This window comes from Pseudomonas sp. ZL2 (assembly GCF_054788455.1).
Map to the genome: position 1 here is coordinate 1 of NZ_JBGOGX010000036.1, position 40,389 is coordinate 40,389.

The window sequence follows — 40,389 nt, forward strand, 5'->3', positions numbered from 1 at the left end:
CAGCACATCAGTGTTGCCTGGATTACGACCGCTGCGCGCTCGATCGCCGGCAAGGCCGGCGTACACAGATCCACTGTGGGAGCTGGCTTGCCAGCGATGAGGCCAGTCCAGTCAGCACATCAGTGTTGCCTGGATTACGACCCCTGCGGACTCGATCGCCGGCAAGGCCGGCTCCCACAGGTCCGGTGTACACCGATCCATTGTAGGAGCGGGCTTGACCCGCGATGAGGCCCTCAAGGCGTGACGATATTGAACTGCGGGCTGAAGCTGTCGAGGGTGCCCAGCAACTCGGCGATTTTCTTGCCGTTGCCTTCGACCTTGATCAAGCCCTTTTGCATCGCCGTCGGGAAGTCCAGCTGCTTGAGGCTGATCTGCTCAAGCGTCGCCTTGTTCATGCTCAAGCTCGCATCAGCCTTGGGGTTCAAACCCGCACGATGGGTCAGTACGCCGTTACGCAAGGTCAGGTTGAAGGCCTGATCCGGCTCGGTGAAGCTCCAGTTCAGGTTCAGGTCATGGCCCACCGCCTTGTCGACATCGACCCGCACCGCCATGTAGTCGAAGAACATGTCCGCAGTCAGCGCCCGCACCATGTCCACCGACACCGAACTGCCCGCCTGGCTCGGCACACCATTGCGCAACTCCATGGCACCGGTCAGGTACATGTTGCGCCAGGTGGCGTTCTCGCTCTGGTAACCCAGCTGTTCCATCGCCTCAGCCTGCACGCTACGTGCCCGGGCATTGTCCGGCTGGGCAAACAGCAGCTGGTTGCCCAGTTGCACCGCCCAGCGATACTCACCCTTGTCCATTGCCGCACGCACCTTGGCCAGCACCGCCTCGCCACCGCCCATGGCCTCGACATAGTGCTGGGCGCTCTCGACCGGCGGCAACGGGTTGAGGTTGGCCGGGTTGCCGTCGTAAAAGCCCATGTAGCGCTGGTACACCGCCCGCGCGTTGTGGCTCAGCGAGCCGTAGTAGCCACGGGTGTACCACTTCTTCGCCAGCTCCCCGGGCAGGGTCTGCATGTTCTGCGCGATCTCCATCGGCGTCAGGCCCTGGTTGAGCAGGTGCAGGGTGCGGTCGTTGAGGAAGGCATACATGTCGCGCTGGTCGGCGATCAGCGTGCGCACCTGTTCAGCGCCCCAGGTCGGCCAGTTGTGCTGGCCGAAGAGCACTTCGGTCTTGTCGCCGTAACGCGTCAGGCTGGCGTCCAGGTACTGTGACCAGGCCTTGGCATCGCGCACCTGGGCGCCGCGCGGGGTGAGGATGTTGTGCATGGTCTGCGAGGCGTTTTCGGCAATGCCCAGGGCCTTGAACTGCGGCAGGTACAGGTTCATTTCCGCCGGTGCTTCGGTGCCAGGGGTCAATTGGAATTCAAGCTCGATGCCCGCCACGGTGCGGGTCTCGTACGGCTTGCTGATCAGGTCGCTGGGCTCGATCAGGGTGATGCTGCCGCCGGTGGCCAACGCCTTGCCGATCCCGGTGTCGACCTGGCCCTGGGCGCCGCGCGGCAGGTACAGACCGAACTGGTACTGGGCGCGACGGCTCATGGCGTTGCCGGCGTAGACGTTCTCGCTCATCACGTGTTCCATGAAGCCGCTGGGGGCGAACACCTTGACCTTGCCGGCCTTGACGTCGGCCTCGTCGATCACCCCGCGCACGCCGCCAAAATGATCGGTATGGCTGTGGCTGTAGATCACCGCCACCACCGGTTTGCGCGGGCGGTTCTGGTAGTACAGCTGCAGCGCGGCGCGGGCGGTTTCGGCGGTGGTCAGCGGGTCGATGATGATCAGCCCGTCGTCGCCTTCGATGAGGGTCATGTTGGCCAGGTCCAGGCCACGCACCTGGTACAGCCGCGGCGCTACTTCGAACAAGCCAGCGTGGGCGTTGAGCTGGGCCAGGCGCCAGAGGCTGGGGTTGACGCTGTCGGGGCGGTCTTGCGCGGCGAGGAATTTATAGCCCTCAAGGTTCCACACCGGTTTGCCGGCGGCATCGCTGACCTGGCCGTCGAACGGCGCGATCAGGCCGCGGGTGACTGCTTCGTAATCGGCGCGGTCGCTGAAGGGCAGTTGCGTCAGCACGGCGGCATTGCTGCTGCGGGTCTGTTCGCTGGCACCAACCGGTGCCTGGGCGGCATGCAGGGTCTGGCTCAGGCAGGCGGCAGCAATCAGGCTGGCCAGGCGCGTACGCGGGTGCAGGGGTAGGCAGGGCATGGCAACTCCATTTTTTGTCGTTATGGCACACGGCTTCGAGGCTAAGGCTCGGCCCTGGCCCGGCAACAAGCCGTGGACGACAAAATCCATGCAGGCCCTGCTCAGGGCGCTGCGCCGCCCTGGCGTTCAGCCACTGCACGCAAGGTGCGCAAGGAGATGACAGGTGCATCGAGGACGAACTGGTTGGCCAGCCACGAGGGGATGTCCCCGGCCGGGTCGGCCTGTAGTTCGTAGGTCACTTCGGTGAGCTGTTCGCCCTTGGGCACGAAGGTCCACAGGCCCTTGAGCTGGCGCACGCGGATCTGCCCCGGTACATGCTTGACCATGCCGGGCACGGCCTTGAGACGACGCACCAGGCTGCCGTCGTCGCGGCGCTCGCTCTGCACCTGGATCACCATGTCCCGGGTGCTGGCCGGCCAGGGCAGGGCAGTGGTCAGGTAGACCCAGGTGCTGTCGCCATCGACCTTGAGCAGGCGCATGTCGGCGCAGCCGTACAGCCATTTGCAGGCGACCCGCAGGTTCTCCTGCAGGTCGCTGAGGGTGGGCACGCTGGCCTTGATCAGCGCGACGCCGCGAAACTGCTGGTACCGGGAGCCCGGCACGTCGCTGAGGTAGACCTGAATGCCGTCGTCGTCCTGCACCAGATGCCAGGGTTCGGCCGCGCTGGCGCAGGTGCTGACGGCCAGCAACGCACAGAGAGCAAAGCGAAGGCTCATGAACGGTTCCATTACCGGGCAAATGTTCAGAGCATAGTGCCTGGCGTCAGATCTGGCTGGACATGGGCTGCACTCAGGGCAGGACCGACACCGGGTAGACCGCGTCAGCCACGTTCAGCGGCTTGGGGATCAGGCCCAGGCCCTGGAAGGTGTCGGCGAGCTTCTGCTGTTCGGCGGTGATCTTCGCGTCGATGGCCACGGCGTTGTAGTTGCGGCGCTCGCTGGCTACCTGCAACACGTCGGCGCCGATACCCAGTTGCGGCGCCAGCAGGGCGGCGACTTCGTCGGGCTGCTGGTTGGCCCAGCTGCTGACCTTGGCCAATTCGCTGAAGAAGGTTTTCAACAGCGCGCGGTTGTCGTCGGCAAAGGCCGCCGACGACAGGTAGAAGGTGCGGTTATTGGACAGCCCGCTGCCGTCGCGCAGGTTCTTCAGGCCCGGCTGTTTTTCCGCGGCGGCGAGGAAGGGGTCCCAGAGGGTAACGGCCTGGACGCTACCCGACTGCAGTGCGGCCACGGCGTCGGCGGCATTGTTGACGTAGGCCGGGGTGATGTCCTTGTAGCTCAGGCCGGCGTCCTGCAGGGCCACGGCCAGCAGGTACTGGGCGTTCCAGCCGCGTCCGGTGGCCACGCGCTGGCCCTTGAGGGCGGCGACGTTGGCGATGTGGTCCTGCTCGCGCACCACCAGGCCGATGCCTTTGGGGTACGGCTGCTCGGCAGCCAGGTACACCACCGGCTTGCCGGCGGCCTGGGCAAACACCGACGGCGCATCGGCGGCATGACCAAGGTCGATGGCGCCGGTGCTCAAGGCTTCGAGCAGTTGTGGGCCGGCGGCGAATTCGTACCAGCTGACGTTCACCCCTTGCGGTGCCAGGGCTTTTTCCAGGGCGCCGCTGCCTTTGAGGATGTTGATGCTGTTGAACTTCTGGTAGCCGATGCGCAGGGTTTTGCTCGGTTCGGCATGGGCCAGCGGGCCGGGCAGCAGCAGCGCGGCGAAGGCGGCAAACAGGCCACCGGTGAGCAGGCGACGCAGGGGGGAATGGGGCGTGTGCGACATGGGCGGACTCCTGGGATTCAAGGGCAAGGCATGCCCGAAAATATAAGGAGCCCGGCCAGGCCCTTCAATTTTTTTATTCCAAATAGTTAGATTGTTTAGTTATTTTTATATCCTTTTATTCCTGTGGGGGCGGGCTTGCCCCGCGATAGCGATATGACTGACAGACCGCTATCGCGGGGCAAGCCCGCTCCTACAGGGTTAGAACTGCCATTGCACGCCCAGCGAGTAGCCGGCCTGATTGCCCTCGCTGTGGGCAAAGCGGCTGTTGACTTCGGCAAACACCCCCAGCTGCTCGGTGAACATCAACTGCGCACCCAACTGCGCGCGGCCAAAGTCCTTGTCGACACTGCCCATGTCCGCCACCCGCACGCGGCCGTCGGCATTGCTGGTCAGGTCGATCTCATCCAGGCGGCCATCGGCCAGTTCGCGGACCCAGCGCACGCTGGCGTAGGGCTGCAGGGCCATGTTCGCACCCAGGCCGACGCTGCCATGCAGGCGCCAGCCGAGGCTGGCTTCGAGGGCGTCGTAGTTCTGCTTCTCGTAGCCCAGGGCGGTGCGCAGGCTTTCGTCTTCGTGGAAGTCGTCGATGCGGTAGTGCATGTAGTCCAGGCCCGCGACCGGGCCGGTCTTCAAGGCGCCGAAGCTGAAGTCGTAACCGCCGTCCACCCGCGCGCCCCAGAACCACGCCGAGGTGTCGCCGCTCAGGCGCTGGTCGAGCAGCACCGGGCCGTTGCTGGCCTGGATGTACACCGAACGCTTGCTATCAAAGCGGGTATGCCCGGCACTCAGCTCGCCGGCCAGCCATTGCGGGCCGCCATCGTTGAGCAGGGCGAACAGCCCGGCCTGCCAAGCGTCGCCTTCGATGCGCCCGCCATGGTCGAGGGAATCGCGGCTGCGCTGGAAGCTCAGGCTGGCGCCGACGGTGAGGGCTTCGTTGAGGCGGTAGTCCCCGACACCATAGACCCCCACGCGTTTCGACTCCGGATTGCCCGGCGCATCGAAGCCGCTGTCAGGCGAAACCTCGCCTTCCACACCCACCTCACCGTCAAAACTGCCGACCGCCCGTGAGGCGTCCAGCAGGCTCAGCCATCGGCGGTCATGCAGGCGGGTCAGGGCCTGGTGCTGACGTTGCAACTGGTCTTCCATCTGCCGGGCCATGGCCCCTCCGGAAGCAGTGGCGGCGAGCAGGTCGGCGTTGGTCAGCTCCAGCACCAGGCGGGTCAGCAGCCGTGAGAAGTCGCTCAAGCGCTGGTCGATGCGCTGCTGGCCGAAGGCGTTGGTCAGCACCTGTTGGTTGTCTTCGGCTGGGTCGTGCCAGGTCGAGCCGCCGGGGATCGCCGGGTTGTCGGTCTGCTCGTAGCCGTCCAGCTCGCCCAGCTCCCAGTTGGTCGCTTCGATGAACAGCACCGGCACGTTGAGGTCCTTGAAACTTTCACCGTCGCTGCAGCAGCCGGTGCCGGCCGGGTACGCGGGGTTGAGGCCAGGGTTGGTGAACAGCGGGATGTTCATCTCCTGGGCGATGCGCAACAGCTGGTCGCGGTAGGCACCCAGGGCCGGGTTGGCAACGCTGTTGCTGGCGGCGTGGGCGTACATCTTGTCGCCGGTGATCAGGCTGTCGAGGTTGATCATGCCCAGCAGGTTGGCGCGCTGGCTGTCGCTCAACGAGGCGACGTAGGCACGCGAACCGCGCAGGCCTTCTTCCTCGGCACCAAAACCGACCACTTCCAGGCCGTTCTCCAGGGCCACGCCGCCGAGGTTGCGGGCGATCTCGGTGAGTACCGCAGCGCCCGAGGCATTGTCGTCCAGGCCTTGCAGGGTGGGGCGGCCGAAGTAGGTGTCGTAGTGGGCGCCGAGCACCACGTAGGTGCTGTTCTGGCCCGGGGCTGAAGCGATGACGTTCTGCGAGCTGCGGTTGCCGGCCCAGGTGAAGTCCTGGCGACGGGTCTGGTAGCCGTAGCCCAGTTGCGCTTGCATCAGGGCGGTAGCACCTTCGAAACTGGCGGTACCCCGGTAACGCCCGGGGTAGTCGTTGATCAGACGGTCCAGGGTCTGACCGGCATACTCGCCATATTCGTAGGCGCTGGCGCCGGATGACAACATTGCACAACCCAGGCTTACAGCGACTGCTAACGGTTTGAACACGGCACTTTTCCTTATGTGTCGTTACGAAAGGCGCATCATAGGATGCGCCGCGTCGCAGCAAGCAGGATGTGTACCGTTTTGTGACTGATGTAGGAAATTAACGGCATGAAGGTTCAGATCAAACCTGCACTTGAGCGTGAAAAACAACACTTTGAGGCGATGCTTCCGGAGTATTTGCGCGAACTCGGTGTCGACGGGGACTACCCTTATTTACCGCTCTACTGGCAGGAGCCAGGGCGATTTGCCTACCTGCTGCTGGTTGAGGACGAAATAGCAGGGTTTGCCCTGGTTCGCCAGCAGCCAGAGCGCGCGGTGTCCGAACTGGCCGAGTTCTATGTCGTCAGTGCCTATCGCCTGGCAGGGGTCGGCCATGCTGCGGCGCAGGGGCTGTTCGATTTGCACCGTGGCCCGTGGGAGCTATCGGTACTGGCGGATAACCTCGCCGGCCTGCGCTTCTGGCCAAGGGTCTTGCCGGCGGGGGCACATGCGCAAACCATTGAGACGCCCGAAGGGGTGCAATACACCCAGTTCGAGTTTGTCAGTGTTTAGCCGGCCAACTGGGCCAGCAGTGCGGCGATCGCCACCTTGGCCACCTGCGCATCCTGCTCGGACTTGACCCCGGAGACGCCGACCGCGCCGATCACCTGGCCATCGACCAGCAGCGGTACGCCGCCTTCCAGGGTGGCGTTGAGCACAGGCACCGAGAGAAAGGCCGTGCGCCCGCCGTTGATGATGTCTTCATAGACCTTGCTTTCCTTGCGCCCGAGGGCTGCGGTGCGGGCCTTTTCCTGGGCGATGTAGGCGCTGATCGGCGGGCAGCCGTCCAGGCGTTCCAGGGCCAGTGGGTGGCCGCCGTCATCGACCACGGCGATGCTCACCGCCCACTGGTTGGCCTGGGCTTCGGCGCGGGCGGCGGCAAGCAGTTGCGCGACTTCCTGTTGGGTCAGTACGGCTTTGCTGAGCATGGGGGAGGGCTCCACGAATGATGGGCGGGACGGGATGCATCACTATTACCGTAGACGTTGCCGGATGTTTCTTGTCACTGCCTGCGACAACAGGCCGCACCCCGTAAATACTGGGATACAGACGTACGGGTCGCTGCGCGCTGGAACCTGCGTCCACCGCCATGACAAAATGCGAAGGTTTCTCGACATGCCCTCTATCCAGGGGCTGGCACCTTCCCAAAAGGATGGTTACATGACTGATTTACTGACCCGGCGCCAGGTTGTTGCCGGGATCAGCCTGCTGGGCCTCGGCGCCCTTGCAGGTTGCGACCCCCGTTCCGGAGGCGCGCTGGACTTCAAGTACGGCAAGGACATGAGCAACAAGATCCTCGGCCGTTCGTTCAAGCTCAAGGATACCCAAGGCAACGTCCGAACCCTGTCGAGTTTCTGGGGTTCGATGCCGATGGTGTTCTTCGGTTTCACCCAGTGCCCGGCGGTGTGCCCGACCACCCTGGCGCGCGCGGCGCAGATCAAGAAGCTGATGGGCCGCGACGCCGGCTTCTTGCAGGTGGTGTTCATCAGCCTCGACCCCGAGCGCGATACCCCCGAGGTGCTCGACGCCTACGTCAAGGCGTTCGACCCGTCGTTCGTGGCGTTGTCCGGCACCCTTGAAGAAACCGCGGCGGCAGCCCGGGAGTTCGGGGTGTTCTACGAGAAGGTGCCAGCCGGCGATACCTATACCATCTCGCACACCTCGACCAGCTACGTCTTCGATTCCCGCGGCCAGCTGCGCCTGGGCCTGTCCCATTCGCTCAATGCAAAAGAGTGCGCAGAAGACCTGCTCACTGTCATGGAGGTGTGTTAATGCTTCGCAACCCTGTCAAACGTACCCTGGCCGCGCTGGCCCTGATCGGCCTGGCCTTGCCGGCCATGGCTGAAACCACCGTCAGCGACGCCTGGGCGCGGGCCACCGTGCCACACCAGAAGTCCAGCGGTGCCTTCATGATCCTCACTGCCAGCACTGACAGCAAGCTGCTCAGCGTGGCCTCGCCGGTGGCCAGGACCGTGCAGGTGCACCAGATGACCATGGAAAATGACGTGATGAAAATGGGCGAGGTCGACAGTGTGCCGCTGCCGGCAGGCAAGGCAGTGAGCCTCGACCCTAACGGTTATCACGTGATGCTCATGGACCTGAACCAGCAGCTCAAGGAAGGCGAGCAGGTGCCGCTGACCCTGGTGGTCGAGGATGCCAAGGGCGTCAAGCAGAGCATTGAAGTGAAGGCGCCGGTGCGGGCGCTGAATGCTGAAGCCATGTCGGGCCACCAGCACATGCATTGATCGCCGCCACGCGCTCGACAACAAGCCAGGCTGCAGTCAAGAACCGCAGCCTGGCTTTTTTGTGCGTGACGTCAAAATATTTAAATCGTAATAGTATTTAATTCGCAATTACAAATCGTTACCATTTGCGCCCCTTTACAATCTTTACAAAAAAAGGATCGCATGGTGGCTCTTTCGCGCATTCACCCGGCTTCTCTCTCCGTGCTCGGTGTCCTGGTCGTTCCAGCGCTGCACGCTGAAACCCTGGCTATTCCGGCAACCTCGGTCAACAGCAACTATGAAGAACAAAGCTACAAGGCCAGTGAAAGCCGCAGTGCGCTGAAAATCGACGCGCCACTGCGCGATATTCCGCAAACCGTCAACGTCGTGCCGCAAAGCGTGATCAAGGATCAGGGCGCGCAATCGATGGAGGATGTGCTGAAGAACGTGCCGGGTATCGGCCTGTCCAACGGTGACGGCCAGCGCGACCAGGTGACGATTCGCGGTTTCAGTGCCATTGGCGACATGTATGTCGATGGCATGCGCGACGACGCCCTGTATTACCGCGATCTGTCCAATGTCGAGCGGGTCGAGGTGGTCAAGGGCCCGGCGGCCGTGCTCTATGGCCGTGGCTCCTCCGGCGGCCTGATCAACAGCGTGAGCAAGAAGCCCACCTTCAACCCGGTGCAGGAAGTGGGGGTCAGCTTCGACAGCGAGGGCAAGCGCCGTACCCAGTTCGACACCGGCTGGGCCGACCAGCAGCAGGGTGACAAGGCGTTTCGCCTGACCGGCGCCCTGGAAGACAGCGACACCTTCCGCGACGATGGCTACATCGACCGCAAGGCCCTGGCACCCTCGGCTTACTTCAAGCTGTCCGATGACCTGGAGCTGAACCTGGGCGCCACCTACCTGTACGACAAGCGCCTGATCGATTTCGGCATCCCGGCCCTGGGCAAGCGCCCGGTCGATGTCGACCGCGACAAGCGCTTCGGCGCCGCCGACCCGGATGACGATTACGCCCGCAGCGAGGTGTTTTCCTTCAGCGCCGGCGTCGACTACCGGATCAATGACAGCTTCACCCTGAGCAACACCAGCCGCTACTACCACTACGACCTGGACCGCAACAACACCTTGGCTGATTCCAGCCCGACCCGCTTCGTCACCGCTGCCAATGGTGAACTGCTGGTCAAGCTCAATCGCGGCAACGTGCAACGCACCGAAGACGGCTGGTTCAACCAGACCGAGCTCAAGCAGCAGGCCGTGCTGGCCGGCATGAACCACAACCTGTTGTACGGCGTGGAGCTCGGCCGTCAGGTCAAGGACCAGAGTGTGTTCAGCCAGAACAACGTGGCCCAGGTGCCGGTGTTCCGCGACGGCCTGGTTGATGTGCCGTTCCAGGCCAACCGCCAGACCGCCAAGGGCACCACCACCCAGGACACCGCAGGTTTCTACGTACAGGACCTGATTGAGCTGGCGCCGCAGTGGAAGGCCCTGCTCGGGGTGCGTTACGACGTGTTTGACCAGGAGTACGGCGACGACCTGACCCGCACCGACCTGTCGCGTACCGACACCACCTGGAGCCCGCGCATCGGCCTGGTCTACCAGCCGGACGCGATCCAGTCCTATTACGTGTCGGTCAGCCGCTCCTACCAACCTTCGTCGGAAGTGTTCGCCCTCAGTGCCGGCAACCAGGGCCTGGAACCGGAAGAGACCACCAACTACGAAATCGGCGCCAAGTGGGACTTGCTCGACAGCCGCCTGGCACTGACTGCGGCCTTGTTCCGCCTGGAACGCACCAACATGAAAACCACCGACCCGGCCAACCCGGCGCAGCTGGTGCTGGCGGGTGAGCAACGTACCGACGGCTTCGAAGCGACGCTGAGCGGGCAACTGACGGACAAGTGGCAGGTCTACGGCGGCTTTGCCTTCCTCGATGCCGAAATCACCAAGTCCACCAGCCGCACCAACGGCGTGGCCAACGAAGGCCAGACCCCGACCCTGACCCCGCGCACCAGCGCCAACCTGTGGCTGGTGCGCTCGTTGACCGAACACTGGCGTGTGGGCATGGGCGCCAACTATGTGGACGAACGCTATACCGCGCTGGATAACGTCGTGGTGATGCCGTCCTACACCACCGTGGACGCTGCACTGCTGTACAACCAGCCGAAGTGGGACATGGCCCTGCGCCTGCGTAACGTCTTTGACCGCGACTACTACGCCTCGGCCCACGGCTCGGTGGACCTGATCACCCCCGGGGCGCCCCGGACCCTCGAGCTGAGCACCAACTACCGCTTCTGACGCCAGTGCCGGGGCAGCGCAGCAGCGGCTGCGTTGCCCCGTTTCAACGCTGGCGCCGCCGGCCGGTGAGCATCGACAGCGGCAGGTTCTCCTTCAGCCGCCAGCTCTCGAACAGCGCCGCCGCAATGTGCAGGCACACCAGCGCCAGCAGGGCGTCGGCCATCAACTCATGGATATCGCGCAGGCCGTCTTCACCCCAGAAGTAATAGATCTCTTCCATCATGAAACCGCTGACGCCAAGGCCGGCCATCAGCAGCAACATCAGTACCATCACCAGTGCGCCCAACGGCGAATGCCCGAGGCGGTGGCAGTTTTCGCCGCGGTACAACGCCTGCAGGTGCCACTGCAGTCGTGTTGGCGTCGGCCAGAAGTCCGCCCAGCGCGCCGCCGGGGTGCCGACAAAGCCCCATACGCTACGTAGCAGCACGATCGCCAGGCCGTAATAGCCCAGCCAGCGGTGCCAGCCGTCGCCTTCTTCGGTGAGAAAATAACCGCCGACAAACACCACCACCAGCGACCAGTGGCACAGGCGCACCACCGGGTCCCAGAGGCGCAGGCTATCGCCGCTCACTTCAGTCGATCTCTTCCTTCACCTTTTTACCGGTGACCGGATCGAAGTAGATCTCGACTTTTTTACCGTCCTTGTTCTTGCCGTAGATCTCGTAGCAGTTGCCATCGGTGACCTTGAACTTCTTGATCTCGTAGCCCTGTTTTTTCAGTTCTTCCTGGAAGTTGTTCTGGTCTTGCCATTGCACCTTGTCGGCGGTGCTGCATTCGGTCTTGGCCAGAACGGCCGGGCTTACGACGAGCAATGAGACCAGTAGAAGCTGACGCATGACGAGTCCTCGGGTTGTCGAACAGGGGTTGCCCGATTGAGCTTATGCCAGGGTTGGCGACTTCGCTAGCGCCTCGTCCAGCAGCTCGATCCAGTGGCGCACCGGCGTGCGTCCGGCGCCGTCGAGGTGGGTCTGGCAGCCGATGTTGGCAGTGACGATCAGGTCCGGCTGGCCGCTTTCCAGGGCATCGAGCCTGTTGTCGCGCAACTGCCTGGCCAACGTCGGCTGGGTCAGCGAATAGGTGCCGGCCGAGCCGCAGCACAGGTGGCCGTCGGGCACGTTGCTGAGGTTGAAACCCAGGCGCTTGAGCAGGGCTTCGACGCTGCCGCCAAGCTTCTGCGCATGCTGCAAGGTGCATGGGCAATGCACCGCCAGCAGCTGGCCGCTGTGGCAGGCCAGTGGTTCCAGGGGCTCGACGCTGATGACCTCGACCAGGTCCCTGGCCAGTTCGCTGACCCGCCGGGCTTTGGCGGCGTACTGCGCATCGCCCTGCAGCAGCTTGGCGTACTCCTTGACGAAGGCGCCACAACCGCTGGCCGTCTGCACGATGGCTTCGGCACCGGCCTCGATGGCCGGCCACCAGGCGTCGATGTTGCGCCGGGCGCGCTCAAGGCCGCTGGCTTGTGCATCCAGGTGATAGTCGACAGCACCGCAGCAGCCGGCCTGGGGCGCCGCGGTGACGCTGATGCCCAGGCGATCGAGCACCCGCGCCGTGGCGGCGTTGGTGTTGGGTGACAGGGTCGGTTGCACGCAGCCTTCGAGCAGCAGTACGCGCCGGGGATGGCGGGGCTGTGGACGGGGTTGCGCGGGGGGCACCGAGCGCGGCAGCTTGGCCTTGAGCGGTGCCGGCAGCAGGCTGTCGACGCTGCGTCCCAGCTGCACCAGGCGCTTGAAGGCCGCCGGGTGGCTGGCCAGGTTGCGCAGCCCACGGCGCAAGGCCCGTTGCAGGGGCGGGCGAGGCACGGCCTGATCGACCACGGCGCGGCCGATATCCAGCAGGTTGTGGTAATCGACGCCGGACGGGCAGGTGGTTTCGCAGTTGCGGCACGACAGGCAACGGTCCAGGTGCAGTTGGGTCTTGGCACTGGCGGGGTGGCCTTCGAGCACCTGCTTGATCAGGTAGATGCGTCCGCGCGGGCCGTCCAGCTCGTCGCCGAGCAGTTGGTAGGTCGGGCAGGTGGCATTGCAGAAGCCGCAGTGCACGCAGGTGCGCAGGATGCTTTCGGCTTCTTCGGCGCGGGCCAGGCGTTTGGCGGCATCGCTCAAGGTGGTTTGCATGGCTCAGATCTCCGCGTACATCCGCCCGGGGTTGAAGATCCCTTGTGGGTCGAGGCGCTGCTTGAGTTGCTGGTGGTAGCGCAGCAAGGCTGCGGGCAGCGGCTGGAACGGGCTGTCGCTGGCGCTGTAGCAAGTGGCATGGCCGCCCAGGCGGCTGACAGCGGCGCGAATGGTCTCGGCCCGGGCCTCGGATTTGAGCCAGCGCTGGGCACCGGCCCAGTCCAGCAGTTGCGCGCCAGGCAGCGCCAGCGCCGGGCTGTTGTTGGGTAGCGACAAACGCCACAGCGGGCGCGGGTCGGCGAAAAAAGCCAGGCGACGGTTGTTCAGGTTTTGCCACCAGCTGGCCTCGAAACGCTCGCCACCGAGCCGGTCGCGGGCGGCCTTGACCGAGCCTTCGCCGCCCTCGAGGCGCAGGCGCAACACCGTACCGTCATGGCAGGCGGCGCTGATCGGGATCGGTTGCTGGCCCCATTGCGCCAGCTTGAGCAGGGCCTGTTGCGGGTCGATGTGCAGGGCGATGTGCGCTTCGCTGCGCGGCTTGGGCAGCACCTTCAGCGACACTTCGCTGATCAGCCCCAGGCAGCCGAAACTGCCGGCCATCAAGCGCGACAGGTCGTAACCGGCAACGTTCTTCATCACCTCGCCGCCAAAGCGCAGGTGCAGGCCCAGGCCGCTGATCACCCGGGTGCCCAGCACATAGTCGCGCACCGAGCCTGCCCAGGGCCGACGTGGCCCGGACAGGCCGGCAGCAACCATGCCGCCGAGGGTGGCGCCGTCGTCGCTGTGTGGCGGCTCGCAGGGCAGCATCTGCCCGGCAGCCTCAAGCGCAGCCGACAGCTCGTGCAGGGGCGTACCGGCACGGGCGGTAATCACCAGCTCGGTCGGGTCGTAGTTGACGATGCCGCGGTGTTCACGGGTATCGAGCGCAACGCCGGCGACCTGCCGGCCGAGAAAGGCCTTGCTGGCGCCGCCGCGAATCTGCAACGGCGTGCCTTCGGCGCGAGCCTGGTTGACCTGCTCCAGCAGCGCCTGGCTGGCATCATTGTTGTGCGCAAGCATCAGAAGCGCTCCAGGTCGGGGAAGGGCAGTTGCCCGGCGTGCACATGCATGGCGCCAAACTCGGCGCAGCGCTGCAGGGTGGGGATGTTCTTGCCGGGGTTGAGCAGGCCATGGGGGTCGAAGGCTGCCTTGACCGCGTGGAACAGGGTCAGCTCGTCGCTGCTGAACTGCGCGCACATCTGGTTGATCTTCTCGCGGCCCACGCCATGTTCGCCGGTGATGCTGCCGCCGACGCTCACGCACAGTTCGAGGATTTCGCCGCCAAAGGCTTCGGCCCGCGCCAGCTCGCCCGGCTGGTTGGCGTCGAAGAGGATCAGCGGGTGCATGTTGCCGTCGCCGGCATGAAAAACGTTGGCCACCCGCAGCGCGTACTTGTGCGACAGCGCAGCGATGCGCTGCAGCACATGGGGCAGCTCGCGGCGCGGGATGGTGCCGTCCATGCAGTAGTAATCGGCAGAAATCCGCCCGACCGCCGGGAAGGCATTCTTGCGCCCGGCCCAGAACTTCACCCGCTCCACTTCATCCCGGGCCTGGCGCACTTCGCTGGCGCCGGCCTGCTCGAGCAGGGCGCGAACCCGGTCGCAGTCGTCGTGCACATCGGCTTCGACGCCGTCCAGTTCGCACAGCAGGATCGCCTCGGCCTCCACCGGGTAGCCAGCATGAATGAAGTCTTCGGCGGCGCGGATGGCCAGGTTGTCCATCATCTCCAGGCCACCGGGAATGATCCCGGCCGCGATGATATCGCCGACCGCTCGGCCGGCCTTGGCCACCGAGTCGAAGGCCGCCAGCAGCACCTTGGCCACCTGCGGCTTGGGCAGCAGCTTGACCGTCACTTCGGTGATGATCCCGAGCATGCCTTCGGAGCCGGTGAACAGCGCCAGCAGGTCGAAACCCGGGGCATCGAGGCTGTCGGCGCCGAGGGTCAGGCATTCGCCTTCGACGGTGAGGATCTCGACCTTGAGCAGGTTGTGCACGGTCAGGCCGTACTTCAGGCAGTGCACGCCGCCGGCATTCTCGGCAACGTTGCCACCGATCGAACAGGCAATCTGCGACGACGGATCGGGCGCGTAGTACAGGTCAAAGGGCGCGGCGGCCTGGGAAATCGCCAGGTTGCGCACCCCAGGCTGCACCCGTGCCGTGCGGGCGACCGGGTCGATGGCGAGGATCTTGTTGAAGCGCGCCATCACCAGCAGCACGCCTTTCTCCAGCGGCAAGGCGCCGCCCGACAGGCCGGTGCCGGCACCGCGCGCGACCACCGGCACCTTGCGGGCAAAACACAGCTTGAGGATGCCCTGGACCTGTTCGAGGGTATGCGGCAGTACCACCAGCATTGGCGTGGTGCGGTAGGCCGAAAGGCCATCGCATTCGTAGGGCTTGAGGTCTTCCTCGGCGTGGAGGACATCGAGATCCGGCAGTTGTAGCTGCAAGGCCTGCAGCAGCGCCTGCTTGTCGACTGCGGGCAGGGCACCATCGACGTTTTCGTCGTAAAGGATATTCATTGACGGCCAGTCACCGGAAGGTGCCAGAAGCTGCGGAAAATCGAAGGCGAAGAACGGCGCCTGGTACCGGCGACCCAGGGTCTTGAAGGATCAACCTGAAGTGCGCCTACCACCCGCCGCCAGCCTCTGTGGGCTAGCGGAACCGGGGCAGTGGGCGTTCAACGCTCAGCGAGGTGAGGGTTTTTCTGACCAGCTGTTCGTCGGCTTCGACGGCCTTGAGGGTGTCGCGGATCTTGCCGGCCACCGGCACATCGCCCTGGCGGTCGATCCAGTCGGCAATCTCCTTGCACGCCGAAGCGAGCCGGGCCTGGCGCTGGTTGATCAGGTTAAGGGCTGTGGTGATCTCTTTATCGGACATGAGGGAATCCTCCATCTGCGCGAATAAAGTGTAGCAGCGCAGAAAAATCCTGCGCCGGGGCCTCAGCCGGCCAGGCGCTCGCGCACGCGCATCAGCGCATAGCCGAGCAGGTTCAGGCCTTGCCACTGGCGTGGGTCAGCCGCTTGCGGCGCCTTGGCGTCCAGGCCGATGCCCCAGATGCGGTCCACCGGGCTGGCCTCGACCAGCACCTGGCCAGCGGTGGACAGCAAAAACGTGCGCAGCCCCGGGTTCTGTTCGAACTTGAGCAGGTTGGCCTGTTCGACGATGGCCGAGCGCTCGGCCACCCAGGCGGCGTCATCGTACCCGGCGACTTCGCGGCCGAGCTTCTTGGCGTCAGCGGGCGTGCGCGCGGCGAGGATTTTCTCCAGGGTGACCTGGTCGTCGAACAGCCGCGCCTTGCCGGCCATCATGTAGTGCTCGGCGCTGGGGTAGTGGATGCCCTGCTGCTTGAACCCGGCCTCGAACCACTGGCTAAAGCAGCTTTTGTCCGGCTTGCCCTCGACCTTTTGCCGGTGGCCCCAGAAGTACAGGTAGGAGGGCTCCAGGCCCTGGTCGAGGGCAGCGATCAGGCTGTCATTGTCGAGGATGTTGGCCAAAGCGGGGGAGGGGGCAGACATAGCGGGGAATCTTCCATGAACGAATCGGGTCATGGTACTCCACGCCTGCGCGGTTGTGACAGCATCGGTGCTGACGTACTATCCTTGCCAGCAAGCGATACCCCGCATACTTATAACTCATTCCTCAGCGCACACGCTTCACTCAGGCCCGACCGGCGTGAGTGTCTGGCGCTGGGCGCGTTTTCGTTCCCGGCAACCGCAAACGACTCGGAGCAAGGCTTTACTCATGAATACATCCGTGGATGCGCGAACCGGCAGTTGGCTGAGTGTCATCGCCCTGGCCTTGGCGGCCTTCATTTTCAACACCACCGAATTCGTCCCGGTGGCGCTGCTCAGCGACATCGGCCGCAGTTTCGACATGTCGACCGCCCAGGTTGGCCTGATGCTGACCATCTACGCCTGGGTGGTGGCCCTGGCCTCGTTGCCGATGATGCTGCTGACGCGCAACATCGAGCGGCGCAAGTTGCTGATCATCGTCTTTGCCCTGTTCATCCTCAGCCATTTGCTCTCGGGGGTGGCGCAGAGCTTCGGCATGCTGCTGCTCAGCCGTATCGGCATTGCCCTGGCCCATGCGGTGTTCTGGGCCATTACCGCCTCGCTGGCGGTGCGCGTGGCGCCGCCGGGGCAACAGGCCAAGGCTTTGGGCCTGCTGGCTACCGGCACCACCCTGGCGATGGTCATGGGCATTCCGCTGGGGCGGGTGGTCGGCGAGGCCCTGGGCTGGCGTACCACTTTCCTGGCGATTGCCGGGGTGGCCCTGGCGACCTTGCTGTGCCTGGTCAAATCCCTGCCGCTGCTACCGAGCCAGAACTCCGGCTCGCTGCGCAGCGTGCCGGTGCTGTTCAAGCGCCCGGCGCTGGTGACCGTGTATGTGCTGGTGGCGCTGGTGATTGCCGCGCAGTTCACCGCCTACAGCTACATCGAGCCGTTTGCCCTGAATGTGGCGCAGATCGGCGGTGAGCTGACCACCGTGCTGCTGTTGCTGTTTGGGGGTGCCGGGGTGTTTGGTTCAGTGCTGTTCAGCCGCTACAGCGAGCGCTTCCCGCAGGGTTTTCTGATCGGGGCGATCGCCATGCTGGCGACTTGTCTGCTGCTGTTGCTGCCGTTGTCTGGCGACTTCAGCCTGCTGGGCACCTTGAGCGTGTTCTGGGGTGTTGCGATCATGTGCTTCAGCCTGGCGCTGCAGTCCAGGGTGCTGATCCTCGCCTCGGATGCTACCGACGTGGCCATGGCCATGTTCTCCGGCATCTACAACATCGGCATTGGCGCCGGGGCCTTGATCGGCAGCCTGGTCAGCGTGCACATGGGCCTGGGCAACATCGGTTTTGTCGGGGGCGCGCTGGCCCTGGCAGGGTTGCTGTTGTGCGTGGTGACGACTTACCGTTTTGCCCGGGCTGAGGTGGCGTGACGAGGGGGCTGCTTTACAGCCCATCGCTGGCAAGCCAGCTCCCACATGGACTGCGCGAAACCTGTGGGAGCTGGCTTGCCAGCGATCGAGCGCGCAGCGGTCGCCAAATGGTTTCCCTCAATCGCGAATCTTCAGCAGCCCATCGCACTTCAGGCAACGCACCTTCTTCAGCTTGTGCACTTCGCTAAAGCCGACCCGGCGTGACAGCGCAGTCCCCGGCTCGTCCTTGTACAGGTGCAGCATCGCCGCGTTGCACAGCGGGCAGCGCACCAGCATCGCCAGTGGAAAACTCAGAAAGCACAGGCCGAAAATCACCAGCATGTAGGTCGCGGCAACGCTTTTGGGCATCCAGTCGAACACCGTCAGCAACATGAGCGGCGCGCCGATATAAATGCTGAAGTCATTGATATAGATGTTCAGAAACGCCACGCGGAAGTATTCGAGTTGTGGCATTTCAGTTCATCGCATCATGGGGTAGCAGGGCGGTGTCGACCACCATGTCCACCGGCAGGGTGGCAATGGCAAACACCGGGCAGACGATGGTCACCCAGCAGAACATCGTTGAGTAACCGTCGTAGCCACTGGCGCCGATCATGGTCAGCAACTGGACATTGGCCTGGGTGCCTTTGTAGTAGTCGGCGCCGCTGCTGTAGCTGTTGGAGCCGCGCGCGACAAAGGTGCCGCAACTGGCCAGGAACAAGGTCGAGGCCAGGAGCAAAGAGGTGAGGGTTCTGATGATGCCATTCCTTAGCAGATAGAGACGCGAGACCAGCGCGCATTCTCGCACAACAACGCTAGTATCCGCGCAACCCGCGTGCACTGAAGTAATCTTCCAGCACCTCCGGCCCGGCATCGATCTGGGCCAGCGCCACATAGCTGTCCGGCCGCAACAGGTACACGCCATCTTGCTGCAACCCGGCCGCTTCATGCGCCTCATGCCATTCGAACACTTCCAGCGGCATGCCGCGCTCGGCACACCAGGCCACCAGGCTGCCGCTGGCAGCGCCATAGACCTGTACCTGCCAGCACAGACGCGTTAGCCCGGCAAAGTTGTCGTGCTTGCCATCGCTGACCCAGGGCAGGCGCTCGCCGCCATGCACCTGGCCGGCGCTGCCGACACTCAAGGGCATGTCGCGGTAGTTCAGGGTGATTTGCGAGACAGTGCGGAACAGGAACTCCCGCGCTGACTTGAGCGCCGCCACCCGTGGCAGCAGCATCGGCGCCAGACGGGTGCGCAGCAGGGCGGCCAGGCGGCCGTCGGCAGTGATGAAGTTGAACACCTGGTCGGTGGTCGAGACCAACCGCTGGGCGAAGGCGCTGCGCTCGATTTCATAGGTGTCGAGCAGGGTGTCAGTGGCTTGGCCTTGCAACACGGCAGCCAGTTTCCAGGCCAGGTTGATGGCATCGCCAATGCCGGTGTTCATGCCCTGGCCACCAGCCGGGCTGTGCACATGGGCGGCATCACCCAGCAGGAAGGCACGTTCGCGGCCAAATTGCTCGGCCACCCGGTGGTGCACCCGGTAAGTGGAGAACCAGTTGACCTGCTTTATCTCGACCTTCAGGTGCTCCATGGCCCGTTGACTGACATCTTCGAAGCGCAGGTTCTGCGGGTGCTCGGCGCGTTCGTCGCGCACCGTGCCGATCAATCGTGCGCGGCCACTGCCGGCCAGCGGGAACACGGCGAGAAAGTCTGCTTCGTCCAGGTCCACATGCAGCTCGCCATTAAACGCAGGACCTGCGCCGTCGACATCGGCAACATAGAACACCTGCTCATAGGTGCCGCCGGGAAAGCCGATGCCCAGGACCTTGCGCACCGTCGAACGGGCGCCGTCGCAACCGGCCAGGTAGTCCGCTTCACAGACCTCTTCCAGGCCATCGGCCAGCCGTAGCCGGGTGGTGACACCGCCGCTGTCCTGGCTGAAACCGAGCAGTTCGGTGTGCCGTTCGACGTCCACGCCGAAGTGTTGCAGACGCTCGATCAACAGCTGTTCATGTTGATCCTGGGGGTAGATGTGCAGGAACGGGTAGGGGGTAAAGCCGGCGCCAATGGCACTGAACGGCAACCGCGCGGCGGTTTTGCCTTTGACCCACAGGTTGGCCGCCGGCACCTGGTGACCCTGCCCGATAATGGCCTCGGTCAAGTCCAGCTGGCGGTACAGCTCCAGGGTCCGTGCCTGTATCGCCAGCGCCCGGGAGGTGGTGCCGGGGGCGGCGGTCTTGTCGATGATCCGCACCTTGATGCCAAGCTTGCTCAGCCACAGCGCCAGCACCAGCCCGGTGGGGCCGGCGCCGATAATCAGGACGTCACAGCGGTTCATCGCAGGCGCTCCTCGGTACGTGTTGCAGGCTCTGAGTTGAAGTGTAAGACCCCTGTGTGGTTTTGCTCGCCGGTCGTCGGCGCCTGATTACTCGGCCTTGCCGCGCACGATGCGCCCGACCTTGATTTCGTCGGCGTAGGCCTTGAGCTTGTCCGAGTCTTTGTACAGGCGGTTCATCAGGTGCAGCACGGCAACCACATCGACGCCGTCGATGCGCTCGGCCAGTTTGCTGATTTCACCGGCGGTGCGTTCCAGGTTGCTGGCGACGGTTTTAAGGTCGCGCTTGAGTTCGGCGGAAGATTTCTTGATGCCCATTGGGAGTCTCTTGGTGGGGTGGTGCTTGTGAGAGGGCTGCGGTGCAGCCCATCGCTGGCAAGCCAGCTCCCACAGGGGCCGGTGTATGCACCCTGTGGGAGCTGGCTTGCCAGCGATGCTGTCAGCCGGGAAACAAGAACGGGCTGACACCACTGCGCCCATACCCTTCGCGCTCCACTTCGGCGTCCAGCGCCAGGGAGGCCAGGTCATCGGCCAGTACTTCCTGGTCGCGGTCCTTTTCCGGGTACAGCACTTTCAGGTAGCTGTGACAGTCGTTGCAGCTCTCGGCCTTGATCGCGGCATCCTGACGCTCCAGGGACCAGTAGTCCAGGGCGCCGGTGGCTTCGCAGTTGCTGCATTTTACCCGAACCATGTGCCAGCGGCTTTCGCACAGGCTGCAATGCAGGTAACGCAGCCCGGCCTGGGCGCCGGTCATGATCACGCTGGCCACCGGCGCGCTGGCGCATACCGGGCAATGCTGGCGCTGCTCGCCCAGGGCGGCCTTGGCCGAGGCCGGCAGGGCATTGGCCACCTGGGTGAAGTACAGCGACAGCGCGGCCCAGAGGAACAGCGCCTGGCCGCTGTCGACCTGGTCGTAGTCACCGGCGAGCAAGGCGCTGGCAAGGTCTTCCAGTTGCGCCGCCGAGTAGCCGCGCAAGGTCTCCAGGGTACTGCGAACCGTCGGATTGGCGTCGCGGTAGAGTGCATCGATCAAAGCGCCGAGCAACTGCTGCCAGTAAGCGTCGCGTGGGTACTCTGTGCTCGCCAGCGGCGCCCGGCCAGCGGCCAGGCGCGCCGCCAGTCCGGACGCCAGCGCCTCAGGCAGCGGCATCGTTTCAAGCAGGTGTTGCTGAGCTTCGGCGATGCCGGCACAAAAGCCCAGGTAATCGCCCATGGCATGTTCGTCGGCCAGTTGCCGCAGGCGCGCCGCGCGTTTGCGGTAACGTTCCTTGAGCGACGGCAGCAGCACTGCGACGATCTCGTTGACGCCACCGCTGGGCGTCTGCACCGGGGTCATCTGGATGCTGTTCATTTATCGCTCCCGGCCTTGCCCTGCTTGTTGTTCAGCTGACGGTACCAGCGGTCGTGGTGGGTCTTGGCCCAGCTGCGGCTGACGTAGCCGGTGACCATGCCGCGGATCGAGCCCTTGACCCAGAACGCCAGGTACGCGTGGCCGATGATCAGCAGAATCAGGCTGATGCCGGCGAGTGCATGCACCAGCAGGCCGATGCGGATGGTCGGGATGCTGAACAGCGGGGCGAAGTACGGCCGCCAGATCACCACGCCACTGAGCAGCAGCAGGCTGATCAGGCCCATGATTCCCCAGAACAGGATCTTCTGCCCGGCGTTGTACTTGCCGATGTTCAGCGCCGGTTCATGCTTGCCGGCGAGCACCTGCTTGACGTTCTTGAACCACTGCAGGTCTTCGCGTTCCGGCAGGTTGTAGCGCACGAAGCGCACGAACAGGAACATCAGCAGCAGGAACACCACCACGCCGAAGAACGGGTGGAGGATGCGCGCCAGCTGCGGGGTGCCGAATACCGCGTTGAGGCCGTTGAGCGACGGGAAAAACCACGACAGCCCCGACAGCGCCACGGCGAAGAAGCAGATCACCATGAACCAGTGGCTGGCGCGCTCGATGAAGCGCGTGCGCAGGATCAGTTTGTCCTTGTTCATGCGTGGGTATCCTCTTCGATCTTCTGGTCCTGTTCGTCGACTTCGTTGGGGCCGACGCCGATGTAGTGGAACAGGGTGCCGGCCAGGGTGGCGAAGAACGCCGCCGCAGCCACCGGTTTCATCCAGCCTTTCCAGCCCTGGATGGCGTTGCTGATGCGCGGGTCGGTGGGCAGCTTGTGGTACAGCTGCGGCTTGTCGGCATGCTGCAGCACGTAGACCACGTGGGTGCCGCCGACGCCCTGCGGGTCATAGATGCCGGCGCCGGCAAAGCCGCGGCCCTGCAGCTCGGTGACCCGCTCGCTGGCCTGGTGCAGCATGTCCTGTTTGCTGCCGAAGTTGATCGCTCCGGTCGGGCAGGTCTTGACGCAGGCCGGCTCCTGGCCGACCGACACGCGATCGACGCACAGCGTGCACTTGTAGGCCTTGTTGTCTTTCTGGCTGATGCGCGGCACATCGAACGGGCAGCCGGCGATGCAGTAGCCGCAGCCGATGCAGTGCTCGGACTGAAAATCGACGATGCCGTTGGCGTACTGGATGATCGCCCCCGGCTGCGGGCAGGCTTTCAGGCAGCCGGGGTCGGCGCAGTGCATGCAGCCGTCCTTGCGGATCAGCCATTCGAGCTTGCCGCTTTCGTCTTCGACTTCATCGAAGCGCATCAGCGTCCAGGTTTCGGCCGACAGGTCGGCCGGGTTGTCGTACACGCCAACGTTGTGGCCGACCTCATCGCGCAGGTCGTTCCATTCGTTGCATGCCACCTGGCAGGCCTTGCAGCCGATGCAGATGCTCACGTCGATCAGCTTGGCCACTTCGGCCTGGTGATCGCGGGTGTGCGGCGCCGGGGTCAGCACGTTGGTGGCTGAGCGGCGGACGATGTCTTGGGATTGCATGGACATGGTTTTCGCCCTCAGACCTTTTCAATGTTCACGAGAAACGCCTTGTACTCCGGCGTATGGGTGTTCGACTCGCCAATGCCCGGGGTCAGGGTGTTGGCCAGGAAGCCCTTGCGCGTGCTGCCCTCGTAACCCCAGTGGCAGGGAATGCCGATGGTGTCGACATCCTGGCCGTCGACCGCCAGGCGGCGGATGCGCTTGGTCACCACCGCCTTGGCCTTGATGTAGCCACGCTTGGTGCTGACCTTGACCAGGTCGCCCTGAACGATGCCCTTGTCGGCAGCCAGCTTCTCGCCGATCTCGATGAACTGCTCGGGCTGGACGATGGCGTTCAGCCGCGCGTGCTTGGTCCAGTGACGGAACAACTCGGTAATCGAGTAGGTGGTCGCCACGTAGGGGAACTCTTCGCGCTTGCCCATGCGTTGGCGGTCGCTTTCATACAGCCGCGCGGTCGGGCTGTAGGTCACGTTCGGGTGCAGCGGGTTGCTCGCCAGCGGGCTTTCGGTGGGCTCGTAGTGCTCGGGGAACGGCCCGTCGTTCATGGCGCCGGCCGAGAACAGCCGGCCCAGGCCTTCAGGCAGCATGATGAACGGGTTGACCTTGCCACCGGGGGCTGCGGTGACGGCGAAGTCCGGCACGTCGACGCCGCTCCAGCGCACACCGTCCCAGCCGATCAGCTTGCGTTTCGGGTCCCACGGCTTGCCCTGCGGGTCGGCCGAGGCGCGGTTGTAAAGGATGCGCCGGTTCTGCGGCCAGGCCCAGGCCCAGCCCGGGGTGCAACCCAGACCGCTGTCGGCGTTGTCGCGACGGGCCATCTGGTTGCCTTGTTCGGTCCAGGAGCCGGCGAAGATCCAGTTGAAGCACTGGGTCGTGCCGTCGTCGCGCAGCTGCGAGAAGTCATTGAGCAACTGGCCCTTGCGCAGGATCAGGTTGCCTTGCTCGTCGTGCAGATCGGCGAGGGCGCGGCCGTTGGACTCCTTGGCCACTTCTTCCGGCTTGGGGTCCAGCGGGTCGGCGTAGTCCCAGGCCATGTTGAGGATCGGTGCCGGGTTGGCGCCGCCTTCCTTTTCGTACAGCTCGCGGATCTTCAGGAACAGGTGGCCGAGGATCTTGCCGTCATGCCAGGCTTCACCCGGTGGCGCCGCGCCCGCCCAGTGCCATTGCAGCCAGCGCCCCGAGTTGACGATCGAGCCGTCTTCTTCGGCAAAGCACGAGGAAGGCAGGCGGAACACTTCGGTCTGGATCGACGCGGTATCGACGTCATGCTGTTCGCCGTGGTTCTGCCAGAAGCTCGAGGTCTCGGTGGCCAGCGGGTCGATGATCACCAGGAACTTGAGCTTGGCCAGCGCCGCCTGGGCCTTGTTCTTGTCGGGGAACGCCGCCACCGGGTTGAAGCCCTGGGCGATGTAGCCGTTGACCTTGCCCTCGTACATGCGGTTGCTGTAATTGAGCACGTCGTAGCTGTCGTCCCACTTGGGCAACCAGTCGAAGCCCCAGTCGTTGTCCTTGGTGGCCTTGTCGCCCCAGAGGCTTTTCATCAGGCTGATGAAGAATTTCGGCGTGTGCTTGTAGTAGTTGACCTGGTCCTCCAGCAGCGCCGTCGGCGTCGTCTGCTTGAGGTAGGTGGCCAGCGTGGTCTGCTCGTCGGACGGCAGGTTCATGTAGCCGGGCAGGCGCAGCGACAACAGGCCCAGGTCGGTGTAGCCCTGGATGTTGGAGTGGCCGCGCAGGGCGTTGACCCCGCCACCGGCCATGCCGATGTTGCCCAAAAGCAGCTGGATCATGCCCGAGCCACGGATCATCTGCGCGCCGTTGGTGTGGTGGGTCCAGCCCAGGGCGTAGAGGAAGGTCGCGGTCTTGTCCGGGGCGCTGGTTTCGCCAAGGATCGCGCAGATCTGCAGGAAGTCGTCCTTGGGCGTGCCGCAGACGTTAGTCACCATGTCCGGGGTGTAGCGGCTGACGTGGGCCTTGAGCAGGTTCCACACGCAGCGCGGGTGCTGCAGGGTCAGGTCGCGCTTGGCGTAGCCCTTGCTGTCGAGCTCGTAGGTCCAGGAGCTGCGGTCGTAGTTGCGCTTCTTGGCGTCATAGCCACTGAACAGGCCGTCGTCGAAGTGGTAGTCCTCGCGCACGATGAGGCTGGCGTTGGTGTAGTGGCGTACGTATTCGTGCTGGATCTTGTCGTGGCTGATCAGGTAGTTGACCACGCCCATCAGGAAGGTCACGTCGGAGCCGGCGCGGATCGGCGAGTAGATGTCGGCCACCGCGGCGCTGCGGTTGAAGCGCGGGTCGACGACGATGACCTTGGCGCCGTTGCGGATTTTCGCCTCGATCACCCATTTGAAGCCCACCGGGTGCGCCTCGGCCGGGTTGCCGCCCATGATCAGCACGACGTTGGCGTTCTTGATGTCGACCCAGTTGTTGGTCATCGCACCACGGCCGAAGGTCGGCGCCAGCGCGGCAACGGTCGGTGCGTGGCAGACCCGGGCCTGGCTGTCGGTGCCGAGAATGCCCAGGGCGCGGGTAAAGCGCTGGTCCAGCGAGCCGGTTTCGCTGCTGGCCGCCGACGAGCAGAGCATGCCGGTGCTGAGCCAGCGGTTGACCGTGGTGCCTTTGGCGTTCTTCTCGATGAAGTTGGCGTCGCGGTCGTCCTTCATCAGCCGGGCGATGCGCTCGATGGCGTGGTCCCAGCTGATGCGCTGCCATTTGTCCGAGCCCGGCGCGCGGTACTCGGGGTAGAGCAGGCGCTGTTCACTGTGCACGTAGTCGACCAGGCCGGCGCCTTTGGGGCACAGCGAGCCGCGGCTGACCGGGTGATCGGGGTCGCCTTCGATATGGAAGATCCGCGCCTTGGCGTTCTTGGCGCCGTCGCCGAGGCTGTACATGAGAATCCCGCAACCGACCGAGCAATAGGTGCAGTTGTTGCGGGTTTCCTTGGCGCGCAGCAGCTTGTACTGGCGCGACTGGGTCGCCTGGGCCACGCCCGGGGCAAAGCCCAGGCTCGCGCAGGTGGCGGTGGCGACGCCGGCGGTACACAGCTTGAAGAACTGTCGTCTGCCAAGTCCCATGGGTATCTCCTCATTCTTATCGGCTGCACAAAGCTGCGGGCATAGGCATGCCCGGCAACAAGGCGTCGCAAGCGCAGTTGGCTGGGGTAAAAGCACGGTGTGTCGCAGGTCCCTGTCTGCTGCAGGGTTTTGAGCGGACGTATGCGCGCTAGTGTATTCCCGTACGGAATGTGGGACTAATCGACCTTGTTGATAGGTCTATCGACGGGATCTATCAAGGGCCCGACCATGATCAACTGTTCGCCAGGCAACAGCAGTTGGACAGATACTCGAAATTCGAACAATTGTTTAAACCGTCGTAACCGCTCAAACACAGGTAATACAAGGGTTTTGCCGGTTGGCACGGTCGCTGCAACAGCTCCCTTCGAGATTGACTATACCAATAGAAACTCGCCTATTTTTTAATCAGGTGGGGAGCAAGACCTTGAATTTCGTGCCTCGGGCAACATCCGTAATATTGAATTCTTCGACCAAAGTAGTAGGCAAGGACTGGAAGCTGGCCAGCGTTGGCGCCGCCCTGTTGAGCCTGGCGCCGCTGGCCCAGGCCGAGGACGCCACACAGACTGAAAAACGTCTGGAGACGGTCACCGTCCAGGCGGCCAAAGCCACCCCGGTGCAAGCGGCGCAGGCGCAACTGGACGAGATCCCCGGCGGTACCGGGCTGGTCCAGCAGGCCGAGGTGGAGAAGGGCCGGTCGGCCACCCTGGAAGACACCCTGGCCTATCAACCGGGGGTGTATGCCCAGGCCGCCGGCGGTAACGATGCAATCAAGATTTCCATCCGTGGCTCGGGCGCCAACACCTCGCCGGGCTATTTTCGCGAAGGCACCAAGTTTCTGTTCGACGGCCTGGCCCTGACCGGCGCCGGCGGCACGCCTTATGAGCTGCTCGACACCCAGGGCCTGAGCTACACCGAAGTGCTGCGCGGCGCCAACGCCTTCGAGTACGGCGCCTTGTCCCTGGGCGGGGCGATCAACTTCGTCACCAACTCCGGGCTGACCGCACCGGGCAACCGCATCAAGGTCGAGGGCGGCAGCTTCGGCTGGCAGAAGCAGACCCTCAGCACCGGTGGCGTGGCCGGTAATGCCGACTACTTCATCAGCGTCGACAACTCCAAGCGCGACGGTTACCAGGACTTCACCTTCACCAAGGCCAAGGGCGTGGTCACCAACTTCGGTTACCGCTTCAACCCGAAACTGGAAACCCGCCTGTACATCCGCTACCGCGAGGAATACCACGAAAACTCCGGGGCGCTGACCCTGGCACAACTGAAGAAGAACTCCTCGCAAACCAACCCCAGCACCCGCGCCACCCGTGGCGACTCGACCAAGGAAGGCTCGACCTGGGTCGGCAGCAAGACCACCTACACCTTCGACGACGACTCGACCCTGGTGGCCGGGCTGGTCTATCACAACTACCCGCAGATCCTCAGCAAGAAGAGCACGGTCAACCCCAACTACTGGGACTGGCGCGACATCAACTACTCGCTCAAGTACACCCGCAGCGACCAGCTGTTCGGCCTGCCGAGCACCACCAGCGTCGGCTGGAGCAGCACCCAGCACATCCGCTCCGGGGTGCGCACCTACAGCGGTGACAAGGACCTGGGCAGGTTGCAGAAGCAGGTCGAGTACGACGGCTCGTTCGACCATGTGTTCTCGCTGGGCAACGACCTCGGCCTGACCGACAACCTGTACCTGTCCACAGGCCTGTCGGCCATCGAGGTCAAGCGCAACGTCGATGTCAATTTCAGCGACCGGCCCAACACCAGCGGCATCCCCAGCCACTACCGCTACCAGGAATGGAAACTGGCGCCACGGGTCGGCCTGCGCTACTACCTGACCCCGGACGTGCAGGTATTCGGCAACGTCAGCCGCTCGATCGACCCGCCCAGCTCCTGGTCCAGTTCCGGCTCGGGGGTGACCACCAACTTCGCCAAGACCCTGGTGCCACAAAGCGCCAACACCGTCGAACTGGGGATTCGCGGGCGCTCGGAGATCTTCGACGGCAGCCTGACCCTGTACAAATCCTGGATCAAGGACGAGCTGCTCAACGTCGAAATTCTCCCGGCCACCAACACTTCGGCCGCCGTGGTCTCGACCGCCAACGCCAGCCCGACCATCCACCAGGGCATCGAGGCGGGGCTGACCACCAAGCTCTGGCAGCGCGATAACGGCGATGTGCTGAGCTGGCGCCAGGCCTACACCCTCAACGACTTCCACTACCGCAACGACCCGCTGTTCGCCAAGAACGAGCTGCCGGGCCTGCCCAAGCACATCTACCAGGGCGAGCTGTTCTACCAGTACGCCAACGGCTTCTACGCCGGGGTCAACGTGCGCTCGGCGTCGAGCACGGCGGTGGACTACGCCAACAGCTTCTACGCCCCGTCCTACACCCTGTGGGGTGCACGCCTGGGGTACGACGCGCCGAACAAGACCTGGCAGGTGTACCTGGACCTGAAAAACCTCACCGACAAGGACTACGTCACCGCCCTGGTGCCCAGTTACGACGCCAAGGGCCAGGACACCGCATCGCTGTACCCGGGTGATGGCTTCGGCGCCTACACCGGGATTGCCTACAACTTCTGAGCCAGGGGCGGGTGCCGTTCGCGCGGCACCTGCAGGAGAACCGCATGAGAGTAATCGCAAGGCTGGGCGCGCCTGCCGTGCTTGGCGCGCTGCTGGCCCTGGGCGCCTGCAAGCCGGTGGAGCAGTCGCCGGGGCAGGGCAGCAGCGGCATCGACGGCACGCTGCACAACGGCACCCTGAGCTATGCCGCGCAAGACTATTACGAGGCCGCCCCAGGCAAGCCCGGTGGCACCCTGCGGGTGTCGACGGCATCCGACACCACGACGCTGGACGTGCATTCGATTTCCCACGGCAATGTGCAGTGGCTGGGGCGCATTCTGTTCGACTGCCTGCTGTACCAGGACGAGCAGGGCAATATCTCGCCGTGGCTGGCCAAGTCCTGGGAGATCTCCGACGACGGCAAGACCTACACCTTTCATCTGCGCGATGACGTGACCTTCAGCGATGGCGAGAAATTCAACGCCCGCGCCCTGCAGGTCAACCTCGAACACATGCGCGACCCGGCAACCAAGTCGCCGCTGGCCGCCGCTTATATCGCCCCCTACGTGGATGGGCGCATCGTCGATGAGTACACCTTCGAAGCGCACCTGCGCGAAGCCTATTCGCCGTTCCTCGATGTGCTGGCGCAATCCTGGCTGAGCATGATCTCGCCCCGGCAGATCCTCGAAGCACCGAAGACCATCGCCGAACACCCGATTGGCTCCGGGCCCTTCGTGCTGGAAAGCTACACCCGCGACCAGGGCGCCAACTTCGTCAAGCGCAAAGGCTACAACTGGGCGCCTGCGGTAACCCGGCACCAGGGCGAGGCCTACCTCGACCGCCTGGAACTGAGCATCGTTCCCGAACCGATGATCCGCTTCAGTACCCTGGAAGCCGGCCAGTCGGATTTCACCGTCGACGCCCCGACCCAGAACGCCCGGGCCATTCGCGACAACCCGGACTTGCAGATGCGCAGCCGCATCCGCAAGGCCAACCCGTTTCGCAGCCTGACCTTCAACGTCGAGCGCTTTCCCTTCGACGATGTGCAGGTGCGCCGCGCCGTGGCCAAGGCCATCGACCGTGACGGCCTGGCCTGGATCACCGGCTTTGGCGAGTACCTGGCCAAGGGTGATTTTCTCGCCGCCAACACCCGCTACTACGACCCGGCGTTCAAGGACGTGCTGGCCTATGACGTGGCCGAGGCCAACCGCATTCTCGACCAGGCCGGCTGGAGCGAGCGCGACGCCCAGGGGTATCGGGTGAAGAACGGCCAGCGTCTGGCCGCGCACTTGCTGACCTACGAAACCGCGGCCTACCCAAGCAGTATCGCCGTGGCCATCCAGGCCGACCTGAAGAAGATCGGCCTGCAGATCGACATCGACCTGCTACCCCTGGCCCAGGTCACCCAGCGCCGTTACGCCAGTGACTTCCAGGTGATCGGTGGCGGCTACTGGCACACCAACACCCCCGACGGCCTGTACATCCTCTACCACAGCCAGGCGATCAGCACCGCCAAGCTGATCGGCCAGAATGCCGGGCGCTTTCGCGATGCCGAACTCGACCGGGTGCTCAGCGCCGCCCGCCAGACCACCGACCCGCTTGAGCTGAGCGGCCTCTACCGGATCGCCCAGGAGCGCCTGGCGCAGACCATCCCGGCGGTGCCGGTGTTCGAAAGCCATGTGCTGCTGGCTTACCGCAAGCAGGTCAAGGGGCTGATTTTCGACACCTCGCACAACACCCCGTTGTTCACCAGCGTCTGGCTCGACCCGGAGGGCAAATGACTAGCTTGCAACGATTGGCCTGGCGCCTGCTGGCCGGCATCGGCGTGCTCTGGGGCGCGGCGACCCTGACCTTCCTGGCCATCAACCTCAGTGCCGGCGACCCGGCCCTGGCGATTCTTGGCGGCCCCGATGCCATGCCCAGCGCCGAGCTGATCGCCCAGGTGCGCGTCGAATACGGCCTCGACCAGCCGCTGTGGGTGCAATACGGCCAGTACCTGGCGCGCCTGGCCCAGGGTGATCTGGGCGAGTCCTACCGCCTGCGCATCCCGGTGCTGCAGGTGATCGGCAGCCAGTTGGGCGCCACGGTGCAGTTGTCGCTGGCCGCCGCCGCGCTGTCGATCATCCTCGCGGTGACCTGCGCAGTGCTGACGGCCAACCGTCCGCGCTGGGTGCGCTCGCTGGTGTCCGGCAGCGAGCTGGTGCTGTCGTCGGCGCCGTCGTTCGTGATCGGCATTGTGCTGTTGCTGCTGTTCTCGTTCGGCTGGCACCTGCTGCCGCCGTCCGGTTCCAACAGCTGGCAAGCATTGATTTTGCCGAGCCTGGCCCTGGCCTTGCCGATTGCCGCAGTGCTGACCCAGGTGCTGCGCCAGGAGCTGGAAGACATCCTCGAACAGCCTTTTATCGCCATGGCCCGCGCCCGCGGCATGTCCGAGACCGGCGTGCGCCTCAAGCACGCCTTGCGCCATGCCCTGGTGCCGCTGGTGACGCTGTCCGGCTTCGTCTTCGCCAGCCTGCTGGGCGGCGCGGTGATCATCGAAATGCTGTTCGCTCGCCAGGGCATCGGCCGGTTGATGCTCGACGCCGCCGTGACCAAGGACATGCCGTTGCTGCTGGGTATCACCCTGCTGGCGGCGGCGATTTACGTGGTCGTCAACTTTCTCGTCGACCTGATCAACCACTGGGTCGACCCACGCAGCAAAAGCGTATGAACCCGATTTTCAAGGACCAGCCATGAGTGCCCATGATCTGCCAACACCCCTGGCCGCGAACGACGCAGGCCAGGACTATGCCCAACTGCAGGTGCGTTTTGCCCCCCTGTTTGCCCGCATTGCCGAAGGCGCGGTTGACCGCGAACAGCAACGCGAGCTGGCCCATGAGCCGGTGAGCTGGCTGCGCGACGCGGGCTTCGGCGCCTTGCGCGTGCCCCAGGCATTGAACGGCGCGCAGGTCAGCTTGCCGGTGCTGTTTCGCCTGCTGATCGATCTGGCCGCAGCCGACTCCAACCTGCCGCAGATCTTTCGCGCGCACTTCGGCTTTGTCGAAGGCCGGCTGTCCAGCGGCGATGCCGCTTCCCAGCGTTACTGGCTGGCCAAGGTAGCGGCGGGGCAGTTGTGGGGCGCGGCCATGGCCGAACGCACCGACACCACCGGCAACTCGGTGCTGCTCACTGCCGCCGACCCGCAGGCACCTGAGGCCGGCTGGTTGCTGCAGGGCGAGAAGTACTACTGCACCGGCGCCATTTACGCCGACTGGGTGGCGGCGGTGGCCATGCTCGACGAGGACTATGTCAGCGTGGTGGTGTCCACCACGGCCCCCGGCGTCAGCCTGGAAGACGACTGGGACGGATTCGGCCAGCGCCTGAGCGGCAGCGGCACCACCCGTTTCGCCGATGTGGCGGTGCCGCCGGAGCAGGTGCTGCGCCGCTTCAAGCCTGGTGAGCTGCGCGCCGAATCCTACCTGTCGGCGTTCTACCAGCTGTTCCACCTGGCGACCCTGGCCGGGATTGCCCGCGCCGTGCAGCGCGATGCCGTCGCCTTCGTCCAGGGCCGCACCCGCGCCTTTGGCGTGCCCGGCCAGTCCAGCCCCCAGGACGACCCGCTGGTGCAGCGGGTGATCGGCCGCCTGTCGAGCCTGGCCTATGCCGCCCAGGCCCTGGTGCTGGATGTCGCCCAAGTGCTGCAGACGGTGCACGAAGCCGAGCTCGACGGCACGGTCGGCGAAGCGCACTACGTCGAGGCCGATATCCGCACCTACCAGGCCCAGCAGGTGGTGCTGGAGCAGGCGCTCGAAGCCACCACCTTGCTGTTTGAAGTCGGCGGCGCCTCGGCCACCAGCCAGGCCCGGCGCCTCGACCGGCACTGGCGCAACGCCCGCACCCTGGCCTCGCACAACCCGGCGATCTACCGCGAACGGGCCCTGGGTAATTACTACCTGAATGGCGTCAGCCCCGGCGCCGCCTGGCGCCAGTTGCACGCCCAGGACAACGCCGCCCGCGACGAAGCCAGCGCGGTCTGATCCCCACCTAAGGAGTTGCCATGAGCCAGCCCGCCAAACACATGAGCATCGGCATGAACATCCTCGGCTTCGGCGCCCACGCCGGCGCCTGGCGCCAGGCCGAGGTGCCGGCCAATGCCTACCTGGACCCCGAGTACTACAGCAACATCGCGCGCATCGCCGAACGCGGCAAGCTCGATGCGATCTTCCTCGCCGACGGCCCGGCGCTGTTCGGCGATATTGGCCAGCACCCGGCCGGGCGCCTGGAGCCGACCGTGCTGCTCACCGCCGTGGCCCTGGCCACCCGTCATATCGGCGTGATCGCCACCGCGTCGAGCAGCTACAACGACCCCTATAACCTGGCCCGGCGCTTCAGTTCGCTGGACCATATCAGCCGCGGCCGTGCGGCCTGGAACGTGGTCACCAATGCCGGTGATGCCGCGGCGCAGAATTTCGGCCTGGCCGGGGCGCCGCGGCATGTCGACCGTTATGCCCGCGCCGATGAGTTCATCGACGTCACCCTTAAATTGTGGGACAGCTGGGAAGATGACGCGGTGATCGGCGATGCCCGCCGTGGGCGCTTTGCCGACCCGGCCAAGGTCCACGCCATCGATTTTGTCGGCGAGCATTTCTCGGTCAAGGGCCCGCTGAACCTGCCGCGCTCGCCCCAGGGCCGGCCAGTGCTGGTCCAGGCCGGTTCCTCCGAAGGCGGCAAAGCCCTCGGCTCGCGCTATGCCGATGCGATCTTCACCACCCAGACCACCCTGGTCGACGGTCAGGCCTTCTACCAGGAAATGAAGCAGCGCGCCCGCCAGTGGGGGCGCAACCCCGAGCACCTGAAAATCATGCCGGGGCTGTCGACGGTGATCGGCAGCAGCGAGGCCGAGGCCCAGGCGCGCTTCGACGAACTCAACGCCTGGTACGGCGAAGAAGGGCTGATCCATCAGGTGGCGGCGCGGGTGGGGCTGGCGGTCAGCGAGCTGGAGCTGGACGCGCCGTTGCCCTGGGAACGAATCGGCCCGGTGGCGGAATTCGAGCGCGGCTCCCACGGTTTTCTCGAAGCCCAGCTGAACCTGGCGCGGCGCGAGAACCTGACCATTCGTGAGCTGTCGCGGCGCATCCTGGTCGGCCACCGGCTGATCGTCGGCACCCCGGAACAGGTCGCCGACACCCTCGAGCACTGGTTCCGCGCCGGGGCCGCCGACGGCTTCAACATCATGCCGGACATGTTCCCCTCCGGCGTCGAGGTGTTTGTCGACGCAGTGGTGCCGCTGCTGCAAAAACGCGGCGTGTTCCGCCACGAGTACCAAGGCAGCACTTTGCGCGACCACCTCGGCCTGCCGTACCCAGCCAGCCAGTACCAGCGCGCCGCCGAGGCGGTTTGAGCCTTTTCACTTTCGCGACGGAGCGAGCATGATCAAACGTACTTTGGGCCACAGCGACATCCAGGTCAGCGTGCTGGGGCTGGGCAGCATGACCTGGGGCCACCAGAACAGCGAAGCCGATGCCCACCGCCAGCTCGACGCGGCGCTGGCTGCCGGCATCAACCTGATCGACAGCGCCGAGATGTACCCGACGCCCACCCATGCTGAAACCTGGGGCAGCACCGAACGCTTTATCGGCAGCTGGCTGGCGCAAAGCGGGCGGCGCGCCGAGGTGGTGCTGGCCAGCAAGATCATCGGCCCGGCACGCCAGCCGGGGGCAGGCGCGCATATTCGTGAGGGCCGCACCCGCCATGACCGGGCCAACATCGTGGCAGCCCTGGATGGCAGCCTCAAGCGTCTGCAGACCGATTACCTGGACCTCTACCAATTGCATTGGCCGGACCGCACCACCAACATTTTCGGCCAGCGTGAATACCCCTATGTCGAAGATGACCGCGAGGCGGTAAGCATCGCCGAAACCTTGCAGGTGCTGGCCGAACAGGTGGCGGCGGGCAAGATCCGCCATATCGGCGTGTCCAACGAAACCCCTTGGGGCGTGGCAGAGTTCTTGCGCCAGGCCCGCGAGCAGAACCTGCCGCGCATCGTCAGCATCCAGAACCCCTACAGCCTGCTCAACCGCCTGTATGAGGGCGGCCTGTCGGAGTTCAGCCAGCGCGACAACATCGGCCTGCTGGCCTATTCGCCGCTGGCCTTCGGCGCGCTGACCGGCAAGTACCTCAATGGCGCCTTGCCGCAGGGCTCGCGCCTGTCGTCGGTGTACCGCACCTTCAACCGCTACGACAGCCCCGGCGCCCATCAGGCGATTGCCGCCTATGTGGCGCTGGCCCAGGAGCTGGCGATAACCCCGGCGCAACTGGCCCTGGCCTATGTGATCAGCAAGCCGTTTGTCAGCAGTGCGCTGACCGGGCAGACCAGCCTTGCGCAACTGGCCGACAACCTCGGCGCGCTGCAGGTGAAGCTCGACAGCGAAGCCCTGGCGCGCATCGAGCAGATCCACCGGCAGATCCCCAACCCTGCTCCCTAACGTTCAGTTCATGGAGGTGCCCGATGGCGCCGATCAATTCAACGGCGGCGGTGCTGCCCGTCAACGGCCTGATCCAGGCCCAGGCGCGCTTTGCCAGCCGTCGGCAACTGGCCTTGCGCCCGGGGCTGCTGCTGGCTGCGCTGTTCGTCGCGCTGCTGGTACTGGCGGCGCTGCAGCCGGGCTGGCTGGTGTCCGCCGACCCGCTCGACGCCAGCGCCCGCCAGGCCTTCCAGTCGCCCAGCAGCCTGCACTGGCTGGGCACTGACGAGAACGGCCGCGACATCCTCGCGCGGCTGGTATACGCCGTGCGCCCGTCGCTGGTGCTGGGCCTGAGTGCCACGGCGCTGGGGCTGTTGCTCGGCACCGTGCTGGGGCTGCTGGCCGGCCTTGGCCCACGGCTGGTCGACGGCGCGGTGATGCGCCTGGTCGATGTGCTGCTGGCCTTTCCCGACCTGCTGCTGGCGCTGGTGATCATCACCTTTTTCGGCCAGGGCGCGCTCAACACCATCATCGCCGTGGGCATCGCCAGCGTGCCGCGCTATGCGCGCCTGGTGCGCGCGCAAACCCTGGTGGTGCGCAACGCCGGCTATGTCGAGGCGGCCACCACCCTCGGCCTGCCACGGCGCCAGGTGATCTGGCGGCATGTGCTGCCCAATGCGATCAAACCGATTTTGATTCTCGCCACCATCGGCATCGGCAGCACCATCGTCGCCGGCGCCGCCCTGAGCTTTCTCGGCTTTGGCGCGCCGCCGCCGGAGCCGGAGTGGGGCGGCATGCTCGCCATCGGCCGCAACTACCTGGCCAACGCCTGGTGGCTGGTGGCCTGGCCGGCCTTGGCCATCACCCTCACCGTGGTTTCGATCACTGCCATTGGCCGCGAACTGCTGCGCCGCAACGAAGGTAAACGCCTATGACCGCTGTTATCCAACACCCTGCGCCGCTGATCGAAGTCAGCGACTTGCAGGTGCGTTTCGGCCAGGGCGCGCCGGTACTCAAGGGCATCAGTTTCACCGTGCAGCAAGGTGAATGCCTGGCGCTGGTGGGTGAGTCGGGCTCGGGCAAGAGCGTCACCTCGCGCACCCTGGCCGGGCTTACCGGTGCCCATGCGCAGGTGCAGGCCAGCCGCCTGGCCTTCGCCGGGCAGGACCTGCGCCAGTTCGACGAGCGCGCCTGGCGCCGGGTGCGCGGCGCGCAGATCGGTTTCGTCATGCAGGACGCGCTGGGCTCGCTCGACCCCCTGCGCCCGGTGGGCAAGGAGATTGCCGAACCGCTGCAACTGCACAGCGACCTGAATCGCGCACAACGCCAGGCGCGAGTGCTGGAGCTGCTGCGCGCGGTCGGCGTGCCGGAACCTGAGCTGCGCGCCCGCCAGTACCCCTGGCAACTCTCCGGCGGTTTGCGCCAGCGCGCGCTGATCGCCTCGGCCATCGCCTGCAACCCGCGCCTGTTGATTGCCGACGAGCCGACCACGGCGCTGGATGCCACGGTGCAGGCCCAGGTATTGAGCCTGCTTGAATCCCTGCGTGGCGACAGCACGGCGATGCTGATCGTCAGCCATGACCTGGCGGTGGTTTCGCGCCTGGCCAACCGGGTGGTGGTGATGCACAACGGTGTGATCGTCGAGCAGGGCAGTGTCGAGGCGGTGCTGCAAGACCCGCAGCACCCCTACACCCAGTACCTGCTCAAGGCTGGCGCCGCCGTGCATTTTCGCCGGCCCCAGGCACCAAAGCTGGCCGCCGTGGCGCCGCCCGTGGTGGAAACCAGCGCGCCGCTGCTGCAGGTGCAGCAACTGAGCAAGGCCTTCAAGGGCCCGGACGGCAACTTGCGCACCGTGGTCGACAAGGTCTCGCTGCAACTGCACAAGGGCCGCACCTTGGGCATCGTCGGCGAGTCGGGCTCGGGCAAGACCACCCTTACCAGGATGATCCTCGGCCTGGAAGCCCCCGACAGCGGCGAGATCCAGATCAAGGGCCGGCCCTGGTTGCAACTCGATGACCAGGAGAAACGCCAGTTGCGCCGCAGTATCCAGGTGGTGTTCCAGGACCCGCTGAGTTCCTTCGACCCGCGCTACACCGTGCAGCGGGTGTTGTTCGAGGCGCTGCAAGTGGCCGGGCACCTGCGCGGGCAGTGGCGCCCGCAGGCCGTCGAACTGCTGAAGCTGGTGCGCCTCGACGAAAGCCTGCTGGAACGGCGCCCGCTCGAGCTGTCTGGCGGCCAGCGGCAACGCATCGCCATTGCCCGCGCCCTGGCCGCGCAGCCGCAGATCCTGGTGTGCGACGAGCCGGTGTCGGCGCTGGATGTGTCGGTGCAGGCGCAGATCCTCGAGCTGCTCGACGACCTCAAGCAGCGCCTGGGCCTGGCCTGCCTGTTCATCTCCCACGACCTCGGCGTGATCAACCATGTCAGCGACCAGGTGCTGGTGATGAAAGACGGCGTGGCGGTGGAAAGCGGCGCCGTGCGCGATGTCTTCGACCGCCCGCAACACCCCTATACCCGCGCCTTGCTCGACGCCATTCCGCACCTGGAAAGCGGCCGCAAGGTCAGTTTTGAATTTCTCCGCCTGGCGATCTGATCGCCTGATCCGCACAAGGAAAGTCCATGCCTGGTTTATCTGCAGTCCCCCAGTTTGATCGCCGTAACCTCGACGACCTCAAGGGCAATACCGAGAACCTCCTGCCGCTGATTGCCGCCGGTGCCGCGCAACGTGAGCGCGAGCGCCAGCTGCCCTATGAAGCGGTGCGCCAGATTGCCCAGGCCGGGCTCTACACCTGCCGCATTCCCGAGGCCTATGGCGGCCCGGGTGGTAGTGTCAGCGATGTGATCGGCCTGCTGCTGCGCATCGCCTCGGTGGATTCCAACGTCGCCCAGGCGTTGCGTCCGGGCTTTGGCTTCATCGAGGGGCTGTTGTCTTCAACCGCTGACGGCGCCGAGGCCGAGCGCCAGCGCTGGTTCGCCCGCTACCTGCAAGGCGCGGTGCTGGGTAACGCCGGTTGGGAAGTGGGCGGCGCCAATGGCGCGATCAGTGCGCGCATCGTGCGTGACGGCGAGCATTACCGCGCCAGCGGCAGCAAGTACTACAGCACCGGTTCGCTGTACGCCGACTGGGTCAGCGCCGTGGCCCTGGACGAAAACGATCAGCCGGTGTCGTTCGTGCTGCCGCGCGAGCGCCAGGGCCTGGAGCTGCTCGACGATTTCGACGCCATGGGCCAGCGCCTGACCGCCAGCGGCACCACGCGCCTGAACGATGTGCTGGTGTACGCCGACGAGATCCGCACGCGCACCGTGGAGGAGGGCAAGCGCACCATCGTCACGCCGTTCCTGCAGCTGTTTCTGGCCACGGTGCAGGCCGGCATCGCCCGTAACGCTTTGGACGATGCCACCCGGTTTGCCCGCGAGCACGCACGGCCGATCAAGCACAGCAGCGCCACGCGTTCGGTGGATGACCCCTACGTGCAGCTCAGCGTCGGTGAAATCGCCGCCCGTGCCTTTACCGCCGAGGCCGTGGTATTGCGCGCCGCCGCGTCCATCGACCGTGCCTGGGCCGCGGGCCTCGACCCGCAGCAGGTCGACCAGGCCGCCATCGACGTTGCCCAGGCGCAGTACATCGCCGCCGAATCGGCGCTCAAGGCCGCCGAACTGCTGTTCGACGTCGGCGGCGCCTCGACCACCGGCCGAAGCCACAACCTCGACCGTCACTGGCGCAACGCGCGCACGGTCGCCAACCACAACCCACGGCACTGGAAAGCCGCGGCGGTGGGCGCCTGGCAGTTGACCGGCACGCCACCACCGACCTCGGGGTTGTTCTGACTTGGGCAGCGTGCAGGCGCCATTGCTGAGCCACAGCACCCGGCACTCACGGCGGGTACCGATGATCATCGGCTGTGCGCTGCTGATGGAGCTGATCGATTCCACCGTGGTCATGACCGCCTTGCCGCAGATGGCCAGCGAGTTCGGCGCCCCGAGCGTGCGCATGAACCTGGTGGTGTCGCTGTACATGCTTGCGGCGGCGCTGGCGGTGCCGGTCAGTGGCTGGGCGGCGGACCGCTATGGGCCACGGCGGCTGTTCGTCCTGGCCATCGTCCTGTTTACCCTGTCGTCGCTGGCCTGCGCCCTGGCGGGCTCGTTGCTGCAGCTGTGCCTGGCGCGCCTGTGCCAGGGCGCAGCGGGGGCGATGATGGTGCCGGTGGGGTTGATGATCCTGCTGCGGTGGTCGCCGCGTGAGCACCTGCTGCGCAACATGTCCTACCTGACCATCCCGCCGCTGGTGGGGCCGATGCTCGGCCCACCCCTGGGTGGTTTGCTGGTGACCCTGCTGTCATGGCAATGGATCTTCCTGGTCAACTTGCCCATCGGCCTGCTTGGGGTTTACCTGGTGCTGCGCTATATCCCCGATTATCCCGGCGACAGTCAGCAACGCCTGGATGTGCGAGGCTTGCTGCTGGCCAGTGTGGCCTTGGCGTCACTGGTGTTCGGTTCTGAAGCCCTGGGCCACGGCTTGCTGGCGCGGCGTTGGGTGGTGCTGTTGCTGCTGCTCGGGGGGCTGGCAGCGCTGCTGTATGTGCGTCATGCCCGGCGCTGCGTTCAGCCGCTGCTGGACTTTGCACCCTTGCGCGTGCGCAGTTTTGCCCTGAGCTTCTGGGGCGGCAACCTGTTCCGCCTGGGGACGGCGGCGCAGCCGTTCTTGATGGTCTTGCTGTTTCAGCTGTGCTTTGGCCTGAGCCCCTTGCAGGCCGGCTTGCTGACCTTTACCGGTGGCGTTGGCGCCTTTGTGGTCAAGCTGCTGGCGGTGCGCATCGTGCGCCGCTTCGGCTTTCGCCGCACCTTGACTTTCAATGCGTTGTTGACCGGCTTGAGCCTGGGCGCCTGCGCCAGTTTCAACCTCGACACGCCGTACTGGCTGGTGGTGTTGATCCTGTTCGCCAGCGGCCTGATCCGCTCCTTGCAGTTCAGTGCCATGGGCGGCTTGACCTATGCCGATGTGCCGGCCGAGTTGCACAGCCGGGCCAGCAGCCTGTCGGCGGCGACGGTGCAGTTGACCATGAGTTTGTCGGTGGGGGTGGCGGCTTCGCTGCTGAGTCTGTTGATGAGCGTGAAGGGCGCGCAGCAGGTGGGGGTGGCGGACATTGCCCTGGTGATTGGCGTGAGTGCGCTGGCATGCATGGCCTCGGCGCTGGTGTTCCGCACGCTGGCGCCGGATGCGGGAAGTGAGATCTACCGCTGATCTTGTCGCCCGGATTGCGATCGCGGGGCAAGCCCGCTCCCACAGGTCTTGCACCAATCCTGTGGGAGCGGGCTTGAACTGGTCAACAGATTTTGGACACCGGTTTAGGTTCATGCCGC

At 65.0% G+C, this 40,389-nt stretch carries 35 protein-coding genes; 15 read left to right on the forward strand and 20 right to left on the reverse strand.

Annotation, left to right across the window (positions count from 1 at the left end):
* Positions 1–233: 233 nt before the first annotated feature.
* The 4 genes from ABM562_RS20205 to ABM562_RS20220 all read right to left on the reverse strand — a co-directional run bounded on the left by ABM562_RS20205 (position 234) and on the right by ABM562_RS20220 (position 6,122).
* Positions 234–2,210 (reverse strand): alkyl/aryl-sulfatase, encoded by a 1,977-nt coding sequence (locus ABM562_RS20205; RefSeq protein WP_258578053.1) that lies wholly within the window; start codon positions 2,208–2,210, stop codon positions 234–236.
* Between the two features lie 101 nt (positions 2,211–2,311).
* Positions 2,312–2,926, reverse strand: coding sequence for an START domain-containing protein (locus tag ABM562_RS20210; RefSeq protein ID WP_233673762.1), 615 nt, complete (start codon positions 2,924–2,926; stop codon positions 2,312–2,314).
* Positions 2,927–2,999: 73 nt separating this feature from the next.
* Positions 3,000–3,980 (reverse strand): aliphatic sulfonate ABC transporter substrate-binding protein, encoded by a 981-nt coding sequence (locus ABM562_RS20215; protein WP_233673761.1) that lies wholly within the window; start codon positions 3,978–3,980, stop codon positions 3,000–3,002.
* Positions 3,981–4,178: 198 nt separating this feature from the next.
* On the reverse strand, positions 4,179–6,122 hold the full coding sequence (locus ABM562_RS20220; RefSeq protein WP_115087531.1) for an autotransporter outer membrane beta-barrel domain-containing protein: 1,944 nt from the start codon (positions 6,120–6,122) through the stop codon (positions 4,179–4,181).
* Between the two features lie 105 nt (positions 6,123–6,227).
* Between ABM562_RS20220 and ABM562_RS20225 the strand changes: the two genes are divergently transcribed.
* The gene (locus ABM562_RS20225; RefSeq protein WP_460423090.1) at positions 6,228–6,671 is read left to right on the forward strand and encodes a GNAT family N-acetyltransferase; all 444 of its coding nucleotides are present in this window, start codon (positions 6,228–6,230) and stop codon (positions 6,669–6,671) included.
* Here ABM562_RS20225 and ABM562_RS20230 read toward each other — a convergent pair.
* Complete coding sequence (locus ABM562_RS20230) at positions 6,668–7,087, reverse strand: heme-binding protein (protein WP_346616854.1); 420 nt, start codon at positions 7,085–7,087, stop codon at positions 6,668–6,670. The genes ABM562_RS20225 and ABM562_RS20230 overlap by 4 nt on opposite strands.
* A 232-nt stretch (positions 7,088–7,319) precedes the next feature.
* On the opposite strand from ABM562_RS20230, the gene ABM562_RS20235 reads away from it, so the two are divergent.
* From ABM562_RS20235 to ABM562_RS20245, 3 genes are all read left to right on the forward strand, one after another.
* On the forward strand, positions 7,320–7,931 hold the full coding sequence (locus ABM562_RS20235) for an SCO family protein (protein WP_036996237.1): 612 nt from the start codon (positions 7,320–7,322) through the stop codon (positions 7,929–7,931).
* Positions 7,931–8,404, forward strand: coding sequence for a copper chaperone PCu(A)C (locus ABM562_RS20240; RefSeq protein WP_115087534.1), 474 nt, complete (start codon positions 7,931–7,933; stop codon positions 8,402–8,404). Before ABM562_RS20235 ends, ABM562_RS20240 begins: the two co-directional genes overlap by 1 nt.
* A gap of 162 nt (positions 8,405–8,566) precedes the next feature.
* A complete protein-coding gene (locus ABM562_RS20245; protein ID WP_460423093.1) occupies positions 8,567–10,681 on the forward strand; it encodes a TonB-dependent receptor in 2,115 nt (704 codons plus the stop codon).
* A gap of 43 nt (positions 10,682–10,724) precedes the next feature.
* Here ABM562_RS20245 and ABM562_RS20250 read toward each other — a convergent pair whose 3' ends face one another.
* The 7 genes from ABM562_RS20250 to ABM562_RS20280 all read right to left on the reverse strand — a co-directional run bounded on the left by ABM562_RS20250 (position 10,725) and on the right by ABM562_RS20280 (position 16,349).
* The gene (locus ABM562_RS20250; RefSeq protein WP_258578049.1) at positions 10,725–11,252 is read right to left on the reverse strand and encodes a cytochrome b/b6 domain-containing protein; all 528 of its coding nucleotides are present in this window, start codon (positions 11,250–11,252) and stop codon (positions 10,725–10,727) included.
* Position 11,253: 1 nt separating this feature from the next.
* The gene (locus tag ABM562_RS20255) at positions 11,254–11,517 is read right to left on the reverse strand and encodes a PepSY domain-containing protein (RefSeq protein WP_115087537.1); all 264 of its coding nucleotides are present in this window, start codon (positions 11,515–11,517) and stop codon (positions 11,254–11,256) included.
* Between the two features lie 42 nt (positions 11,518–11,559).
* Positions 11,560–12,795 (reverse strand): glycolate oxidase subunit GlcF, encoded by a 1,236-nt coding sequence (gene glcF / locus ABM562_RS20260; RefSeq protein ID WP_460423096.1) that lies wholly within the window; start codon positions 12,793–12,795, stop codon positions 11,560–11,562.
* Positions 12,796–12,798: 3 nt separating this feature from the next.
* The gene (glcE, locus tag ABM562_RS20265) at positions 12,799–13,854 is read right to left on the reverse strand and encodes a glycolate oxidase subunit GlcE (protein WP_115087539.1); all 1,056 of its coding nucleotides are present in this window, start codon (positions 13,852–13,854) and stop codon (positions 12,799–12,801) included.
* Complete coding sequence (glcD, locus tag ABM562_RS20270) at positions 13,854–15,353, reverse strand: glycolate oxidase subunit GlcD (RefSeq protein WP_115087540.1); 1,500 nt, start codon at positions 15,351–15,353, stop codon at positions 13,854–13,856. Before glcD ends, glcE begins: the two co-directional genes overlap by 1 nt.
* Positions 15,354–15,486: 133 nt before the next feature.
* The gene (locus ABM562_RS20275) at positions 15,487–15,711 is read right to left on the reverse strand and encodes a hypothetical protein (RefSeq protein WP_460423098.1); all 225 of its coding nucleotides are present in this window, start codon (positions 15,709–15,711) and stop codon (positions 15,487–15,489) included.
* 62 nt (positions 15,712–15,773) lie between these two features.
* Complete coding sequence (locus ABM562_RS20280; RefSeq protein WP_233673756.1) at positions 15,774–16,349, reverse strand: NADAR family protein; 576 nt, start codon at positions 16,347–16,349, stop codon at positions 15,774–15,776.
* Between the two features lie 226 nt (positions 16,350–16,575).
* Between ABM562_RS20280 and ABM562_RS20285 the strand changes: the two genes are divergently transcribed.
* The gene (locus tag ABM562_RS20285) at positions 16,576–17,757 is read left to right on the forward strand and encodes a sugar transporter (RefSeq protein WP_460423100.1); all 1,182 of its coding nucleotides are present in this window, start codon (positions 16,576–16,578) and stop codon (positions 17,755–17,757) included.
* A 117-nt stretch (positions 17,758–17,874) separates the two neighbouring features.
* Here ABM562_RS20285 and ABM562_RS20290 read toward each other — a convergent pair whose 3' ends face one another.
* The 8 genes from ABM562_RS20290 to fdnG all read right to left on the reverse strand — a co-directional run bounded on the left by ABM562_RS20290 (position 17,875) and on the right by fdnG (position 26,022).
* Complete coding sequence (locus ABM562_RS20290; RefSeq protein ID WP_460423102.1) at positions 17,875–18,210, reverse strand: hypothetical protein; 336 nt, start codon at positions 18,208–18,210, stop codon at positions 17,875–17,877.
* 1 nt (position 18,211) lies between these two features.
* A complete protein-coding gene (locus ABM562_RS20295; protein WP_233673755.1) occupies positions 18,212–18,475 on the reverse strand; it encodes a YceK/YidQ family lipoprotein in 264 nt (87 codons plus the stop codon).
* Between the two features lie 76 nt (positions 18,476–18,551).
* Positions 18,552–20,075 carry an FAD-dependent oxidoreductase gene (locus ABM562_RS20300; RefSeq protein ID WP_460423104.1) on the reverse strand — a complete coding sequence of 508 codons (1,524 nt, stop codon included), beginning with the start codon at positions 20,073–20,075 and terminating at the stop codon, positions 18,552–18,554.
* An 87-nt stretch (positions 20,076–20,162) separates the two neighbouring features.
* Positions 20,163–20,390 carry a hypothetical protein gene (locus tag ABM562_RS20305; RefSeq protein ID WP_115087545.1) on the reverse strand — a complete coding sequence of 76 codons (228 nt, stop codon included), beginning with the start codon at positions 20,388–20,390 and terminating at the stop codon, positions 20,163–20,165.
* A 121-nt stretch (positions 20,391–20,511) separates the two neighbouring features.
* A complete protein-coding gene (gene fdhE / locus ABM562_RS20310; protein WP_460423106.1) occupies positions 20,512–21,423 on the reverse strand; it encodes a formate dehydrogenase accessory protein FdhE in 912 nt (303 codons plus the stop codon).
* Complete coding sequence (locus ABM562_RS20315) at positions 21,420–22,067, reverse strand: formate dehydrogenase subunit gamma (protein ID WP_038995892.1); 648 nt, start codon at positions 22,065–22,067, stop codon at positions 21,420–21,422. Before ABM562_RS20315 ends, fdhE begins: the two co-directional genes overlap by 4 nt.
* Positions 22,064–22,954, reverse strand: coding sequence for a formate dehydrogenase subunit beta (gene fdxH, locus ABM562_RS20320; protein ID WP_269467564.1), 891 nt, complete (start codon positions 22,952–22,954; stop codon positions 22,064–22,066). The genes ABM562_RS20315 and fdxH overlap by 4 nt, the downstream gene beginning before the upstream one ends.
* Before the next feature lie 17 nt (positions 22,955–22,971).
* Entirely contained in the window at positions 22,972–26,022 is a 3,051-nt protein-coding gene (gene fdnG, locus ABM562_RS20325) for a formate dehydrogenase-N subunit alpha (protein WP_115087547.1), read from the reverse strand.
* 496 nt (positions 26,023–26,518) lie between these two features.
* Here fdnG and ABM562_RS20330 point away from each other — a divergent pair, with 496 nt between their 5' ends.
* The 10 genes from ABM562_RS20330 (at position 26,519) to ABM562_RS20375 (ending at position 40,270) form a co-directional block, all read left to right on the forward strand.
* Entirely contained in the window at positions 26,519–28,606 is a 2,088-nt protein-coding gene (locus ABM562_RS20330; protein WP_134063086.1) for a TonB-dependent receptor domain-containing protein, read from the forward strand.
* A gap of 44 nt (positions 28,607–28,650) precedes the next feature.
* Positions 28,651–30,366: an ABC transporter substrate-binding protein gene (locus ABM562_RS20335; RefSeq protein ID WP_134062936.1), complete on the forward strand. Its 1,716-nt coding sequence runs from the start codon at positions 28,651–28,653 to the stop codon at positions 30,364–30,366.
* On the forward strand, positions 30,363–31,295 hold the full coding sequence (locus ABM562_RS20340) for an ABC transporter permease (RefSeq protein WP_258578043.1): 933 nt from the start codon (positions 30,363–30,365) through the stop codon (positions 31,293–31,295). Before ABM562_RS20335 ends, ABM562_RS20340 begins: the two co-directional genes overlap by 4 nt.
* Positions 31,296–31,317: 22 nt before the next feature.
* The gene (locus tag ABM562_RS20345; protein WP_115087550.1) at positions 31,318–32,601 is read left to right on the forward strand and encodes an acyl-CoA dehydrogenase family protein; all 1,284 of its coding nucleotides are present in this window, start codon (positions 31,318–31,320) and stop codon (positions 32,599–32,601) included.
* A 20-nt stretch (positions 32,602–32,621) separates the two neighbouring features.
* On the forward strand, positions 32,622–33,965 hold the full coding sequence (locus ABM562_RS20350) for an LLM class flavin-dependent oxidoreductase (protein WP_460423109.1): 1,344 nt from the start codon (positions 32,622–32,624) through the stop codon (positions 33,963–33,965).
* A gap of 28 nt (positions 33,966–33,993) precedes the next feature.
* Positions 33,994–35,049 (forward strand): NADP(H)-dependent aldo-keto reductase, encoded by a 1,056-nt coding sequence (locus ABM562_RS20355; RefSeq protein WP_134062930.1) that lies wholly within the window; start codon positions 33,994–33,996, stop codon positions 35,047–35,049.
* A gap of 23 nt (positions 35,050–35,072) precedes the next feature.
* Positions 35,073–35,963, forward strand: coding sequence for an ABC transporter permease (locus tag ABM562_RS20360; protein WP_460423111.1), 891 nt, complete (start codon positions 35,073–35,075; stop codon positions 35,961–35,963).
* The gene (locus tag ABM562_RS20365; protein ID WP_460423113.1) at positions 35,960–37,621 is read left to right on the forward strand and encodes a dipeptide ABC transporter ATP-binding protein; all 1,662 of its coding nucleotides are present in this window, start codon (positions 35,960–35,962) and stop codon (positions 37,619–37,621) included. Before ABM562_RS20360 ends, ABM562_RS20365 begins: the two co-directional genes overlap by 4 nt.
* A 26-nt stretch (positions 37,622–37,647) precedes the next feature.
* Entirely contained in the window at positions 37,648–38,856 is a 1,209-nt protein-coding gene (locus ABM562_RS20370; RefSeq protein ID WP_115087555.1) for an acyl-CoA dehydrogenase family protein, read from the forward strand.
* Positions 38,857–38,917: 61 nt separating this feature from the next.
* Positions 38,918–40,270 carry an MFS transporter gene (locus ABM562_RS20375; protein WP_460423115.1) on the forward strand — a complete coding sequence of 451 codons (1,353 nt, stop codon included), beginning with the start codon at positions 38,918–38,920 and terminating at the stop codon, positions 40,268–40,270.
* Positions 40,271–40,389: the final 119 nt, after the last annotated feature.

Bases quoted from the DNA above. Each gene is read 5' to 3' on its own strand.
- ABM562_RS20205 (WP_258578053.1), bottom strand. From the start codon at position 2,210: ATGCCCTGCCTACCCCTGCACCCGCGTACGCGCCTGGCCAGCCTGATT.
- ABM562_RS20210 (WP_233673762.1), bottom strand. From the start codon at position 2,926: ATGAGCCTTCGCTTTGCTCTCTGTGCGTTGCTGGCCGTCAGCACCTGC.
- ABM562_RS20215 (WP_233673761.1), bottom strand. From the start codon at position 3,980: ATGTCGCACACGCCCCATTCCCCCCTGCGTCGCCTGCTCACCGGTGGC.
- ABM562_RS20225 (WP_460423090.1), top strand. From the start codon at position 6,228: ATGAAGGTTCAGATCAAACCTGCACTTGAGCGTGAAAAACAACACTTT.
- ABM562_RS20230 (WP_346616854.1), bottom strand. From the start codon at position 7,087: ATGCTCAGCAAAGCCGTACTGACCCAACAGGAAGTCGCGCAACTGCTT.
- ABM562_RS20235 (WP_036996237.1), top strand. From the start codon at position 7,320: ATGACTGATTTACTGACCCGGCGCCAGGTTGTTGCCGGGATCAGCCTG.
- ABM562_RS20240 (WP_115087534.1), top strand. From the start codon at position 7,931: ATGCTTCGCAACCCTGTCAAACGTACCCTGGCCGCGCTGGCCCTGATC.
- ABM562_RS20245 (WP_460423093.1), top strand. From the start codon at position 8,567: ATGGTGGCTCTTTCGCGCATTCACCCGGCTTCTCTCTCCGTGCTCGGT.
- ABM562_RS20255 (WP_115087537.1), bottom strand. From the start codon at position 11,517: ATGCGTCAGCTTCTACTGGTCTCATTGCTCGTCGTAAGCCCGGCCGTT.
- glcF (WP_460423096.1), bottom strand. From the start codon at position 12,795: ATGCAAACCACCTTGAGCGATGCCGCCAAACGCCTGGCCCGCGCCGAA.
- glcE (WP_115087539.1), bottom strand. From the start codon at position 13,854: ATGCTTGCGCACAACAATGATGCCAGCCAGGCGCTGCTGGAGCAGGTC.
- glcD (WP_115087540.1), bottom strand. From the start codon at position 15,353: ATGAATATCCTTTACGACGAAAACGTCGATGGTGCCCTGCCCGCAGTC.
- ABM562_RS20275 (WP_460423098.1), bottom strand. From the start codon at position 15,711: ATGTCCGATAAAGAGATCACCACAGCCCTTAACCTGATCAACCAGCGC.
- ABM562_RS20280 (WP_233673756.1), bottom strand. From the start codon at position 16,349: ATGTCTGCCCCCTCCCCCGCTTTGGCCAACATCCTCGACAATGACAGC.
- ABM562_RS20285 (WP_460423100.1), top strand. From the start codon at position 16,576: ATGAATACATCCGTGGATGCGCGAACCGGCAGTTGGCTGAGTGTCATC.
- ABM562_RS20290 (WP_460423102.1), bottom strand. From the start codon at position 18,210: ATGCCACAACTCGAATACTTCCGCGTGGCGTTTCTGAACATCTATATC.
- ABM562_RS20300 (WP_460423104.1), bottom strand. From the start codon at position 20,075: ATGAACCGCTGTGACGTCCTGATTATCGGCGCCGGCCCCACCGGGCTG.
- ABM562_RS20305 (WP_115087545.1), bottom strand. From the start codon at position 20,390: ATGGGCATCAAGAAATCTTCCGCCGAACTCAAGCGCGACCTTAAAACC.
- fdhE (WP_460423106.1), bottom strand. From the start codon at position 21,423: ATGAACAGCATCCAGATGACCCCGGTGCAGACGCCCAGCGGTGGCGTC.
- ABM562_RS20315 (WP_038995892.1), bottom strand. From the start codon at position 22,067: ATGAACAAGGACAAACTGATCCTGCGCACGCGCTTCATCGAGCGCGCC.
- fdxH (WP_269467564.1), bottom strand. From the start codon at position 22,954: ATGCAATCCCAAGACATCGTCCGCCGCTCAGCCACCAACGTGCTGACC.
- fdnG (WP_115087547.1), bottom strand. From the start codon at position 26,022: ATGGGACTTGGCAGACGACAGTTCTTCAAGCTGTGTACCGCCGGCGTC.
- ABM562_RS20335 (WP_134062936.1), top strand. From the start codon at position 28,651: ATGAGAGTAATCGCAAGGCTGGGCGCGCCTGCCGTGCTTGGCGCGCTG.
- ABM562_RS20340 (WP_258578043.1), top strand. From the start codon at position 30,363: ATGACTAGCTTGCAACGATTGGCCTGGCGCCTGCTGGCCGGCATCGGC.
- ABM562_RS20345 (WP_115087550.1), top strand. From the start codon at position 31,318: ATGAGTGCCCATGATCTGCCAACACCCCTGGCCGCGAACGACGCAGGC.
- ABM562_RS20350 (WP_460423109.1), top strand. From the start codon at position 32,622: ATGAGCCAGCCCGCCAAACACATGAGCATCGGCATGAACATCCTCGGC.
- ABM562_RS20355 (WP_134062930.1), top strand. From the start codon at position 33,994: ATGATCAAACGTACTTTGGGCCACAGCGACATCCAGGTCAGCGTGCTG.
- ABM562_RS20360 (WP_460423111.1), top strand. From the start codon at position 35,073: ATGGCGCCGATCAATTCAACGGCGGCGGTGCTGCCCGTCAACGGCCTG.
- ABM562_RS20365 (WP_460423113.1), top strand. From the start codon at position 35,960: ATGACCGCTGTTATCCAACACCCTGCGCCGCTGATCGAAGTCAGCGAC.
- ABM562_RS20370 (WP_115087555.1), top strand. From the start codon at position 37,648: ATGCCTGGTTTATCTGCAGTCCCCCAGTTTGATCGCCGTAACCTCGAC.
- ABM562_RS20375 (WP_460423115.1), top strand. From the start codon at position 38,918: ATGATCATCGGCTGTGCGCTGCTGATGGAGCTGATCGATTCCACCGTG.